The 55,268-nt window shown below is 63.3% G+C and carries 58 protein-coding genes and 1 pseudogene; 50 read left to right on the top strand and 9 right to left on the bottom strand.

Annotated elements, in window-relative coordinates:
- The first annotated feature begins 344 nt into the window (after window positions 1-344).
- From rplJ to IVA88_RS12345, 6 genes are all read left to right on the top strand, one after another.
- On the top strand, window positions 345-863 hold the full coding sequence (rplJ, locus tag IVA88_RS12370; RefSeq protein WP_247497537.1) for a 50S ribosomal protein L10: 519 nt from the start codon (window positions 345-347) through the stop codon (window positions 861-863).
- Between the two features lie 54 nt (window positions 864-917).
- Window positions 918-1,295 carry a 50S ribosomal protein L7/L12 gene (gene rplL / locus IVA88_RS12365; protein WP_007602994.1) on the top strand — a complete coding sequence of 126 codons (378 nt, stop codon included), beginning with the start codon at window positions 918-920 and terminating at the stop codon, window positions 1,293-1,295.
- Window positions 1,296-1,774: 479 nt separating this feature from the next.
- On the top strand, window positions 1,775-5,890 hold the full coding sequence (gene rpoB, locus IVA88_RS12360) for a DNA-directed RNA polymerase subunit beta (protein ID WP_247497536.1): 4,116 nt from the start codon (window positions 1,775-1,777) through the stop codon (window positions 5,888-5,890).
- Between the two features lie 128 nt (window positions 5,891-6,018).
- Window positions 6,019-10,215, top strand: a complete 4,197-nt coding sequence (gene rpoC / locus IVA88_RS12355; protein WP_247497535.1) for a DNA-directed RNA polymerase subunit beta' — start codon at window positions 6,019-6,021, stop codon at window positions 10,213-10,215.
- Between the two features lie 191 nt (window positions 10,216-10,406).
- Window positions 10,407-12,467: an FAD-dependent oxidoreductase gene (locus IVA88_RS12350; RefSeq protein ID WP_247497534.1), complete on the top strand. Its 2,061-nt coding sequence runs from the start codon at window positions 10,407-10,409 to the stop codon at window positions 12,465-12,467.
- Between the two features lie 132 nt (window positions 12,468-12,599).
- On the top strand, window positions 12,600-14,627 hold the full coding sequence (locus IVA88_RS12345) for an ABC transporter ATP-binding protein (RefSeq protein WP_247497533.1): 2,028 nt from the start codon (window positions 12,600-12,602) through the stop codon (window positions 14,625-14,627).
- On the opposite strand, the gene IVA88_RS12340 is transcribed toward IVA88_RS12345, so the two are convergent.
- The gene (locus IVA88_RS12340; protein ID WP_247497532.1) at window positions 14,546-15,793 is read right to left on the bottom strand and encodes an NAD(P)/FAD-dependent oxidoreductase; all 1,248 of its coding nucleotides are present in this window, start codon (window positions 15,791-15,793) and stop codon (window positions 14,546-14,548) included. The two genes, IVA88_RS12345 and IVA88_RS12340, sit on opposite strands and share 82 nt — an antisense overlap.
- A gap of 639 nt (window positions 15,794-16,432) precedes the next feature.
- Here IVA88_RS12340 and rpsL point away from each other — a divergent pair.
- The 33 genes from rpsL (at window position 16,433) to IVA88_RS12175 (ending at window position 37,010) form a co-directional block, all read left to right on the top strand.
- Complete coding sequence (gene rpsL / locus IVA88_RS12335; RefSeq protein WP_007603006.1) at window positions 16,433-16,804, top strand: 30S ribosomal protein S12; 372 nt, start codon at window positions 16,433-16,435, stop codon at window positions 16,802-16,804.
- A 15-nt stretch (window positions 16,805-16,819) separates the two neighbouring features.
- Complete coding sequence (gene rpsG, locus IVA88_RS12330; RefSeq protein WP_211399438.1) at window positions 16,820-17,290, top strand: 30S ribosomal protein S7; 471 nt, start codon at window positions 16,820-16,822, stop codon at window positions 17,288-17,290.
- Between the two features lie 30 nt (window positions 17,291-17,320).
- The gene (gene fusA, locus IVA88_RS12325) at window positions 17,321-19,393 is read left to right on the top strand and encodes an elongation factor G (protein WP_247497531.1); all 2,073 of its coding nucleotides are present in this window, start codon (window positions 17,321-17,323) and stop codon (window positions 19,391-19,393) included.
- Window positions 19,394-19,433: 40 nt separating this feature from the next.
- Entirely contained in the window at window positions 19,434-20,624 is a 1,191-nt protein-coding gene (tuf, locus tag IVA88_RS12320; protein WP_247497530.1) for an elongation factor Tu, read from the top strand.
- 82 nt (window positions 20,625-20,706) lie between these two features.
- Entirely contained in the window at window positions 20,707-21,015 is a 309-nt protein-coding gene (gene rpsJ / locus IVA88_RS12315; protein WP_002712302.1) for a 30S ribosomal protein S10, read from the top strand.
- Window positions 21,016-21,068: 53 nt separating this feature from the next.
- Window positions 21,069-21,782: a 50S ribosomal protein L3 gene (gene rplC, locus IVA88_RS12310; protein WP_007603016.1), complete on the top strand. Its 714-nt coding sequence runs from the start codon at window positions 21,069-21,071 to the stop codon at window positions 21,780-21,782.
- 1 nt (window position 21,783) lies between these two features.
- The gene (gene rplD, locus IVA88_RS12305) at window positions 21,784-22,404 is read left to right on the top strand and encodes a 50S ribosomal protein L4 (protein ID WP_211399436.1); all 621 of its coding nucleotides are present in this window, start codon (window positions 21,784-21,786) and stop codon (window positions 22,402-22,404) included.
- Window positions 22,401-22,703, top strand: a complete 303-nt coding sequence (locus IVA88_RS12300; protein WP_007603019.1) for a 50S ribosomal protein L23 — start codon at window positions 22,401-22,403, stop codon at window positions 22,701-22,703. The genes rplD and IVA88_RS12300 overlap by 4 nt, the downstream gene beginning before the upstream one ends.
- A 12-nt stretch (window positions 22,704-22,715) precedes the next feature.
- Window positions 22,716-23,549, top strand: a complete 834-nt coding sequence (rplB, locus tag IVA88_RS12295; RefSeq protein WP_247497529.1) for a 50S ribosomal protein L2 — start codon at window positions 22,716-22,718, stop codon at window positions 23,547-23,549.
- Window positions 23,550-23,561: 12 nt separating this feature from the next.
- Window positions 23,562-23,840: a 30S ribosomal protein S19 gene (gene rpsS / locus IVA88_RS12290; RefSeq protein ID WP_007603021.1), complete on the top strand. Its 279-nt coding sequence runs from the start codon at window positions 23,562-23,564 to the stop codon at window positions 23,838-23,840.
- A gap of 10 nt (window positions 23,841-23,850) precedes the next feature.
- Window positions 23,851-24,237, top strand: a complete 387-nt coding sequence (gene rplV, locus IVA88_RS12285; protein WP_008136353.1) for a 50S ribosomal protein L22 — start codon at window positions 23,851-23,853, stop codon at window positions 24,235-24,237.
- Between the two features lie 18 nt (window positions 24,238-24,255).
- Window positions 24,256-24,981: a 30S ribosomal protein S3 gene (gene rpsC / locus IVA88_RS12280; protein WP_247497528.1), complete on the top strand. Its 726-nt coding sequence runs from the start codon at window positions 24,256-24,258 to the stop codon at window positions 24,979-24,981.
- Window positions 24,982-25,013: 32 nt separating this feature from the next.
- Complete coding sequence (gene rplP / locus IVA88_RS12275) at window positions 25,014-25,427, top strand: 50S ribosomal protein L16 (RefSeq protein WP_007603024.1); 414 nt, start codon at window positions 25,014-25,016, stop codon at window positions 25,425-25,427.
- Between the two features lie 5 nt (window positions 25,428-25,432).
- Window positions 25,433-25,639: a 50S ribosomal protein L29 gene (gene rpmC / locus IVA88_RS12270; protein WP_011088144.1), complete on the top strand. Its 207-nt coding sequence runs from the start codon at window positions 25,433-25,435 to the stop codon at window positions 25,637-25,639.
- 13 nt (window positions 25,640-25,652) lie between these two features.
- Window positions 25,653-25,901: a 30S ribosomal protein S17 gene (gene rpsQ / locus IVA88_RS12265; RefSeq protein ID WP_007603028.1), complete on the top strand. Its 249-nt coding sequence runs from the start codon at window positions 25,653-25,655 to the stop codon at window positions 25,899-25,901.
- Between the two features lie 83 nt (window positions 25,902-25,984).
- Complete coding sequence (gene rplN, locus IVA88_RS12260) at window positions 25,985-26,353, top strand: 50S ribosomal protein L14 (RefSeq protein ID WP_007603030.1); 369 nt, start codon at window positions 25,985-25,987, stop codon at window positions 26,351-26,353.
- Entirely contained in the window at window positions 26,353-26,667 is a 315-nt protein-coding gene (gene rplX, locus IVA88_RS12255; protein WP_007603031.1) for a 50S ribosomal protein L24, read from the top strand. Before rplN ends, rplX begins: the two co-directional genes overlap by 1 nt.
- Entirely contained in the window at window positions 26,660-27,217 is a 558-nt protein-coding gene (gene rplE, locus IVA88_RS12250; protein ID WP_247497527.1) for a 50S ribosomal protein L5, read from the top strand. The genes rplX and rplE overlap by 8 nt, the downstream gene beginning before the upstream one ends.
- 46 nt (window positions 27,218-27,263) lie before the next feature.
- The gene (rpsN, locus tag IVA88_RS12245; protein WP_007611604.1) at window positions 27,264-27,569 is read left to right on the top strand and encodes a 30S ribosomal protein S14; all 306 of its coding nucleotides are present in this window, start codon (window positions 27,264-27,266) and stop codon (window positions 27,567-27,569) included.
- 14 nt (window positions 27,570-27,583) lie between these two features.
- Window positions 27,584-27,982, top strand: coding sequence for a 30S ribosomal protein S8 (rpsH, locus tag IVA88_RS12240; RefSeq protein WP_045008205.1), 399 nt, complete (start codon window positions 27,584-27,586; stop codon window positions 27,980-27,982).
- A gap of 16 nt (window positions 27,983-27,998) precedes the next feature.
- Window positions 27,999-28,532, top strand: coding sequence for a 50S ribosomal protein L6 (gene rplF, locus IVA88_RS12235; RefSeq protein WP_007603035.1), 534 nt, complete (start codon window positions 27,999-28,001; stop codon window positions 28,530-28,532).
- 11 nt (window positions 28,533-28,543) lie between these two features.
- Window positions 28,544-28,906, top strand: coding sequence for a 50S ribosomal protein L18 (gene rplR / locus IVA88_RS12230; protein ID WP_106952800.1), 363 nt, complete (start codon window positions 28,544-28,546; stop codon window positions 28,904-28,906).
- A gap of 47 nt (window positions 28,907-28,953) precedes the next feature.
- Complete coding sequence (gene rpsE / locus IVA88_RS12225) at window positions 28,954-29,541, top strand: 30S ribosomal protein S5 (protein WP_211399433.1); 588 nt, start codon at window positions 28,954-28,956, stop codon at window positions 29,539-29,541.
- Between the two features lie 25 nt (window positions 29,542-29,566).
- On the top strand, window positions 29,567-29,773 hold the full coding sequence (gene rpmD / locus IVA88_RS12220; RefSeq protein WP_211399432.1) for a 50S ribosomal protein L30: 207 nt from the start codon (window positions 29,567-29,569) through the stop codon (window positions 29,771-29,773).
- Window positions 29,774-29,848: 75 nt separating this feature from the next.
- On the top strand, window positions 29,849-30,334 hold the full coding sequence (gene rplO / locus IVA88_RS12215) for a 50S ribosomal protein L15 (protein WP_247497526.1): 486 nt from the start codon (window positions 29,849-29,851) through the stop codon (window positions 30,332-30,334).
- A gap of 152 nt (window positions 30,335-30,486) precedes the next feature.
- A complete protein-coding gene (secY, locus tag IVA88_RS12210; RefSeq protein WP_007611601.1) occupies window positions 30,487-31,818 on the top strand; it encodes a preprotein translocase subunit SecY in 1,332 nt (443 codons plus the stop codon).
- Between the two features lie 276 nt (window positions 31,819-32,094).
- Window positions 32,095-32,991 (top strand): adenylate kinase, encoded by an 897-nt coding sequence (locus IVA88_RS12205; protein WP_247497525.1) that lies wholly within the window; start codon window positions 32,095-32,097, stop codon window positions 32,989-32,991.
- Between the two features lie 187 nt (window positions 32,992-33,178).
- Complete coding sequence (rpsM, locus tag IVA88_RS12200; RefSeq protein ID WP_247497524.1) at window positions 33,179-33,547, top strand: 30S ribosomal protein S13; 369 nt, start codon at window positions 33,179-33,181, stop codon at window positions 33,545-33,547.
- A 122-nt stretch (window positions 33,548-33,669) separates the two neighbouring features.
- Entirely contained in the window at window positions 33,670-34,059 is a 390-nt protein-coding gene (gene rpsK, locus IVA88_RS12195; RefSeq protein WP_007603045.1) for a 30S ribosomal protein S11, read from the top strand.
- Window positions 34,060-34,171: 112 nt separating this feature from the next.
- Window positions 34,172-35,203 (top strand): DNA-directed RNA polymerase subunit alpha, encoded by a 1,032-nt coding sequence (locus IVA88_RS12190; protein WP_035961343.1) that lies wholly within the window; start codon window positions 34,172-34,174, stop codon window positions 35,201-35,203.
- Between the two features lie 130 nt (window positions 35,204-35,333).
- Window positions 35,334-35,750 (top strand): 50S ribosomal protein L17, encoded by a 417-nt coding sequence (rplQ, locus tag IVA88_RS12185; RefSeq protein ID WP_007603047.1) that lies wholly within the window; start codon window positions 35,334-35,336, stop codon window positions 35,748-35,750.
- Window positions 35,751-35,915: 165 nt separating this feature from the next.
- Entirely contained in the window at window positions 35,916-36,704 is a 789-nt protein-coding gene (locus IVA88_RS12180; protein WP_247497523.1) for an SDR family oxidoreductase, read from the top strand.
- Window positions 36,705-36,713: 9 nt separating this feature from the next.
- Window positions 36,714-37,010, top strand: coding sequence for a DUF1330 domain-containing protein (locus IVA88_RS12175; protein WP_247497522.1), 297 nt, complete (start codon window positions 36,714-36,716; stop codon window positions 37,008-37,010).
- A gap of 68 nt (window positions 37,011-37,078) precedes the next feature.
- Here the strand turns inward: IVA88_RS12175 and IVA88_RS12170 are convergent, their stop codons facing one another.
- Entirely contained in the window at window positions 37,079-38,053 is a 975-nt protein-coding gene (locus tag IVA88_RS12170; RefSeq protein WP_247497521.1) for a tripartite tricarboxylate transporter substrate binding protein, read from the bottom strand.
- 104 nt (window positions 38,054-38,157) lie between these two features.
- A complete protein-coding gene (locus IVA88_RS12165; protein ID WP_247497520.1) occupies window positions 38,158-39,171 on the bottom strand; it encodes a zinc-binding alcohol dehydrogenase family protein in 1,014 nt (337 codons plus the stop codon).
- A gap of 121 nt (window positions 39,172-39,292) precedes the next feature.
- Here IVA88_RS12165 and IVA88_RS12160 point away from each other — a divergent pair, with 121 nt between their 5' ends.
- Window positions 39,293-39,670 (top strand): helix-turn-helix domain-containing protein, encoded by a 378-nt coding sequence (locus IVA88_RS12160; RefSeq protein WP_247497519.1) that lies wholly within the window; start codon window positions 39,293-39,295, stop codon window positions 39,668-39,670.
- Window positions 39,671-39,711: 41 nt separating this feature from the next.
- Here the strand turns inward: IVA88_RS12160 and IVA88_RS12155 are convergent, their stop codons facing one another.
- Window positions 39,712-41,325 carry an OprO/OprP family phosphate-selective porin gene (locus IVA88_RS12155; protein WP_247497518.1) on the bottom strand — a complete coding sequence of 538 codons (1,614 nt, stop codon included), beginning with the start codon at window positions 41,323-41,325 and terminating at the stop codon, window positions 39,712-39,714.
- A 307-nt stretch (window positions 41,326-41,632) separates the two neighbouring features.
- Here IVA88_RS12155 and IVA88_RS12150 point away from each other — a divergent pair, with 307 nt between their 5' ends.
- The 8 genes from IVA88_RS12150 (at window position 41,633) to IVA88_RS12115 (ending at window position 50,366) form a co-directional block, all read left to right on the top strand.
- The gene (locus IVA88_RS12150) at window positions 41,633-43,039 is read left to right on the top strand and encodes a DegQ family serine endoprotease (RefSeq protein WP_247497517.1); all 1,407 of its coding nucleotides are present in this window, start codon (window positions 41,633-41,635) and stop codon (window positions 43,037-43,039) included.
- Window positions 43,036-44,367 carry a replication-associated recombination protein A gene (locus IVA88_RS12145; protein ID WP_247497516.1) on the top strand — a complete coding sequence of 444 codons (1,332 nt, stop codon included), beginning with the start codon at window positions 43,036-43,038 and terminating at the stop codon, window positions 44,365-44,367. Before IVA88_RS12150 ends, IVA88_RS12145 begins: the two co-directional genes overlap by 4 nt.
- A 56-nt stretch (window positions 44,368-44,423) precedes the next feature.
- Complete coding sequence (locus IVA88_RS12140) at window positions 44,424-45,653, top strand: RluA family pseudouridine synthase (RefSeq protein WP_247497515.1); 1,230 nt, start codon at window positions 44,424-44,426, stop codon at window positions 45,651-45,653.
- 309 nt (window positions 45,654-45,962) lie between these two features.
- Window positions 45,963-46,757, top strand: coding sequence for an ATP12 family protein (locus IVA88_RS12135; RefSeq protein WP_247497514.1), 795 nt, complete (start codon window positions 45,963-45,965; stop codon window positions 46,755-46,757).
- 57 nt (window positions 46,758-46,814) lie between these two features.
- Window positions 46,815-48,431, top strand: a complete 1,617-nt coding sequence (locus IVA88_RS12130) for a flagellar hook-length control protein FliK (protein ID WP_247497513.1) — start codon at window positions 46,815-46,817, stop codon at window positions 48,429-48,431.
- On the top strand, window positions 48,428-48,688 hold the full coding sequence (locus IVA88_RS12125) for an EscU/YscU/HrcU family type III secretion system export apparatus switch protein (RefSeq protein WP_085351295.1): 261 nt from the start codon (window positions 48,428-48,430) through the stop codon (window positions 48,686-48,688). Before IVA88_RS12130 ends, IVA88_RS12125 begins: the two co-directional genes overlap by 4 nt.
- Window positions 48,689-48,815: 127 nt before the next feature.
- A complete protein-coding gene (locus IVA88_RS12120) occupies window positions 48,816-49,634 on the top strand; it encodes a penicillin-binding transpeptidase domain-containing protein (RefSeq protein ID WP_247498005.1) in 819 nt (272 codons plus the stop codon).
- Window positions 49,635-49,709: 75 nt separating this feature from the next.
- Entirely contained in the window at window positions 49,710-50,366 is a 657-nt protein-coding gene (locus IVA88_RS12115) for a carboxymuconolactone decarboxylase family protein (protein WP_247497512.1), read from the top strand.
- 107 nt (window positions 50,367-50,473) lie between these two features.
- Here IVA88_RS12115 and IVA88_RS12110 read toward each other — a convergent pair.
- From IVA88_RS12110 to IVA88_RS12100, 3 genes and pseudogenes are all read right to left on the bottom strand, one after another.
- A pseudogene (locus tag IVA88_RS12110) lies at window positions 50,474-50,753 on the bottom strand (carboxymethylenebutenolidase); the annotation flags it as partial.
- 146 nt (window positions 50,754-50,899) lie between these two features.
- On the bottom strand, window positions 50,900-51,493 hold the full coding sequence (locus IVA88_RS12105) for a hypothetical protein (RefSeq protein ID WP_247497511.1): 594 nt from the start codon (window positions 51,491-51,493) through the stop codon (window positions 50,900-50,902).
- 152 nt (window positions 51,494-51,645) lie between these two features.
- Window positions 51,646-52,050, bottom strand: coding sequence for a DUF4260 domain-containing protein (locus IVA88_RS12100; protein WP_247497510.1), 405 nt, complete (start codon window positions 52,048-52,050; stop codon window positions 51,646-51,648).
- Window positions 52,051-52,189: 139 nt separating this feature from the next.
- Here IVA88_RS12100 and IVA88_RS12095 point away from each other — a divergent pair, with 139 nt between their 5' ends.
- Together IVA88_RS12095 and IVA88_RS12090 are read left to right on the top strand one after the other, a co-directional pair.
- Entirely contained in the window at window positions 52,190-53,722 is a 1,533-nt protein-coding gene (locus IVA88_RS12095) for an acyl-CoA carboxylase subunit beta (RefSeq protein ID WP_211399411.1), read from the top strand.
- Between the two features lie 108 nt (window positions 53,723-53,830).
- A complete protein-coding gene (locus IVA88_RS12090; protein ID WP_247497509.1) occupies window positions 53,831-54,178 on the top strand; it encodes a hypothetical protein in 348 nt (115 codons plus the stop codon).
- A 9-nt stretch (window positions 54,179-54,187) separates the two neighbouring features.
- Here IVA88_RS12090 and IVA88_RS12085 read toward each other — a convergent pair whose 3' ends face one another.
- Complete coding sequence (locus IVA88_RS12085) at window positions 54,188-54,340, bottom strand: hypothetical protein (RefSeq protein WP_247497508.1); 153 nt, start codon at window positions 54,338-54,340, stop codon at window positions 54,188-54,190.
- Between the two features lie 92 nt (window positions 54,341-54,432).
- Complete coding sequence (locus IVA88_RS12080) at window positions 54,433-55,086, bottom strand: glutathione S-transferase family protein (protein WP_247497507.1); 654 nt, start codon at window positions 55,084-55,086, stop codon at window positions 54,433-54,435.
- Window positions 55,087-55,268: the final 182 nt, after the last annotated feature.

The raw sequence follows: 55,268 nt of genomic DNA, 5'->3' as shown, positions 1-55,268 counted from the left end.
ATGCGGGCAGAGGTCGGACGGTTCGCCGGCTGACCTTGTCCTGTCCAAGACTGCAGGCGCCCGCGGGGAATTTCGATTTCTCAACGGCTTAATCGCATGGCCTGCATAGACGGGTGAAGGCCGGATTTCACTTCGTGCCCACCTTAGGGTCGGTCGCGGAATGGGTTTGGTTCGGACCTCGACACGCCGTGGGCTCTAGCGGGCTCCCGGAGGGCAGGCTTTGAATTGTCGTCTTGCCCGGCGTGTCCGATGGGTTTGGCCCTGAGGTTCAGGTTTGGGCGGGACGATGGGTGCAACCCGGCGGTCCCGCTTTCGCGATGACCGCCAACCGGAAAGAGCTTGCTGTGGAACGAGCGGCAAAAAAGGAAGCGGTCGAACAGCTCAATGGGGTCTTCAAGACCACGAGCGTCGCGGTCGTTGCCCAATATTCCGGCCTGACCGTTGCCCAGATGCAGAAGCTGCGCTCGCAGATGAAGCAGGCTGGCGCCTCGGTGAAGGTCTCGAAGAACCGTCTCGCCAAAATTGCTCTTGAAGGCACTGACGTCGTTGCCATCGGCCCCATGCTGAAGGGACCGACCGTGATCGCCACTTCTGACGATCCGGTAGCGGCGCCAAAGGTCGCCGTCGAATTCGCCAAGGCGAACGAAAAGTTCGTCATCGTTGGCGGCTCGATGGGAAAGACCGTCCTGAATGTCGACGGCGTGAAGGCACTTGCCTCGCTGCCGTCGCTTGACGAACTGCGCGCCAAGATCGTCGGCCTGCTTGTGGCCCCGGCGACCAAGATCGCTCAGCTCGCCAACGCGCCCGCGGGCAAGCTCGCGCGCGTCATCCAGGCTTATGCCTCAAAGGGCGAAGCGGCCTGACGCCCTTCGCAAAACTCAAACCCGAACCAGACTTACATTCAAGGAAACTGAACAATGGCTGACCTGCAGAAGATCGTTGACGACCTCTCGAGCCTCACCGTGCTCGAAGCTGCCGAACTCGCGAAGCTCCTCGAAGAGAAGTGGGGCGTTTCGGCTGCCGCGGCTGTCGCCGTGGCCGGCCCGGCTGGTGGTGGCGCTGCCGCCGCTCCGGCCGAAGAGAAGACCGAGTTCACGGTCGTTCTTGCCGCCGCCGGCGACAAGAAGATCGAGGTCATCAAGGAAGTCCGCGCCATCACCGGCCTGGGCCTGAAGGAAGCAAAGGACCTCGTCGAGGGCGCGCCGAAGCCTGTCAAGGAAGGCGTGAACAAGGACGAAGCCGAGAAGCTCAAGGCTCAGCTCGAGAAGGCTGGCGCGAAGGTCGAGCTCAAGTAAGCAACGCTTGCTGGCACGAGATCCCGGTGAGCATCAGCGCAACGGGATCTCGGTCCACTCCCCAGGAGTGGGCCAGATGCAAAAGGCGTGCGACGGAACCGCCCGTCGCAAGCCGAACACGAAAAAGTGTGTGGATTTGAGGGTTTACCCCTCGAATCTGCACTAATGTCGCCCCATATCGGGTCGACAGCACGAAAGCGCGGTGGGCAGGGATGCCGGATTCCCTGTAAGCCGTTGGGAGAGCAAGCTATTTCGGGCTTTTGCAGTCCGTGAAGAGGTTGGTTGTGACGGGCGGGCGCGCTCCTGCGCCCCGCGCGTCGTTTTGCGTTTTGAAGGTCTGAAGAACAGATTCAGGACATTCCTGCCTGAAACTGAGTCTCCGGCCCCCAAAGCGGGTTCGAAAAATTCAACCCGGGGAGCGGCGGTAGCCGCGTTCCGGAGGGCGCGCCCAAATCGGGCGACGAAAATGAGAGGCCACGATGGCGCAGCAGACATTCACCGGTCGCAAACGCGTTCGCAAGTTCTTTGGACACATCAAGGAAGTTGCCGAGATGCCGAACCTCATCGAGGTTCAGAAGGCATCCTATGACCAGTTCCTGATGGTCGACGAGCCCGAGGGCGGTCGGTCGGATGAGGGCTTGCAGGCGGTGTTCCGCTCGGTGTTCCCGATCTCCGACTTTTCGGGCACCTCGATGCTGGAATTCGTCCGCTACGAGTTCGAGCCGCCGAAATACGACGTCGACGAGTGCCGCCAGCGCGGCATGACCTTCGCGGCGCCGCTCAAGGTGACGCTGCGCCTCATCGTGTTCGATATCGACGAGGAAACCGGCGCGAAGTCGGTCAAGGACATCAAGGAGCAGGACGTCTACATGGGCGACATCCCGCTCATGACGATGAATGGCACCTTCATCGTCAACGGCACCGAGCGCGTCATCGTCTCGCAGATGCATCGTTCGCCGGGCGTGTTCTTCGACCACGACAAGGGCAAGACCCATTCGTCGGGCAAGCTGCTGTTCGCCGCCCGCGTGATCCCGTATCGCGGCTCCTGGCTCGACATCGAATTCGACGCCAAGGACATCGTCTATGCGCGTATCGACCGTCGCCGCAAGCTTCCGGTGACGTCGCTGATGTTCGCGCTCGGCCTCGACGGCGAGGCGATCCTCAGCACGTTCTACAAGAAAATCCAGTACAAGCGGATCAAGGAAGGCTGGCGTGTTCCGTTCGACGCCAATCGTTTCCGCGGCTACTCGACCATCAACGACCTGATCGACGCCGATACCGGCAAGGTCGTGCTCGAAGCCGGCAAGAAGCTCACCGTGCGCGGTGCGCGTCAGATGCAGGAGAAGGGGCTGAAAGCGCTGCGCCTGTCGGATGCGGAGCTCGTCGGCAACTACATCGCCGAAGACCTCGTCAACCCGAAGACCGGCGAGATCCACGCGGAAGCCGGTGAGGAGATCACCGACAAGTCGATCAAGGTTCTCAACGAGCACGGCTACAAGGAACTGCCGCTGCTCGAGATCGACCACGTCAATGTCGGCGCCTACATTCGCAACACGCTCGCGGCCGACAAGAACATGACGCGCGAGGATGCGCTATTCGACATCTACCGCGTGATGCGTCCCGGCGAGCCGCCGACGCTGGATTCGGCGCAGGCGATGTTCCAGTCGCTGTTCTTCGACGCCGAGCGCTACGACCTCTCGGCGGTCGGCCGCGTCAAGATGAACATGCGCCTCGACCTCGATGCGCCCGACACCCAGCGCACGCTGCGCAAGGAAGACATCCTCTCCGTCATCAAGACGCTGGTGGATCTGCGCGACGGCAAGGGCGAGATCGACGACATCGACCATCTCGGCAACCGCCGTGTGCGTTCGGTCGGCGAGCTCATGGAGAACCAGTACCGCATCGGCTTGCTCCGCATGGAGCGTGCGATCAAGGAGCGCATGTCTTCGGTCGACATCGACACGGTCATGCCGCAGGACCTGATCAACGCCAAGCCGGCGGCCGCCGCCGTGCGCGAGTTCTTCGGCTCGTCGCAGCTCTCGCAGTTCATGGACCAGACCAACCCGCTGTCGGAGATCACCCACAAGCGCCGCCTGTCGGCGCTCGGACCGGGCGGTCTGACCCGCGAGCGCGCCGGCTTCGAGGTGCGCGACGTGCATCCGACGCATTACGGCCGTATCTGCCCGATCGAGACGCCGGAAGGTCCGAACATCGGCCTGATCAACTCGCTCGCGACCTTCGCGCGCGTGAACAAGTACGGCTTCGTCGAGACGCCTTACCGCAAGGTCAAGGACGGCCGCGTCACCGACGAGGTCGTGTACCTCTCGGCGATGGAAGAGGGCCGCTACACGGTCGCGCAGGCCAACGTGCCGCTCGATCCGAAGGGCCGCTTCACCGAAGATCTCGTGGTCTGCCGTCACGCCGGCGAAGTCTTGCCGGTGACCCCGGACAAGGTCGACTACATGGACGTGTCGCCGAAGCAGCTCGTTTCGGTCGCAGCCGCGCTGATCCCGTTCCTCGAGAACGACGACGCCAACCGCGCGCTGATGGGCTCGAACATGCAGCGCCAGGCGGTGCCGCTGGTTCGCGCCGAAGCGCCGTTCGTCGGCACCGGCATGGAAGGCGTAGTTGCGCGTGACTCGGGTGCTGCGATCGCAGCGCGCCGTTCGGGCGTGATCGACCAGATCGACGCAACCCGCGTCGTCATCCGCGCCACGGAAGATCTCGATCCGACCAAGTCGGGCGTCGATATCTACCGGCTGATGAAGTACCAGCGCTCCAACCAGTCGACCTGCATCAACCAGCGTCCGCTGGTGAAGGTCGGTGACATCGTCAAGAAGGGCGACATCATCGCCGACGGTCCGTCGACCGATCTCGGCGAGCTCGCGCTCGGCCGGAACGTGCTGGTCGCGTTCATGCCGTGGAACGGCTACAACTTCGAAGACTCGATCCTGCTCTCCGAGCGGATCGTGAAGGAAGACGTATTTACCTCAATTCATATCGAAGAATTCGAGGTGATGGCCCGCGACACCAAGCTCGGACCCGAGGAAATCACCCGCGACATTCCGAACGTTTCGGAAGAAGCGCTGAAGAACCTCGACGAAGCCGGCATCGTGTACATCGGCGCGGAAGTGCGCGCCGGCGACATCCTGGTCGGCAAGATCACGCCGAAGGGCGAAAGCCCGATGACGCCGGAAGAAAAGCTCCTGCGCGCCATCTTCGGCGAAAAGGCTTCCGACGTCCGCGACACCTCGCTGCGCGTTCCTCCGGGCGTGCAGGGCACCATCGTCGAAGTGCGCGTGTTCAACCGTCATGGCGTCGACAAGGACGAGCGCGCGCTGGCGATCGAACGGGAAGAGATCGAGCGTCTGGCCAAGGACCGCGACGACGAGCAGGCGATCCTGGACCGCAACGTCTACAACCGTCTTGCCGAGCTGCTCGAGGGACGGCAGGGCATCGCCGGTCCGAAGGGCTTCAAGAAGGACACCAAGATCACCCGTGCGGTGCTCGAGGAGTACCCGAAGTCGCAGTGGTGGCTGTTCGCTTCGCCGAACGACAAGCTGATGGCCGAGATCGAGGCCATGCGGAAGCAGTACGACGAGTCGAAGAAGGGGCTGGAGCAGCGCTTCCTCGACAAGGTCGAAAAGCTTCAGCGCGGTGACGAATTGCCGCCCGGCGTGATGAAGATGGTCAAGGTCTTCGTTGCGGTGAAGCGCAAGATCCAGCCCGGCGACAAGATGGCCGGCCGCCACGGCAACAAGGGCGTGGTGTCGAAGATCGTGCCGATCGAGGACATGCCGTTCCTCGAAGACGGTACGCACGCCGACATCGTGCTCAATCCGCTCGGCGTGCCCTCGCGCATGAACGTCGGACAGATTCTCGAGACCCATCTCGGCTGGGCCTGCGCCGGCCTCGGCAAGCGTATCGGCCAGACGGTCGATGCCTACCTGTCGAAGCAGGACATCAGGCCGCTGAAGGAAACCTTGAAGAAGGTCTACGGCGAGGACGAGACGATCAAGTCGCTCAACGACAACGAGTTGATCGAACTCGGCCACAATCTGAGCCGCGGCGTTCCGATCGCGACGCCGGTGTTCGACGGCGCCAAGGAAGCCGACATCGAGGAAATGCTGAAGCTTGCCGGTCTCGACGCTTCGGGTCAGTCGACCGTCTATGACGGCCGCACCGGCGATGCCTTCGATCGCAAGGTGACGGTGGGCTACATCTACATGCTCAAGCTGCACCATCTCGTCGACGACAAGATCCACGCGCGTTCGATCGGTCCGTACTCGCTCGTCACCCAGCAACCGCTGGGCGGCAAGGCGCAGTTCGGCGGCCAGCGCTTCGGCGAAATGGAAGTGTGGGCGCTCGAGGCTTACGGCGCGGCGTACACGCTCCAGGAGATGCTGACCGTGAAGTCGGACGACGTCGCCGGCCGTACCAAGGTGTACGAGGCGATCGTGCGTGGCGACGACACCTTCGAGGCCGGTATTCCGGAATCGTTCAACGTGCTGGTCAAGGAAATGCGCTCGCTCGGCCTCAACGTCGACCTGCACAATTCCAAGGTCGGACCGGGAACGGCGGAAGCGGCCGAGTAATACGACCCTCATGCCCGGCCTGAACGGCCGGGCATCGGCGCCCAGTCCCCGAGCCGCGAGGGCAGGGCGCCCCGCATAGTGATTTTCGAATTTGCTGCCGGAGGCGACCGGCACGCGAGGAGAAGACGATGAACCAAGAAATTATGAATCTCTTTAATCCGACGACGCCGGCTCAGGTCTTCGACCAGATCCGGATCTCGATCGCGAGCCCCGAGAAGATTCTGTCCTGGTCGTACGGCGAGATCAAGAAGCCGGAAACCATCAACTACCGCACCTTCAAGCCCGAGCGCGACGGCCTGTTCTGCGCCCGCATCTTCGGGCCGATCAAGGACTACGAGTGCTTGTGCGGCAAGTACAAGCGCATGAAGTACAAGGGCATCATCTGCGAGAAGTGCTCGGTCGAGGTCACGCTGTCGCGCGTCCGGCGCGAGCGCATGGGCCATATCGAGCTCGCGGCCCCCGTCGCCCACATCTGGTTCCTGAAGTCGCTGCCCTCGCGCATCGGTCTTTTGCTCGACATGACGTTGAAGGATCTCGAGCGGATCCTCTACTTCGAATACTATGTCGTGCTCGAGCCGGGCCTGACCGCGCTGAAGGACCGTCAGCTGCTGTCGGAAGACGAGTATCTCAAGGCGCAGGACGAGTACGGCCAGGATTCCTTCACCGCCATGATCGGCGCGGAAGCGATCCGCGAGCTGCTCAAGGGCATGGACCTCGAGAAGCTCGAGCTGAGCTTGCGCGCGGAGATGCAGGAGACCGACTCCGACATCAAGCACAAGAAGCTCGCCAAGCGCCTGAAGATCGTGGAGGCGTTCCGCCACTCCGGCAACAAGCCGGAATGGATGATCATGACCGTGGTTCCGGTGATTCCGCCGGACCTGCGTCCGCTGGTGCCGCTGGACGGCGGCCGGTTCGCGACCTCGGACCTCAACGATCTCTACCGCCGCGTCATCAACCGCAACAACCGCTTGAAGCGGCTGATGGAGCTGCGCGCGCCTGATATCATCATCCGCAACGAGAAGCGCATGCTTCAGGAGGCCGTCGACGCACTGTTCGACAACGGCCGCCGCGGTCGCGTCATCACCGGTGCCAACAAGCGTCCGCTGAAGTCGCTCGCCGACATGCTCAAGGGCAAGCAGGGCCGCTTCCGTCAGAACCTGCTCGGCAAGCGCGTCGACTATTCGGGCCGTTCGGTGATCGTGGTCGGTCCCGAGTTGCGCCTGCATCAGTGCGGCCTGCCGAAGAAGATGGCGCTCGAGCTGTTCAAGCCGTTCATCTACTCGCGGCTTGACGCCAAGGGCCTGTCCACCACCGTCAAGCAGGCGAAGAAGCTGGTCGAGAAGGAGCGGCCCGAGGTCTGGGACATCCTGGACGAGGTCATCCGCGAGCATCCCGTGCTGCTCAACCGCGCACCGACGCTGCATCGCCTCGGCATCCAGGCGTTCGAGCCCGTGCTGATCGAGGGCAAGGCGATCCAGCTCCACCCGCTGGTCTGCGCCGCGTTCAACGCCGACTTCGACGGCGACCAGATGGCCGTGCACGTTCCGCTGTCGCTGGAAGCGCAGCTGGAAGCGCGCGTCCTGATGATGTCGACCAACAACATCCTGCATCCGGCGAACGGCCAGCCGATCATCGTGCCGTCGCAGGACATCGTGCTCGGTCTCTACTACGTCTCCATCATGCGCGAAGGCCTGCCCGGCGAGGGCAAGATCTTCGGCGAGATGGCGGAGCTCGAGCACGCGCTGCACGCAAAGGTCATCCACCTCCACACCAAGATCAAGTACCGGTGGGAAGGCATTGACGAGACCGGCAAGATCTCCAAGCGCTGGATCGAGACCACTGCTGGCCGCGTCATGCTGGGCAATTTGCTGCCGAAGAACCCGCGTGTTCCCTACGAGATCATCAACAAGCTGATGACCAAGCGCGAGATCTCCGGCGTCATCGACCAAGTCTACCGCCACTGCGGTCAGAAGGAGACGGTGATCTTCTGCGACCGCATCATGGCGCTCGGCTTCTACAACGCGTTCAAAGCCGGCATCTCGTTCGGCAAGGACGACATGGTCGTGCCGCACTCCAAGTGGAAGATTGTCGACGCCACCCGTACGCTGGCGAAGGATTTCGAGCAGCAGTACAACGACGGTCTGATCACCCATGGCGAGAAGTACAACAAGGTCGTCGACGCCTGGTCGAAGGCCACGGAAGAAATCGCCAAGGCGATGATGAAGGAGATCTCCTCGACCAAGAAGACGGCGAGCGGGGCGGATGCCGACATCAACTCGATCTACATGATGGCTCACTCCGGTGCCCGCGGTTCGCCGGCCCAGATGCGTCAGCTCGCCGGCATGCGCGGCCTGATGGCCAAGCCGTCGGGCGAGATCATCGAGACTCCGATCATCTCGAACTTCAAGGAAGGCCTCTCGGTGCTCGAGTACTTCAACTCGACCCACGGCGCCCGCAAGGGCCTCGCGGACACCGCGTTGAAGACCGCGAACTCCGGCTACCTGACCCGTCGTCTCGTCGACGTCGCGCAGGACTGCATCATCACGCAGGACGATTGCGGCACCAAGCTCGGCATCAAGATGCGCGCCATCGTCGATGCCGGCACCGTGGTCGCTTCGCTCGGCTCGCGCATCCTCGGACGCACGGCCTGCGAAGACGTGCGTGACAGCACGGGCAAGGTGATCTTCAAGCGCGGTACGCTGATGGAAGAGAGCCATCTGGATGCCATCCAGCAGGGTGGCGTCCAGGAGGTGAAGATCCGCTCGGCACTGACCTGCGAGCTCGTCAACGGCATCTGCGGCAAGTGCTACGGCCGCGATCTCGCGCGCGGCACGCCGGTCAACCACGGCGAAGCGGTCGGGGTCATCGCGGCACAGTCGATCGGCGAGCCGGGCACCCAGCTCACCATGCGCACCTTCCACATCGGCGGTGCGGCGCAGCTCAACGAGCAATCTTTCGTCGAATCCAACTTCGACGGCAAGATCGTGATCAGGAACAAGGCCATCGCCCGCAACAGCGAAGGCCACCTGGTCGCGATGGTGCGCAACATGGTGATCGCGATCGTCGATGCCGACGGCACCGAGCGTGCGACGCACCGCATCCAGTACGGCTCGCGCCTGCACGTCGACGAAGGCGATATGGTCAAGCGCGGCCAGCGCATCGTCGAGTGGGATCCCTACTCCCGTCCGCTTCTCACCGAGGTCGAAGGCACCATTGGCTTCGAGGATCTGGTCGAGGGGCAGTCGATCTCGGAAACGCTCGACGAGGCCACCGGCATCGCCAAGCGCGTGGTCATCGACTGGCGCTCGATGCGCGGCGGCGGGGACCTGCGTCCGGCCATCGTGATCAAGGGCAAGGACGGCAAGGTGCTCAAGCTCGCCCGCGGCGGCGAGGCCCGCTACATGCTGTCGGTCGACGCCATTCTGTCGGTCGATATCGGAGCCAAGGTCAGCACGGGAGACATCCTCGCCCGTGTCTCGACCGAAAGCGCCAAGACGCGTGACATCACCGGCGGTCTGCCGCGGGTGGCGGAACTGTTCGAGGCTCGGCGTCCGAAGGATGCGGCGATCATCGCCGAAATCGCGGGCACCATCCGGTTCGGGCGCGACTACAAGAACAAGCGTCGCATCGCGATCGAGCCGATGGACAAGACCGAAGAGGCACGCGAGTACCTGATCCCGAAGGGCAAGCACATCCACCTTCAGGACGGCGACGTGGTCGAAAAGGGCGACTTCATCGTGGAAGGCAACCCGGCGCCGCACGACATTCTGGCGGTCAAGGGCATCGAGGAACTCGCGGCCTATCTGGTCAACGAGATCCAGGAGGTCTACCGGCTCCAAGGCGTGCTCATCAACGACAAGCACATCGAGGTGATCGTCCGTCAGATGCTCCAGAAGGTGGAAGTCACCGACCAGGGCGACACGGACATGATCTCGGGCGAGCAGATCGACAAGATCGAGTTCGACCAGATCAATGCGAAGGCCAAGGAAGAGGGCAAGAAGATCGCCACGGGGACGCCGGTTCTGCTCGGCATCACCAAGGCGAGCCTTCAGACCCGCTCCTTCTTCTCGGCGGCCTCGTTCCAGGAGACCACCCGCGTCCTCACGGAAGCGGCGGTCAACGGCAAGGTCGATCCGCTCGAAGGCCTCAAGGAGAACGTCATCGTCGGCCGGCTGATTCCGGCAGGCACCGGCGCCTCCATGGCCAAGATCCGCGAAGTCGCCGTGAAGCGCGACAAGATGATCCTCGACGAGCGCGAGAAGCAGGCGGCCGTCGTGCCGCCGGCGCCGGAAGTGGAGCCGATGGCGCTGCCGCCAGCGGAATGATCGGTCATCCGTAGGAATACCGAGGACAATGAAAAGGCCGGCGAAAGCCGGCCTTTTTGCCGCTTTGTTTCCCTGTTGCGGTGCAGGATCAACCTTTGTTCATCTTTCCTTCAGGCGCAAAAGCGCTTCTGCTAGGAGAGCTTAGACCGGTGGTCCCGTGAAGGGGGCGGGCCGGAGACCACGGAATTCTGATGCTTGATCTCGCAATCGTAGGCGGCGGCCCCGGTGGGCTGATGAGCGCTTGGTATCTGAAGCGCAAGCTCGGCGACCTCTGCCGCGTCACCATCTACGAGGCATCCGACCGGCTCGGCGGCAAGATCGTCACGCGCAAATTCGATTCCGCGCCGGCGATGTACGAGGCCGGCGTTGCCGAGATCTACGACTACTCGATGACCGGACCGGATCCGTTGCGCGAGCTGATCCAGCATTTCGGCTTGCAGACCATTCCGATGGATGCCGAGCAGGTGCAGTTCGGCGGCGAACTCCTCAACGACGTCGCGGGCATGCGCCGCAAATACGGCGCCAAGACCGCGGCCGCGATCGAGGCGTTCCGCAAGCGCTGCGCCGAGGCGATGACGCCGATCGAGTATTACGAGGGCGTCGGCGCGCACGACAACGAGAATCCCTGGGCCTACAAGACCGCCGAGCAGGTGCTCGACGAGGAGGTCGAGGACGAAACTGCAAAACGATTCTTCAAGGTGATGGCGCGCTCGGACCTCGCAACCGAGAGCCACAACACCAACGGGCTCAACGCGCTCAAGAACTACCTGATGGATGTCGACGGCTATATCGGCCTCTATTCCATCCAGAACGGCAACGAGCAGCTCATCGAGTGTCTCCAGTCGGAGGTCAATGCCGACATCCAGCTCAATCATCGCATCCTTACCGTCGGCAAGGCGCCGACCGGCCGCTATCAGCTCAAGATGATGAACGGCAAGGGGCCGGAGACGCGCGACTTCGACCTCGTGCTGGTCTGCCTGCCGCATTCCTGGCTCGGCACCGTCGGCTGGGAGGGCGAACAGCTCCGCAAGTCGATGGTCAAGCACGTCGCGTACTTCGACCGTCCCGCGCACTATTTACGCGTCTCGATCCTGTTCGACACGCCGTTCTGGGGCGACAAGATCGCCGGCGCCTGGTTCATGTCGGAGGCCTTCGGCGGTTGCTGCGTCTACAACGAGGGCGCGCGCCATGATGTCGGCAAGCACGGCGTGCTGAACTGGCTGATTCCGGGTTCCGACGCGCTGGCCTTTGCGAATCTCTCCGACCAGGAACTGATCGACGCCGCGCTGAAATCGCTGCCGGCATCGCTCGGCGATGCGCGCGCCCATTTCATGGAAGGCAAGATCCATCGCTGGCTGTCGTCGGTGAACGCGATTCCGGGCGGCTTGCCCGTGCGCGACGTCATGACCAATCACCGGCCCGAACCGAAGGAGCACCCCGGAATCGTGGTGGTCGGTGACTATCTGTTCGACTCGACGCTGAACGGTCTGCTCGATTCCTCGGACGCGGCGACTGACATCATCTTGACCGAGATGATGCGCCTGCGCCGCGAGCGTTCGCAGGACGACAAGCCGCTCTCGGACAAGATCGATCGCGACTATTTTGACAATTATCGCGGGCAGGGTCCTTACAGCGAAGCGTGGCAACACTTCACGGATCCCGACTATCTCACAAAACTGATCGGGATCGTCTGGGGCAAGGCCAAAGGCACGAAGCTCTTGATTGCGGGCTCGGCCAGTGGCGAGCTTGTCGGCGCGCTGCGCGATCGCGGCATCGATGCCTGGGGCATCGAGAACAACCGCGCCATTCACGCCAGAACGCCGAAGGCGCTGAAGAACTACAACAAGCTCGGTTCGATCACTGACATGCCGTTCAAGGACAGAGCGTTTGACTTCGTGTTCGAGACCAGCCTCTGCCATATTTCCCCGAAGCAGGTGGTACGTGCGATCAAGGAGCTGAATCGTGTGGTCAAGACCGGCCTCGTGTTTGGCTCGATCACCTCGGACATGGCGCCGGCACTGATCGACCGCTACGACCTCCTGCGCGGGGTCAAGAAGCTCGGCACCTGGTGGGAATGGTCCGAACTGTTCTTCGGCAACGGCTTTGACTTGTCGATGCACCGCAAGGACTGCACCGACGCGCTCTGGGAGACGACGCTCGCCGCCAACAAGGGCCCGGGCCGGTGGTACGCCGACGCCGATTCCTTGCGCTATTCCTTTTTCGACAAGGTCGAGGACGAGGAAGACGACTAGCTGCTTGAAGCGGGCGCCTTCGCCAATTGTTTTGCCGAATTCATCGTGATCGCATAGAATCGGTACAATAGCGTTCGCCGCTATTTCCTGCTTTCTCTGCGGTCATGCCGGCCGTCAGCATCGGTTGGTTTCATGGCGTCCAAGCCCCTCCCGCCCGACAAACAGAAGCTCGCCGCTGAAGAGGCGGCCGAGCTCGAGGGCAAGCTCGTCCCTGCCGCCAAGCCGGACCTCGAAGACGAGGACGATGAAGACGATGGGGATGACGAGCTGGAGCTCGATGACGACGATGAGGACGAGGATCTCGTCGTCTTTACCGCGCGCGAGGCCGCCGGCGCGCTCGCGACTATCCTGGGTTTCGTCAAACCCTTCCTGGTCAACTACAAGCGGATGCTGTCTTTCGTGGCGTTCGGCGTCTTTGTCGAGACGCTGTTCAACGTCATCATGCCGCTCAGCCTGAAGTACCTGATCGACGACGCGCTCGGCGAGGAGGATTTCCAGGCGCTGTACAAGATCCTCGGCGTGCTCGCGGTCGCCGGCATCTTCACCTCGATCGTCGCGGTCTGGTACGAGCGCTGGGATGCGCGGCTCGCGGCCTGCATCATTTCCGACGTCCGCAAACGGCTGTTCGAGCACGTCCAGGACCTGCCGGCGGCCTATTTCGGCCGGACCAAGCGCGGCGAGATACTGTCGCGCTTTTCCGTCGACCTCGCCGCCTTCGAGGGCTCGGTCAAGACCTTTGCCAACAGCGCGGCACTGCCGTTCCTGGAGTTGATCGCGGGCATCATTCTGATGGTGTTCTTGAATTGGCAGCTCGCGGTGGTTGCGCTGCTGGTGTTTCCGATCACGCTGATCGGTCCGCGCATGCTCACGCCGAAGGCTGTTCAGGCGAATTACGAGCAGAAGCTCAATGAGTCCGCGCTGCTCGGCATGGTGCAGGAGAACGTGGCGGCGCAGGCCGTGATCAAGGCGTTCAGCCTGCAACGCAGGATGTTCGGCTTCTTCACCTTCCGCAATGACGAGACGCGACACAGGATGGCGTCGGCGGCGTTCCTGTCGACCATGGTGGAGCGGACGGTCACCATCTCGGTGCTGCTCTTGCATCTGGTCGTGCTCGCAATCGGCGCGTATCTGGCGACCAAGGGGCAGATCACCATCGGCACCTTCGTCACTTTCGAGAGCGCGTTCTGGGAGGTGTCCTACAACATCGCCCATGTGATGCATTTCATTCCCGTGTCGATCTCCGCGGCCGCCGCGATTCGTCACATGCAGGAGCTGCTCGACGAGCCCACGCGCAGCGCCGATCGTGCCGGCGCGCCCGATCTGCCCCGCATCACCAACGACATCACCTTCGACCACGTGACGTTCCAGTACGAAGGCAGCCAGACGCCGGTGCTGGACAATCTCAGCCTCAAGCTCAACGTCGGCAAGCGCATTGCCATCGTTGGCCCGTCGGGCTCCGGCAAGAGCACGCTGCTCAATTTGATCCTGCGGCTCTACGTGCCGGACGAAGGGCGCGTCACCATCGATGGCGTCGACGTCCGCAAGGTGACGCTGGATTCGCTGCGCCGGAGCATGGCGGTGGTGTTCCAGGAGAACATGCTGTTCAACATGTCGATCCGAGAGAACATCCGGCTCGGCAAGGAGGGCGCGACCGACGAGGAGGTGGAGGAGGCGGCCAAGAAGGCCGAGATCCACCGCTACATCATGAGCCTGCCGCAGCGATACGACACGCCGGTGGGCGAGCGCGGCGATACCTTGTCGGGCGGCCAGCGCCAGCGCATCGCGATCGCGCGCGCGGTCATCCGCAATCCCTCCGTGCTGCTGCTGGACGAAGCCACTTCGGCGCTCGACCAGACCACGGAAGCCGCGATCAACCGCACGCTGCTTAAGGTGGCCAAGGGCCGCACCATGATCTGGTCGACCCACCGGCTGACCTCGGTTGTCGAGATGGACGAGATCATCGTGATTTCGGGGGGCAGGGCGATCGAGCGCGGCTCGCATGCCGAGCTGCTCGCCAAGAACGGCACCTATCGCAAGCTGTGGAACGACCAGATCCACCAGCCGCATGGCGCGGCGGCTCACGTCGACGAGGACAGCGACGATGACGACGAGGATGAAGACGACCTCGACGAGGATGATAAGGACGACGAGGAGGAGTGACCGAGGAAGTTCGGCTCCAGATCGAAGGCTCCTCCAAGCGGCCGCAATAGCCCCTGAATCGACCAAGCGATGAAGCGTGCCCAGCGCTGCGCCGTCCAATAGGGGCTCGTCGCAATCGAGACTGAGCGGAAGTCGAACGCCTTCGCCGCCGACCATTCATCGCACTCCCGCTTGACCGGATCTGCGTAGAAGGCGGCGATCTTGCTTGTATCCATCCCATCGGAGGCCAGCCACCGCGGGATGTAGACGTTGCAGAGCCGCTCGACGTCGGTGAAGACCTTGTCGCAGCCGGTGCCGGCAGCGGGGCAGGACGTCGAGAAGGCATCGCCCACCAGCACGAGGCCGGGTTGGCCGCTGGCATCGTTCACATAGAGATCGACCGGGCGGATTTTCAGCTCTCCGGGAATGTCGAACGGGCCGGTGATGCGCTTGAGCCGTGGCAGCGCGGCGTTCAGCGTCTCGGCGGGCGCGCGGCGCAGCTCACTCAGCCAGGAATCGTCGAAGCTGCGATAGACGAACAGATTGGCGCGCATCCGCGTGCCGATCGGAAACAGCGTGAGGTAGGGAATGCGGTCGCTCGGCCGTTCCGAGAAATAGGTCAGCGCCGGGAAGTCGAACGAGTCCCGTCCCGCGGGCACCACGTCGAACCCGATCGAAATCGAATGGCAGGCACTGATGACTTTTCGCGCGATTCCCAGCTGATGGCGCAGGCCGACGTTGAGGCCGTTGGCGAGCACGACCAGCCGGGCGGAGATCATCTCGTCGTCGGAGAGAGTGACCTTCTGCCGCTCCGCACTCGTCTCGACCAGGATGGCCTTGGCGCAGATGCGCTCGACGCCGGCAGGAATTTCGTCGCGGACAGCGTTGACGAGGGAATCGTAGAGGATGTTGAACTGCCGGCTTGGCGCCTTGTCGAGGAGACGGCCGAAACGCGCGATCCAGTTCTCGCCCACAAAGGTCGCGCGGCGCAGCACCGATTCGGCGATTCCCGTCTGCAGGAATCGGCCGACCTGCACGTGACCACTGAGTTTTTCGACTCGAAAGTCCGCCGAATAGCTCTCATGCGGATCGATCAAGATAGTCGAAATGCCGGTACGGCCGAGCATCGCGGCGGCCGTCGAGCCGGACAATCCGCCGCCGATAATGGCAATGTCGGTGTACCGCATGGCGCTAATCTCTGCCGGAGGCGGCACATTGATGCCCCAACAGGAAAAAAAGCCTTAGCGAAGGTTATAAAAGTATATTTAACCCGGATATAAATAGGCTCGGGATAGCGGAACGTGCTCTTCGCACCCATATCGAAAAGACGCAGCGAGCGGCCCCGGACGCGATTTCGATAGGTGCGGGAAGCGCTTCTGACTGACGTTTCGCCTTGACTCGACTGAGTCCCACTTATAGAACCCCCTCACTTAACGACAGGCGGTGAGCATCGCCAACGTCGGAACGGGCCACCCGTTTGATCCCTCTGGGGTCGCCAAGACGGGCACCAACCTCGACGAATGCCGCTCAAACGCTGTCGATCATAGCTAGGCAATGCCAGTGCGATTTTAGTTCTCTTGAGCATGGTCTCTCGAGATCGAATTCGGATGCATGACCTCGGTGTGCGGGCCGCAGCTTCAAGCTGACCGGTTCAAAGACTGCGGTCCTCTGTGGCGTCGAAGCGCTTTCCGCTCGTTGATGAGTGGTTGGCGCGATTTCGCTTTGTGCGGATTGTTCCGCGGAAGGCGGCCTCGTCGGGCGGGTAGCTCGAAAGAATTTGCGGACCCGGTGACGGGCCGCGGCAGAACACAAAGGGTAATGCCAGGATGCCGACGATCAACCAGCTGATCGCTCAACCGCGGGAAGTGCAGAAGTCGCGCAAGAAGGTGCCGGCGCTGCAGCAGTCGCCGCAGAAGCGCGGTGTTTGCACGCGCGTTTACACCACGACCCCGAAGAAGCCGAACTCGGCGCTTCGTAAGGTTGCCAAGGTGCGCCTGACCAACGGCTTCGAGGTGATCGGCTACATCCCCGGTGAGGGCCATAACCTCCAGGAGCACTCGGTGGTCATGATCCGCGGCGGTCGCGTCAAGGACTTGCCCGGCGTGCGCTACCACATCCTCCGCGGCGTTCTGGATACCCAGGGCGTCAAGAACCGTAAGCAGCGCCGTTCGAAGTACGGCGCCAAGCGTCCGAAGTAAGCGGGAACCAGGTCCATGTCTCGTCGCCATTCTGCCGAAAAGCGCGAAGTCCTTCCCGATCCGAAGTTCGGGAACATCATCGTCACGAAGTTCATGAACTCGGTGATGTACGCCGGCAAGAAGTCGGTCGCTGAAGGCATCGTTTACGGTGCGTTCGGCCTCATCGAAACCAAGACCAAGCAGAACCCGCTCGGCGTGTTCGAGCAGGCACTCGAGAACGTCATGCCGACGATCGAAGTGCGCTCCCGCCGCGTCGGTGGCGCGACCTACCAGGTTCCGGTCGAGGTTCGCTCGGTGCGCCGACAGGCGCTGGGCATTCGCTGGCTGATCTCGGCTGCGCGCGATCGCAACGAGAAGACGATGACCGAGCGGCTCTCTGCGGAGCTCCTGGACGCGTCGAACAACCGGGGTAACGCCGTCAAGAAGCGCGAAGACGTGCACCGGATGGCGGAAGCCAACCGCGCCTTCTCGCACTATCGCTGGTAACGGCGACACACGGAATCTAAGGAACACTCCATGCCCCGCGTTCATGCCATAGAGAATTACCGCAACTTCGGTATCATGGCGCATATCGATGCCGGCAAGACCACGACCACCGAGCGCATCCTCTATTACACTGGCAAGAGCCACAAAATCGGCGAAGTGCACGAAGGTGCCGCGACGATGGACTGGATGGAGCAGGAGCAGGAGCGCGGCATCACGATTACGTCGGCTGCGACCACCGCGTTCTGGGAAGGCAAGCGTCTCAACATCATCGACACGCCCGGCCACGTCGACTTCACCATCGAAGTCGAGCGCAGCTTGCGCGTGCTTGACGGCGCCGTGTGCGTGCTCGACTCGAACCAGGGCGTCGAGCCCCAGACCGAGACGGTCTGGCGCCAGGGCGACAAGTACAAGGTTCCGCGCATCGTCTTCGCCAACAAGATGGATAAGATCGGCGCCGACTTCTACAAGTGCATGCAGGATATCATCGATCGCCTCGGCGCAAAGCCGATCGCGATTCAGCTTCCGATCGGCTCCGAGAACAACTTCAAGGGTCTGGTCGATCTCGTCCGGATGAAGGGCGTGGTCTGGGAAGAAGAGAAGCTCGACGCCAAGTTCGTGGACATCGATATTCCCGAGGACATGGTCGAGAAGGCCAAGGAGTATCGCGAGAAGCTGTTGGAAGCCGCCGTTGAACTCGACGATGACGTTCTCGCCGCTTACCTCGATGGCAAGGAGCCCGATGAGGCGACGTTGAAGCGCTTGATCCGCAAGGCCGTGCTGACTGGCGCGTTCTTCCCGGTATTGTGCGGCTCGGCGTTCAAGAACAAGGGCGTGCAGCCTTTGCTCGACGCGGTCGTGGATTATCTGCCCTCGCCGGTAGACGTGCCCGCCATCAAGGGCGTCGATGAAGACGGCAACGAGGTCGTTCGTCTGCCGGACGACAAGGAGCCGCTGGCTCTGTTGGCGTTCAAGATCATGGACGACCCGTTCGTCGGCACCATCACCTTCTGCCGCATCTATTCCGGCACGCTGCTGTCGGGTACCGGCGTCATCAATTCGACGCGCGACCGCAAGGAGCGCATTGGCCGCATGTTGCTGATGCATGCGAACAACCGCGAAGACATCAAGGAAGCCTATGCCGGTGACATCGTCGCGCTGGCTGGCCTGAAGGAAGCGCGCACCGGTGACACGCTGTGCGATCCCGACAAGGCGGTGATCCTCGAGAAGATGGAATTCCCCGAGCCGGTCATCGAGATCGCGATCGAGCCGAAGTCGAAGGCCGACCAGGAAAAGCTTGGCGTGGCGCTGGCGAAGCTCGCCGCGGAGGATCCGTCCTTCCGCGTGTCGACCGACCAGGAGTCCGGCCAGACCATCCTCAAGGGCATGGGCGAACTCCATCTCGACATCAAGGTCGACATCCTCCGCCGCACCTACAAGGTCGATGCCAACATCGGCGCGCCGCAGGTGGCGTTCCGTGAGCGCGTCACCAAGAGGGCCGAGGTCAAGTACACCCACAAGAAGCAGACCGGCGGTACCGGTCAGTTCGCGGAAGTGTCGATCATCGTGGAGCCGAACGAGCCCGGCAAGGGTTACGAGTTCGAGTCCAAGGTCGTCGGCGGCGCGGTGCCGAAGGAATACATCCCCGGTGTCGAAAAGGGCATCAACAGCGTGCTGAGTTCGGGCGTGGTCGCGGGCTTCCCCGTGGTCGACGTCAAGGTTCAGCTCGTCGACGGTAAGTATCACGACGTCGACTCGTCGGCGCTCGCCTTCGAAATCGCATCGCGTGCTGCATTCCGCGAAGCCTTGCAGAAGGGCAAGTCCGTCCTGCTCGAGCCGATCATGAAGGTCGAAGTGGTGACCCCGGAAGACTACACCGGCTCGGTCATCGGCGACCTGAATTCCCGGCGCGGTCAGATCCAGGGTCAGGACATGCGCGGCAACGCCAACGTCATCAACGCGATGGTGCCGCTCATGAACATGTTCGGTTACGTGAATAACCTGCGCTCGATGAGCCAGGGTCGCGCGACCTTCACCATGCAGTTCGACCACTACGCAGAAGCGCCGGCCAACGTGTCGGCAGAAGTCCAGAAGAAGTTTGCCTGATTGTCGTCGGTCTCGAACTGACGATTGAACGGAGAGTCAAATGGCCAAAGCAAAGTTTGAACGTAACAAGCCGCACTGCAACATCGGCACCATCGGTCACGTCGACCATGGCAAGACGTCGCTGACCGCGGCGATCACCAAGGTCCTCGCCGAAGCCGGCGGCGCGACGTTCACGGCGTACGACCAGATCGACAAGGCGCCGGAAGAGAAGGCGCGCGGTATCACGATCTCGACGGCGCACGTCGAGTACGAGACCAAGAACCGCCACTACGCGCACGTCGACTGCCCCGGCCACGCCGACTACGTGAAGAACATGATCACCGGCGCCGCCCAGATGGACGGTGCGATCCTGGTCGTGTCGGCCGCTGACGGTCCGATGCCGCAGACCCGCGAGCACATCCTGCTCGCCCGCCAGGTCGGCGTTCCCGCACTCGTCGTGTTCCTCAACAAGTGCGACATGGTCGACGATCCGGAACTGCTCGAGCTCGTCGAGCTCGAAGTCCGCGAGCTGCTCTCCAAGTACGACTTCCCGGGCGACAAGATCCCGATCATCAAGGGCTCGGCGCTCGCCGCTCTCGAAGACTCCGACAAGAAGCTCGGCCACGAGGCCATCCTCGAGCTGATGAAGAGCGTCGACGAGTACATTCCGCAGCCGGAGCGTCCGGTCGACCTGCCGTTCCTGATGCCGGTTGAAGACGTGTTCTCGATCTCGGGTCGCGGCACCGTCGTGACCGGCCGTGTCGAGCGCGGCATCGTCAAGGTCGGCGAGGAAATCGAGATCGTCGGTCTGCGCGCCACGCAGAAGACCACGGTCACCGGCGTCGAAATGTTCCGCAAGCTGCTCGATCAGGGCCAGGCCGGCGACAACATCGGTGCGCTGCTTCGCGGTACCAAGCGCGAGGACGTCGAGCGCGGTCAGGTGCTGTGCAAGCCGGGTTCGGTCAAGCCGCACACCAAGTTCAAGGCTGAGGCCTACATCCTCACCAAGGAAGAGGGCGGTCGCCACACTCCGTTCTTCACCAACTACCGTCCGCAGTTCTACTTCCGCACCACCGACGTGACCGGTGTCGTGCATCTGCCGGAAGGTACCGAAATGGTGATGCCGGGCGACAACATCGCGATGGAAGTGCACCTGATCGTGCCGATCGCGATGGAAGAGAAGCTCCGCTTCGCGATCCGCGAAGGTGGCCGCACCGTCGGCGCCGGCGTCGTCGCCTCGATCATCGAGTAATTACGAGAACAGGGATCGGCGAATAGCGAATGTGACATTCGCTATTCGCTATTCGCCACCCCACTGAAGAGAGATCACGGCAATGAACGGCCAAAACATTCGTATCCGTCTCAAGGCGTTCGACCATCGTATCCTCGATACGTCGACCCGCGAGATCGTGAACACGGCGAAGCGCACCGGCGCGCAGGTCCGCGGACCCATTCCGCTGCCCACGCGCATCGAGAAGTTCACCGTCAACCGTTCGCCGCACGTCGACAAGAAGAGCCGCGAGCAGTTCGAGATGCGCACTCACAAGCGCCTGCTCGACATCGTCGATCCGACCCCGCAGACCGTCGATGCTTTGATGAAGCTCGATCTGGCCGCCGGTGTCGACGTCGAGATCAAGCTCTAAGATTTTTGGATCACGTTCGCGACTAGCGGACAGAAAGAACAGGAAGCACGCCGATGCGCTCCGGAGTGATCGCACAAAAGGTCGGGATGACGCGGGTCTTTACAGAGGCCGGCGAACATATCCCCGTGACCGTGCTGAAGCTCGGCAATTGCCAGGTCGTAGGCCACCGCACCGAAGAGAAGAACGGTTATGTCGCGCTCCAGCTTGGTTCTGGCAGCCGCAAGACCGTCTACATGCCCAAGGCGGAGCGCGGCCAGTTCGCGGTCGCCAAGGTCGAGCCGAAGCGGCAGGTCGAGGAATTCCGCGTCTCCGCGGATCAGATGATCCCCGTCGGTGCCGAGATACTGGCCGACCACTTTGTCGTCGGCCAGTTCGTCGACGTCACCGGTACTTCGGTCGGTAAGGGGTTTGCCGGCGGTATGAAGCGCTGGAACTTCGGCGGTCTGCGCGCCACCCACGGCGTGTCGGTCTCGCACCGTTCGATCGGTTCGACCGGTGGCCGTCAGGACCCCGGCAAGACCTGGAAGAACAAGAAGATGCCCGGCCACATGGGTGTCGACCGCATCACCACGCTCAATCTTCGGGTCGTCCAGCTCGATGTCGAGCGCGGTCTGATCCTCGTCGAAGGCGCCGTTCCTGGCTCCAAGGGCGGCTGGATTCGCGTGCGCGACGCCGTCAAGAAGCCGCTGCCGAAGGAAGCTCCGAAGCCCGGCAAATTCAAGGTTGCTGGCGAAGCGGACGCTGCTCCGGCTGCGCAGGAGGCGTGAGATGGAATTGAAGGTCACGACCCTCGAAGGTAAGGAAGCCGGCTCGGTCCAGCTTTCCGACACCATTTTCGGCCTCGAGCCGCGCCAGGACATCATTGCACGTTGCGTGCAGTGGCAGCTCAACAAGCGCCAGGCCGGTACGCACAAGGCCAAGGGCCGCGCCGAGATCTGGCGCACCGGCAAGAAGATGTACAAGCAGAAGGGCACCGGCGGTGCTCGTCACGGCTCGGCCCGCGTGCCGCAGTTCCGCGGCGGTGGCCGTGCCTTCGGTCCGGTGGTGCGCTCGCACGCCACCGACCTGCCGAAGAAGGTTCGCGCGCTCGCCCTCAAGCATGCGCTCTCGGCCAAGGCCAAGGACGGCGATCTCGTCGTGATCGACAAGGCCGCGCTGGAAGCTGCCAAGACCAAGGCGCTGCTCGGCCACTTCTCGGGCCTCGGCTTGACCAACGCGCTGATCATCGACGGCGCCGAGCTCAACAACGGCTTCGCCGCTGCGGCCCGCAATATCCCGAACATGGACGTGCTGCCGATTCAGGGCATCAACGTCTATGACATCCTGCGCCGTCGGAAGCTTGTTCTGACCAAGGCCGCCATCGATGCGCTGGAGGCGCGCTTCAAATGACGAAGAACATCGAGCCTCGCCACTACGACGTGATCCTGTCGCCGGTCGTGACCGAAAAGGCCACGATCGCCTCGGAGCACAACAAGGTGCTGTTCAAGGTGGCCGCGAAGGCGACCAAGCCGCAGATCAAGGAAGCGATCGAGAAGCTGTTCGACGTCAAGGTCAAGAGCGTCAACACGCTGGTCCGCAAGGGCAAGACCAAGATCTTCCGCGGCAATCTCGGCTCGCAGTCGAACTCCAAGCGCGCGATCGTGACTCTCGAAGAGGGTCACCGGATCGACGTGACCACCGGTCTGTAAGGTCGTACGACGATGGCACTGAAGACATTCAATCCCACGACGCCGGGCCAGCGCCAGCTGGTCATGGTCGATCGTTCGGCGCTCTACAAGGGCAAGCCGGTCAAGGCGCTCACCGAAGGCAAGCACTCCTCTGGCGGCCGCAACAACACCGGTCGCATCACGGTGCGCTTCCGCGGCGGCGGTCATAAGCGGACGCTGCGTACCGTCGATTTCAAGCGCGACAAGGTTGATGCGCCCGCGACGGTCGAGCGGCTGGAGTATGATCCGAACCGCACCGCGTTCATCGCGCTGGTCAAGTACGAAGACGGCACCCAGGCCTATATCCTGGCGCCGCAGCGCCTGGCCGTCGGCGATTCCGTCGTTGCCGGCAACTATGTCGACGTGAAGCCCGGCAATGTCATGCCGCTCGGCAACATGCCGGTCGGCACGATCATCCACAACATCGAGGTCAAGATCGGGAAGGGCGGCCAGCTCGCCCGTTCCGCGGGCACCTACGCCCAGCTCGTCGGTCGCGACCAGGACTACGTGATCGTCCGCCTGAATTCGGGCGAGCAGCGCCTCGTGCACGGCCGTTGTCGCGGCACGATCGGCGCGGTGTCGAACCCGGATCATATGAACACCTCGATCGGCAAGGCCGGCCGCAACCGTTGGCTGGGCCGCAAGCCGCACAACCGCGGCGTTTCGATGAACCCGATCGACCATCCGCACGGCGGTGGTGAAGGTCGTACCTCGGGCGGTCGCCACCCGGTCACTCCGTGGGGCAAGCCGACCAAGGGCAAGAAGACCCGATCCAACAAGTCGACCAACAAATTCATTCTCCTAAGCCGCCACAAGCGGAAGAAGTAAGGAACGCCGGACATGGTTCGTTCAGTCTGGAAAGGCCCGTTCGTCGAGGGTTCTCTGCTCAAGAAGGCAGACGCCGCGCGCTCGTCCGGCCGTCACGACGTCATCAAGATCTGGAGCCGTCGCTCGACGATCCTGCCGCAATTCGTCGGCCTGACCTTCGGTGTCTACAACGGTCAGAAGCACGTCCCGGTGGCCGTCAACGAGGAAATGGTCGGTCACAAGTTCGGCGAGTTCTCGCCGACCCGGACCTTCCATGGCCACTCCGGGGACAAGAAAGCCAAGAAGGCTTGAGGATTAAACGATGAGCAAACCTAAGCGCGAACGGAGCCTCGCCGAGAACGAGGCCAAGGCGGTCGCCCGGATGCTGCGGGTGAGCCCGCAGAAGCTCAACCTGGTCGCCCAGCTCATTCGCGGCCGGAAGGCCGCTGCTGCGCTCGCCGACCTGCAGTTTTCGCGCAAGCGGATCGCGGTTGACGTGAAGAAGTGCCTGGAATCGGCTATTGCCAACGCCGAGAACAACCACGACCTCGACGTCGACGATCTCGTCGTGGCGCAGGCCTTCGTCGGCAACGGCCTCGTGATGAAGCGCTTTGCGGCCCGCGGCCGTGGCCGTTCGGGTCGTGTCTACAAACCATTTTCACAGCTGACGATCATCGTTCGTCAGGTCGAAGCCGAAGCAGCGGCTTAAGGGACGCAGGAGAACACGATGGGTCAAAAGATCAATCCGATCGGTCTGCGTCTCGGCATCAACCGTACGTGGGATTCCCGCTGGTTCGCCGGCAAGCAGGAATACGGCAAGCTGCTGCACGAGGACGTCAAGATCCGTGAGATCCTGCACAAGGAGCTCAAGCAGGCCGCCGTTGCCCGCATCGTGATCGAGCGTCCGCACAAGAAGTGCCGCGTCACCATCCACTCGGCTCGCCCGGGCGTGGTGATCGGCAAGAAGGGCGCCGACATCGACAAGCTGCGCAAGAAGGTGGCGGACATTACCTCGTCCGACGTCGTCATCAACATCGTCGAGATCCGCAAGCCGGAGCTCGATGCGACGCTGGTGGCCGAGTCGATCGCGCAGCAGCTGGAGCGCCGCGTGGCGTTCCGCCGCGCCATGAAGCGCGCCGTGCAGTCGGCGATGCGTCTCGGCGCGGAAGGCATCCGCATCAACTGCTCGGGTCGTCTGGGCGGTGCGGAAATCGCGCGCATGGAATGGTATCGCGAAGGTCGCGTGCCGCTGCACACGCTGCGCGCAGACATCGACTACGGCGTTGCGACCGCGTTCACGACCTTTGGCACCTGCGGTGTCAAGGTCTGGATCTTCAAGGGCGAGATCCTCGAGCACGATCCGATGGCCCAAGACAAGAGAATGGCCGAAGGTGAGACTGGTGGCGGCGGCGATCGCGGCGGCCGGCAGCGCCGTGACAACGCTGCAGCCTGACGCCAGCACAGAGAATTTGAGGGCTTGAAGCCATGATGCAACCTAAGAAAACGAAGTTCCGGAAGGCGCATAAGGGCCGTATCCACGGCGTTGCGTCTTCGGGCGCGACGTTGGCGTTCGGCCAGTTCGGCCTGAAGGCGACCGAGCCTGAGCGCGTCACCGCGCGCCAGATCGAAGCCGCTCGCCGCGCGCTCACCCGCCACATGAAGCGCGCCGGCCGCGTCTGGATCCGCATATTCCCCGACGTTCCCGTGTCGAAGAAACCTGCTGAAGTCCGCATGGGCTCCGGCAAGGGCGCGCCGGAACTGTGGGTCGCGCGCGTCAAGCCGGGCCGGGTGCTGTTCGAGATCGACGGCGTCAACACCCAGACGGCGCGTGAAGCGCTGACCCTGGCGGCAGCCAAGCTGCCGATCAAGACGCGCTTCGTCGAGCGCATTGCGGAGTAATGGCCATGGCCCAGATGAAAATCGAAGACATCCGCGCGATGAGCCCCGATCAGCAGGATGACGCCATCCTGAACCTGAAGAAGGAGCGCTTCAACCTGCGCTTCCAGCGCGCCACCGGGCAGCTCGAGAACACCTCGCGCCTGCGCGAGGCCCGCCGTGACATCGCCCGGATCAAGACCGTCGCCGCGCAGACGCGCGCGAAGAAGAAGTAAGAGGCTTACGAAGATGCCGAAACGTACTTTGCAGGGCGTGGTCGTCAGCGACAAGCAAGCCAAGACCATCGTGGTGCGCGTCGATCGCCGCTTCACGCACCCGATCTACAAGAAGACGATCCGCCGTTCGAAGAACTACCACGCGCACGACGAGAGCAACGAGTTCAAGCCGGGCGATATGGTGTGGATCGAGGAATCGAAGCCGATTTCGAAGTTGAAGCGCTGGGTCGTGATCCGGGGCGAACACAAGAAAAGCGCCTGATCTGTTGGCTTTAGCCGACTGACTTCAGGGAAATGTTGAGCGCCGGCTGGGCTGGCGCAAAGAGAAGAGGACGAGGTGCATCAATGATTCAGATGCAGACCAACCTCGACGTGGCCGATAATTCTGGCGCACGCCGTGTCATGTGTATCAAGGTGCTCGGAGGCTCCAAGCGCCGCTACGCCACGATCGGCGACATCATCGTCGTTTCGATCAAGGAAGCGATTCCGCGTGGCAAGGTGAAGAAGGGCGACGTGATGAAGGCCGTCGTGGTGCGCGTCCGCAAGGACATCCGCCGCGCCGACGGTTCGGTCATCCGCTTCGACCGCAACGCCGCCGTTCTGATCAACAACCAGTCCGAGCCGGTCGGCACCCGTATCTTCGGGCCCGTGCCGCGCGAGCTGCGCGCGAAGAACCACATGAAGATCATCTCGCTCGCGCCGGAGGTGCTGTGATGGCTGCGAAGATCCGCAAGGGCGACAAGGTCGTCGTGCTGACCGGCCGCGACAAGGGCCGCACCGGCGAGGTGTTCGAAGTGCGTCCCGATGCCGGCACGGCGCTCGTGCGCGGCATCAACATGGTCAAGCGTCACCAGAAGCAGACGCAGGCCCAGGAGGGCGGCATCATCTCGAAGGAGTCGCCGATCCAACTGTCCAACATCGCGTATGTCGGGAAGGACGGAAAGCCGACCCGCGTCGGATTCAAGATTCTGGCGGACGGCAAGAAGGTCCGCATCGCCAAGAGCTCGGGAGCTGAGATCGATGGCTGAGGCCGCTTACACGCCGCGCCTGCGCGCGGAATACGATGCGAAGATCCGGACGGAAATGACCGAGAAGTTCGGTTATGAGAACGTCATGCAGGTTCCGCGCCTGGACAAGATCGTGCTGAACATGGGCGTTGGCGATTCCGTCAACGACCGCAAGAAGGCCGAGACCGCCGCCGCCGAGTTGACCCTGATCTCGGGCCAGAAGGCGATCGTGACCTATTCGCGTGTTGCGATCGCGACCTTCAAGCTGCGTGAGAACCAGCCGATCGGCTGCAAGGTCACGCTGCGCAAGGCCCGCATGTACGAGTTCATCGATCGGCTTGTGACGGTCGCGCTGCCGCGCGTCCGCGACTTCCGCGGCCTGAACCCGAAGAGCTTCGACGGCCGCGGCAACTACTCGCTCGGCATCAAGGAGCACATCATTTTCCCCGAGATCGACTTCGACAAGGTCTCGGAAGCCCGCGGCATGGACATCACCGTCTGCACCACGGCCAAGACCGACGACGAGGCGAGGGCCTTGTTGACCGCTTTCAATTTCCCGTTCCGGCAGTGAGACGCTGACCTAAAGCCTCTCAAACGCGGATACCCAGGAGCCAAGCATGGCAAAGAAGAGTTCAATCGAGAAGAACAACCGGCGCAAGCGGATGACGAAGAACGCCGCCCCGAAGCGCGAGCGGTTGAAGGCGATCATCGCCGACAAGACGCTGCCGATGGAGGAGCGGTTCGCCGCGACCCTGAAGCTGGCTGAAATGCCGCGCAATTCATCGGCGACCCGCATCCGTCTGCGTTGCGAGCTGTCGGGCCGTTCGCGCTCGAACTATCGCTTGACCAAACTGTCCCGCATCGCAATGCGGGACCTTGGCTCCAAGGGCATGGTCCCGGGCCTCGTGAAGTCCAGCTGGTAAGGAGGGTCGTTTAAATGTCTACGCACGATCCAATCAGCGATCTGATCACCCGCATCCGCAACGCGCAGATGCGTGCCAAGAACAAGGTCTCCACGCCTGGCTCGAAGATGCGCGAGAACGTCCTCGAGGTGCTGAAGAGCGAGGGCTACATCCGCGGTTACGCCACGCTTGAGCACTCCTCGGGCCGCAGCGAGATCGAGATCGAACTGAAGTATTTCGACGGCGAGCCCGTTATCCGCGAGATCGAGCGTGTCTCCAAGCCCGGGCGTCGCGTTTACGCCTCGGTGAAGAACCTGCCGCGGGTCAATAACGGACTCGGCATTTCGGTATTGTCGACGCCGAAGGGAATCATGGCCGACCACAGTGCGCGTGAAGCGAATGTGGGCGGTGAAGTTCTCTTCACGGTGTTCTGAGAAGGATTTTTGATCCATGTCACGTGTTGGCAAAAGGCCGGTTGCGGTGCCGTCGGGTGTAACCGCGACCGTCGACGGGCAGACCGTCAAGATGAAGGGGCCGAAGGGTCAACTTCAGTTCGTCGTCCATAACGACGTCGAGGTGAAGCTCGACAACGGCCAGGTCAAGGTGAACCCGCGGGTCGAGACCAACCGCGCGCGGGCCTTGTACGGAACCGCTCGCGCTCAGGTCGCGAATCTGGTCGAAGGCGTCACCAAGGGCTTCGAGAAGAAGCTCGAAATCACCGGCGTCGGTTACCGCGCCGCGCTGCAGGGCAAGAACCTGCAGCTCGCGCTCGGCTACAGCCACGACGTGGTCTACGCGATCCCGGAAGGGATCACGATCACCGTGCCGAAGCCGACCGAGATCACGGTGACCGGTAGCGACATCCAGCGCGTCGGCCAGGTCGCCGCCGAAATTCGCTCCTATCGTCCGCCGGAGCCCTACAAGGGCAAGGGCGTGAAGTATGTTGGCGAATTCATCTTCCGCAAGGAAGGCAAGAAGAAGTAACGGAGCCGGTCATGTCGAAAGCCAAGATTACGAATGCCCGGCGCAAGCGCAGTGTACGGTTGAAGCTGCGCCGCTCGGGTGGCGGCCGTCCGCGCCTGTCGGTGTTCCGCTCGTCCAAGCACATCTACGCCCAGGTCATCGACGACCTGAAGGGCGAGACGCTGGCCTCTGCCTCGTCGCTCGAGAAGTCGATGCGCGATGGCGGCAAGACCGGCGCCGACATCGATGCGGCAAAGGCGGTCGGCAAGCTGCTGGCCGAGCGCGCCGCCGAGAAGGGTGTCAAGGAAGTCGTGTTCGATCGCGGCAGCTATCTCTATCACGGGCGCGTCAAGGCTCTTGCCGACGCGGCGCGTGAGAGCGGGCTGAGCTTCTAACAGAATTTGAGGATTGAGGCGTAAGCCTCTGAAGGACTGGAAAAACCATGGCAGAACGCGAACAACGTGGTGGACGCGATCAACGCGGCGGCGGACGTGAACGCAGGGAAGAGCGCGACAGCGAGTTCGTCGACAAGCTCGTCCACATCAATCGCGTCGCCAAGGTCGTCAAGGGCGGCAAGCGCTTCGGTTTCGCGGCGCTGGTCGTGATCGGCGATCAGAAGGGCCGCGCCGGCTTCGGTCACGGTAAGGCGCGCGAAGTGCCTGAGGCGATCCGCAAGGCAACCGAATCCGCCAAGCGAAACCTGACCCGCGTCTCGTTGCGCGAGGGCCGCACGCTGCATCACGACATCGCTGGCCGTCATGGCGCGGGCCGTGTTTATCTGCGCGCGGCTCCGGCCGGTACCGGCATCATCGCCGGCGGTCCGATGCGCGCGGTGTTCGAGACGCTCGGCGTTCAGGACGTGGTCGCGAAGTCGATCGGCTCGTCGAACCCGTACAACATGGTTCGCGCGACCTTCGACGCGCTGAAGCATCAGGATTCGCCGCGCTCGGTCGCTGCCCGCCGCAACATCAAGGTGTCCACCCTCCAGTCCCGCCGTATCGGTGGCGACGCCGAGGCGGCTGCCGAATAACGGAAGCTTTTCGGAGTAGACTTTCATGGCCAAGAGTGCCGTTACGACCGCAAAGACGATCAAGCTCGAGCAGACCGGCAGCGCGATCCGCCGCCATCACTCGCAGCGTTCGACGCTGATCGGGCTCAAGCTCAACAAGATCGGCCGCACCAGCGAACTGCCGGACACTCCGGCGGTCCGTGGCATGATCTTGAAAGTTCACCATCTCGTTCGCATCGTCGACGAGAAGTAAGCAAAGGCGCACGATCCCGAAAAGCGGGGACCCGTTTTCGGTGAAGGTCATGCGCAAGAAACAAGGAGCAGGGCGATGAAGCTCAGCGATATCGCCGACAATGCCGGCTCGCGCAAGAAGCGTATGCGCGTCGGCCGCGGCATTGGTTCGGGCAAGGGCAAGCAGGCCGGCCGCGGTGGCAAGGGCCAGACCGCGCGTTCCGGCGTGCGCATCAAGGGTTTCGAAGGCGGCCAGATGCCATTGCATCGCCGTCTGCCCAAGCGCGGCTTCAACAACATCTTCCGCATCGAGTTCGCCGAGATCAATCTCGACCGGCTCCAGGACGCGGTCGATGCCAAGAAGATCGACACTGGCAGCGTCGTGAACGTCGAATCCCTGGTCAAGGCTGGCGTGCTGCGCCGCGCCAAGGGTGGCCTGCGGCTGCTCGGCCGCGGTGAGTTCAAGGCCAAGCTCAACATCGAAGTGCACGGCGCCTCAAAGACGGCGATCGCGGCGGTCGAGAAGGCCGGCGGCTCGGTGAAGATCCTCGCGCCTGCCAAGGAAGAAGGCGAGGCGGCGTAACAACTGCGTCATTGGCCCGCGGCTCGCGGGCCTTTACGCATGCGGGACGATGGACTTATCGAAGCCGTAGCCCCAGATAATGTCCGGTGTCCGGTATAATGTAGCCCGGCCGCGGGCATAACGGCGCATAAAGCGGCGGGAGAAAGTCCAAGATGGCCTCTGCAGCGGAACAACTGGCAGCCAATCTCAATTTCGGCGCGTTTGCCAAGGCCGACGAACTGAAGAAGCGCATCTGGTTCACCCTGGGTGCGCTGCTCGTTTATCGGCTCGGAACCTACATCCCGCTGCCCGGCATCGATCCCAACATCTGGGAACAGGTGTTCCGCTCCCAGGCGGGCGGCATCCTCGGCATGTTCAACATGTTCGCCGGCGGCGGCATCCACCGCATGGCGATCTTTGCGCTGAACATCATGCCGTACATCTCGGCGTCGATCATCATCCAGCTCCTGACCACCGTCTCGCCCCAGCTCGAGGCGCTGAAGAAGGAAGGCGAGTCCGGCCGCAAGCTGCTGAACCAGTACACCCGCTATCTCACGGTGATTCTGGCCGCGTTCCAGTCCTACGGCATCGCAGTGGGTCTCGAAGGCGCCGGCAACGTCGTCAGCGACCCCGGCATGTTCTTCCGCCTGTCCACGGCGATCACGCTGACCGGCGGCACTATGTTCCTGATGTGGCTGGGCGAGCAGATCACCTCGCGGGGCATCGGCAACGGCATTTCCCTGATCATTCTCTCCGGCATCGTCGCCGAGCTGCCCGCAGCGCTCGCCAACATGCTCGAACTCGGTCGTCAGGGTGCCATGTCGACCGGTCTGATCCTGGTCGTCATCATCATGGCGGTGGCCGTGATCGCATTCATCGTGTTTGTGGAACGCGCCCAGCGCCGGCTCTTGATCCAGTATCCGAAGCGCCAGGTCGGCAACAAGATGTTCGAAGGCCAGTCCTCGCATCTGCCGCTCAAGCTCAACACCTCGGGCGTGATCCCGCCGATCTTCGCGTCCTCGCTGCTGCTGCTGCCGACTACGGTTGCGAACTTCAACGCGGGCAGCGGGCCAGAATGGTTCCAGTGGATCAACACCCAGCTCGGCCACGGCCGTCCGCTGTTCCTGATCATGTATCTGGCGCTGATCGTGTTCTTCGCGTTCTTCTACACCGCGATCGTGTTCAATCCGACCGAGACCGCGGACAATCTGAAGAAGCACGGCGGCTTCATTCCGGGCATCCGTCCAGGCGAGCGCACCGCAGAATATATCGACTACGTGCTGTCGCGCATCACCGTGCTCGGCGCGGTCTATCTGGCGATCGTCTGCTTGATCCCGGAAATCCTGATCTCCTACGCGTCGGTGCCGTTCTACTTTGGCGGCACGTCGCTGCTGATCGTCGTCAGCGTCACCATGGACACCGTGGCGCAGGTGCAGGGCTATCTGCTTGCGCATCAGTACGAAGGCCTGATCCGGAAGTCGAAGCTGCGCGGCCGCCGCCGTTAAGCGCGGCGTTCTCTCGGGCGGCGCGACTGCGCCGCCGATTCGCCGCGCGGACAACGCGCGGTGCCCGCAGGAACGGCCAACCGGCCATTCGGTCGCATCGGCAGAGCCGCTCTCACACAAGCGCAATCACTGATCTCAAAGGCCTCCTTGGCGTCCGGCCATTTGCTCCCCTATGATATGGGTAGCGGTGCAGCGCCGATTATGATTTGCACTGTAATTGGACTTCAGAACACAGGTGCGCGACCTATCGCTCACCAATCCGGGGGGCGTACGCCGATGAGAATTATACTTCTGGGACCGCCGGGATCGGGCAAGGGGACCCAGGCGCAGCTGCTGGTGCAGCGCTATGGTATCGTCCAGCTCTCGACCGGCGAGATGTTGCGCGCCGCCGTGGCGGCAGGAACGCCGGTCGGACTCAAGGCCAAGGAGATCATGGCCAGCGGCGGTCTCGTGCCCGACGATGTCGTGGTCGGAATCATCTCCGACCGGATCGATCAGCCGGACGCCAGAAACGGTTTCATCCTCGACGGTTTTCCGCGCACGGTGCCGCAGGCCGAGGCGCTGGATGAACTGCTCAAGCACAAGCACCTCAAGCTGGATGCCGTGATCGAGCTCCGCGTCAACGAGAGCGCCCTCCTGAGCCGCGTCGAAACTCGCGTCGCCCAGATGCGGGAGCGCGGGGAGGAGGTCCGACTCGATGACACTCCGGAGGTCCTGACCAAGCGACTCGCCAGCTACCGCAGCCAGACGGAACCGCTGATTCACTATTATTCCGAGCGGCGGAAGCTCTCGACCATCGACGGCATGATGGCCATCGACGAGGTCACCCGCGCCATCCACCGCCAGCTCCTGGCGCTCGGGGCGGTCGAGCCCAAGACTCATGGCAAGACTCATGGCAAGACCCGCGCCCGGAGCGCGGTCAAGGCGGCCCCGGCCAAGACGGCCAAAAAATCGGCTAAAAAGCCGGCGAAGACGGCCGAAAAGGCAGCCAAATCCAGGAAGGCGGCCAAGAAGGCCGTGACGGGTGCCAAGAAGGCGGCCAAGAAAACCATCAAGAAAACCGTCAAAAAAGCGGGGAAGAAGAAGGCAGCCAAAAAGACCGCCAAGAAGGCTGTCAAAAAGGGTGCCAAAAAGGCCGCAAAAAAGGTCACGAAAAGGCGAGCTAAGCGCTAGCAGCGGTTGACGAAAGCCCCCTGAATCCCCTAATAAGCCCAGCATCCAAGTCGGATAGTTTCAAACGATGCCGGGCCCCAGGAAGACCAGGGGTGGGCGTCGTGTTCGCGTTTGTGAACACCTGCCCGAGAAACCAAGCACTTAAAGCCTGATTCCTGACGAGGGATCGGCGACAGGAGAGAAGGCCGTGGCCCGTATTGCCGGCGTGAACATTCCCACCAACAAGCGCGTGCTGATCGCGCTCCAGTACATCCATGGCATCGGTCAGAAGATCGCCGGTGAGATCCTGGAGAAGGTCAAGATCCCGATGGATCGTCGCGTCAATCAGCTCAGCGACGCCGAAGTGCTCCAGATCCGCGAAGTGATCGACCGCGACTATCTCGTCGAGGGCGACCTGCGTCGTGAGGTCGGCATCAACATCAAGCGTCTGATGGATCTCGGCTGCTATCGCGGCCTGCGCCATCGTCGCGGCCTGCCGGTGCGCGGCCAGCGGACCCACACCAATGCGCGCACGCGCAAGGGCCCGGCCAAGGCCATCGCCGGCAAGAAGAAGTAAGTTTCGAATCCAAATCGCGGCGTGTGGCGAAGGGGGATGACCCGTTCGCCACACGCCTTCCGTTCTACAGGTGTAGCCGCTGGCATTACGGCGGCGTTTGAGATCTTCAGGAAAGGTAGTCTATGGGCAAGGAAGCCACCCGCGTTCGTCGTCGTGAGCGCAAGAACATCGCCTCCGGCGTCGCGCACGTGAACTCGTCGTTCAACAACACGACCATCACCATCACCGACGCGCAGGGCAACACGATTGCCTGGTCCTCCGCCGGCACGATGGGCTTCAAGGGCTCGCGCAAGTCGACCCCGTATGCCGCACAGGTTGCCGCCGAGGACGTGTCCAAGAAGGCGCAGGAACACGGCATGCGCACGCTGGAAGTCGAAGTCGCCGGTCCCGGTTCGGGCCGCGAATCGGCGCTCCGCGCGCTCCAGGCCGCAGGCTTCACCGTCACCTCGATCCGCGACGTGACCACGATCCCGCACAACGGTTGCCGTCCCCGCAAGCGTCGGCGCGTTTGATACGAAGTTGCGGGCGCATCGTCGCCCGCGATGACTTTTTTAAGAAGCCGCAGGTGCGACCTGCGGCCTTTCTCCAACGCCAGTATCTGCAACGGCAGTTTGACTGGCCTGTATGGGTGAAACAGTGACGATCCAGAAAAATTGGCAAGAACTGATTCGACCGAACAAGCTCCAGGTGCAGCCCGGCAGCGATTCGAACCGTTTCGCGACCATCGTCGCCGAGCCGCTCGAGCGCGGCTTCGGCCAGACGCTCGGCAACGCGCTGCGCCGCATCCTGCTGTCCTCGCTCCAGGGCGCGGCTGTGCAGTCGGTGCACATCGACGGCGTGCTGCACGAGTTCTCCTCGATCGCGGGCGTCCGTGAGGACGTCACCGACATCGTGCTCAACATCAAGGACATCTCGATCAAGATGCAGGGCGAAGGCCCCAAGCGCATGGTCGTGAAGAAGTCCGGCCCGGGCGTCGTCACCGCTGGCGACATCCAGACCGTCGGCGACGTCGTCGTGCTCAACCCGGACCTGCAGATCTGCACGCTCGACGAAGGCGCGGAGATCCGCATGGAGTTCACGGTCGCAACCGGCAAGGGCTACGTGCCCGCCGAGCGCAATCGTCCCGAGGATGCGCCGATCGGCCTGATCCCCGTCGACAGCCTGTACTCGCCGGTCCGCAAGGTCTCCTACAAGGTCGAGAACACCCGCGAGGGCCAGATCCTCGACTACGACAAGCTGACCATGACGATCGAGACCAACGGTGCGCTGACGCCGGATGATTCCGTGGCCTACGCTGCGCGCATCCTGCAGGATCAGCTCAACGTGTTCGTCAATTTCGAAGAGCCGCGCAAGGAAGTCGCCCAGGAGATCATCCCGGACCTCGCCTTCAATCCGGCCTTCCTCAAGAAGGTGGACGAGCTCGAGCTGTCGGTGCGTTCGGCCAACTGCTTGAAGAATGACAATATCGTCTACATCGGCGACCTCGTGCAGAAGTCGGAAGCCGAAATGCTCCGCACTCCGAACTTCGGCCGCAAGTCGTTGAACGAGATCAAGGAAGTGCTGGCCCAGATGGGTCTGCATCTCGGCATGGAAGTGCCGGGCTGGCCGCCGGAGAACATCGACGAGCTCGCCAAGCGCTTCGAGGATCACTACTGATCCGAACTACAACAGGCCAAGAACAGGCAAAGGCGCGACTCATCGCGCCTTTGCGGGCGAACGCAGGCCGCCCACCTGAGCAACAAGTCCGACGAACCGTCGCGACGAATGAAATTCAAGGAATAGAAAAATGCGTCACGGCAAGGTTCATCGGAAGCTCAACCGCACGGCCGAGCATCGCCGCGCGATGTTCGCCAACATGTGCGCCGCGCTGATCAAGCACGAGCAGATCGTCACCACGCTGCCGAAGGCGAAGGAATTGCGCCCGATCGTCGAGAAGCTTATCACCCTCGGCAAGAAGGGCGGGCTGGCCATGCGCCGCCAGGCCATCTCCGAGATGCGCGACAAGGATCAGGTCAGGAAGCTGTTCGACACGCTCGCGCCCCGCTACAAGGATCGCCAGGGTGGCTACACCCGCATCATCAAGGCCGGCTTCCGCTACGGCGACAACGCCCCGATGGCCGTGATCGAGTTCGTCGACCGCGACGTCGATGCCAAGGGCCAGGACTCCGGTCCGGTGCAGGAAAAGGAAGCCGAGGCGGCGTAAGCCGACCGGTAGAGAGTTTTCAGAAAGCGGCGCCTTCTTCGGGCGCCGCTTTTTTTTGTTAGCCGCCCTCGTTGGTTACGTCCCGCTGCTCACGCGTCAGTGAGTGCCGATTGTTATCGTGCCGGTAGCGCCCAATATCTCCGCCAGCATCAACGGAGATCACGCATGAAGATCGACCTTTCCGGAAAGACCGCCCTCGTGACCGGCTCGACCGCCGGCATCGGCCACGCCATCGCCAGGGGCCTTGCCGCCTCGGGTGCGAGTGTCGTGATCAACGGACGCGGCCAGGACAAGGTCGATGCGGCGGTGCGCAAGCTGGAAGCCATGGGCGGGAAGGTCCGCGGCATCGCGGCCGATGTCTCGACCGCTGCGGGCTGCAAGGCGCTGGCCGCGGCGCTGCCCGATGTCGACATCCTCATCAACAATGCCGGCATCTTCGAGCCGAAGGACTTTTTCGACATTCCAGACGAGGACTGGAGCCGCTTCTTCGAGGTCAACGTGATGAGCGGCGTGCGTCTCTCGCGCGCCTATATGAAGGGCATGCTCAAGCGCAACTGGGGCCGCGTCGTCTTCATCTCATCGGAGTCCGGGCTCAACATTCCCGTCGAGATGATCCACTACGGCATGAGCAAGACGGCCCAGCTCTCGGTCGCGCGCGGCCTGGCGCAGCTCACACGCGGCACCGGCGTCACCGTCAATTCCGTGCTGCCGGGCCCCACAATGTCGGAGGGCGTCGAGACCTTCGTGAAGGATCTTGCCAAACAGAACGGCCAGTCAGTCGATGAGGCCGCGGCCAATTTCGTCAAGCAGCATCGCCCAAGCTCGCTGCTCCAGCGCTTCGCCAGCGTCGACGAGATCGCCAACATGGTGGTCTATGTCGCATCCAAAGAAGCATCCGCGACCAACGGCGCGGCGTTGCGTGTCGAGGGCGGTATCGTCAACACCATCGCCTGAGGCCTGCGCATGCCGGCCTATGTGATTTCCGAGGTCGAGATGCGCGACACAGCCGCCATGGAGGCCTATCGCACGCTGGCCGCAGCAACCATCGCGCAATATGGCGGCCGCTATCTCGTGCGCGGCGGCACCGCCGAAGTGGTGGAGGGCGGCCCGCCGTCCAAGACCATCATCATCGTCGAATTTCCTTCGATGGCGCGGCTCAAGGAATGGTATGCCTCGGCCGATTACGCTGAAGCGTTGAAACTGCGGCAGACGGCACTGGAGCGCCGGCTGCTGTTTGTCGAGGGCGTCTTGCCGTCGTAGGCTGGCGCGCGAGCAGGGCTGACGCGTTTTCTTCACGCGAAGCGGTATCCACTTCGCTCAAAAATGCTCTAATCCTCCTTGATCCCGGCCGTCTGCGCGATCTGCTTCATCTCCGCGGTCTCCTTATTGACGGCAGAGGCCCAGTCACTGTAGCGCGCGAACCCCGGCTCAAAGCCGACCTTGATGAAGCGCTCGACCACGGACGGGTTGTTGATGGTGGCTTCTAACGTGGACGTCAGCTTGTCCCGTATGGCCGGCGGAAGTCCTTTCGGCGTAACGACAGCTCCCCAGGACGAGAAATCGATGCCGGGATATCCGAGCTCCGCGAGGGTCGGCACATCCGGCAGGTAGGGCGTCCGCTTGGCCGAGAACACCGCGAGCACACGTACGGTGCCGGCGTCGAGCTGCGGCTTGACTGCAATCACGGTGTCGACGTGATACTGGATGTGCTTGCCGATCAGATCGTTCATCGCAGGCGCGCTGCCCTTGTACGGCAGGTGCACCATCTTAATGCCTGCACTCGACTTGAACAGCTCGCCTGCGAAGTGCGATACCGTCGCGGCGCCGAAGGACGCGAGCGACAGCTTGTCCGGATTGGCTTTGGCTTCCGCGACAAGCGCGGCCAGATCCTTGATCGGATTGTCCTTGTAGGTGACCAGCACCAGAGTGATCTTGCCGACTTGCCCGAGCGGCTCGAAATCCTTGGCCGCATCGTAAGGCACGGTTTCCTTGACGGCCGCTGGCAGCGTGAAGGTCGAGTTGGAGCTGAAGAACAGGGTGTAGCCGTCGGGCGCGGCGCGCGCGACCTCCTTGCCCGCGATCGTGGTGCCGCCGCCCGGACGGTTCATGACGATGACGGGCTTGCCAAGCCGGGCCTCGAGCTCGCCGCCGATGATGCGCGCGACGACGTCGGAGGCACCTCCAGGAGAAAACGGCACGACCAATTGCAGCGGTCTCTCGGGATAGTCGTCGGCAAGAGCCAGGTTTGCTCCGCCGAACATCGCGGCAGCAGCGGATACAGCCGCAACGATCGTTGTTTTCATCCAGAAGCTCATTCAGCTCATCCCTGATAATCGTCGCCCGGCGCAGCGGGCGGCGGATCGTAACAGAGAGGGCCGGCCGCTTGGAAGCGGCCGGATGTTGAAAACTACCACTCCTCCAGCACGATCTTCCCGCGCGACTTGCCGCTCTCAAGTAGCGCATGCGCGCGCTTGAGGTTGGCCGCGTTGATCGTGCCAAAGGTCTGGTCGAGCGTGGTGCGCAGCACGCCCTTGTCGATGAGGTCGGCGACGTCGTCCAGCAGATGATGCTGCGCGATCATGTCGGCCGTCTGGAACGAGGAGCGCGTGAACATCGATTCCCAGTGCACCGAGATCGCCTTGCCCTTGAACGCGCTCACGGTGAATTCCGCGGGATCGTCGATCAGGCCGAATTTGCCCTGTGGTGCCATCACCTCCGCGATCGCCTTGTAGTGCTGGTCGGTGAAGGTGAGGCTCGCGACCAGCGCGACCGGCGGCAGCTTCAGCTTCTCGATCTGCTCCTTCATCGGCGCGCCGTGGTCGACCACCGCATGCGCGCCGAGATCGAGGCACCATTTTTGCGATTCCAGCCGCGTCGCGGTCGCGACCACCGTCAGCCCGGTGAGGCGACGGGCGAGCTGGATCAGGATCGATCCGACGCCGCCGGCGCCGCCCGTGATCAGCAGCGTGCGCGGATCGACGCTCTTGTCGGGCACCGCACCGAGCCGATCGAACAACAGCTCCCAGGCGGTGATGGAGGTGAGGGGAAGGGCCGCAGCTTGCGCGAACGACAGGCTCTTCGGCTTGTTGCCGACGATACGCTCGTCGACCAGATGGAATTCGGAATTGGTACCTTGGCGCAGGATCGAGCCGGCGTAAAATACCTCGTCGCCCGGCTCGAACAGCGTGACGTCGGGACCGACGGCGTCGACCAATCCGGCCGCGTCATAGCCCAGAATTTTGGTTTCCCCCTCAGGCGGGGCGGCGCGCTTACGCACCTTGTAATCGACCGGATTGGCCGAGACCGCCTTCACGGCGACGCGAATGTCGCGTCCCTTGGGCTCGGGCTTTGCGGTCTCGAAATCAATCAGCGCGTCCTGATCCTCGATCGGAAGCGACTTCTTGTAGCCGACGGCCTTCATGGCTTGTCTCCATCAGATGGCGTGGTCGCCTGCCGCCCTAACTGTCGCTCTAGCTCCAATTTGGCAAGTACTGTAAATTCGGGGATATAGTCCCTGTTTGGATACTGTTGGGAAAATACGCATGAAACGGCGCAATTTTGCCCGTCGCCCAGGCTGCTCGGTCGAGGCGACGCTGGATCTCATCGACGGCAAGTGGAAGGGCGTGATCCTCTACCACCTCCAGGGCGGCACCCACCGTTTCGGCGAACTACGCCGCCGGGTGCCCGGCATCACCCAGCGCATGCTGACCAAACAGCTTCGCGCGCTGGAGGAGGACAAGCTGGTCATCCGCAAGGTCTATGCCGAGGTGCCGCCACGCGTGGAATATTCTCTCTCCGAGCTCGGCGAGAGCCTCAAGCCCGTGATCGACATCTTGAAGGCTTGGGGCGAGAGCCATCAGCAGCGGCTCTCCTGCGCGCCGGCGCCGGTGATCGTGAAGAAACCGAAGCGCGCCGCCTAGATATCCGGGAGCGGACCGTACCGCTCCCGGACGTGATCACCTCAGAACGCGAACTGCGTGCGCATGGCAACCGCGTCGTACTTCGAACCGACATCGGCGGTCGAGACGGGCGAGGCTTGCTTCGACACGTTGCCATGCAGATAATCGAGCATGAAGCGGACGTTGCCGTTGACATACCAGTTGAGCGCAAGCGTGTAGACGGTCTGCCTTCCGCCGGCGATGCCATTGGCGCTCGCGAGCTGGTCGTTGAGGTCGATCGTCGAGAAGCGTCCCGCGATCTCCCACGCGCCCCAGCCGCCGCCATCGAGCGAGAACGGATGCGCGGGCTTGACGCCGTTGTAGGCCGCGTTCGCTGCGTTGTAGGTTCGGCCTTCACCCGTCAGCACGTAGCCGGCCTGCGCATAGCCGCCCTGGAATTTCAGGCTCGGTGCGCCGACCAGCGGCACGCCGGTGTTGGCGGTGCGGTCGATGTTGTACCAAAAGTATTCCCCCTGAACGATGAACGGGCCATAGGTCGCCGCCGCTTCGACGCTGTAGACCTGCGCGCCCGAGACGTTGGGGATTGCGCCGGTCGAGATCAGTGCCGTCGGGTCGAGGCGCAATTCTGGACGGTCGCTGAGCGTGACCGTCTGCGTGTTGGCGATCAGATTGCGCGGCGGCTGGATCAGCCATTCCGCGTCGGCGCCGATATGCACCGAGTAATCCTTGCCGCTGATCGGGTTGCCGGCAATACGCGCCACGGCGCCATATTGTTCGCTCGTCCCGGCTGGTGCCGCGCTGGAGGCGGAGTGGATCGCGCCGGTCGACGGTCCTGTGACATAGCCGCCGATCCAGAGCTGGTCGTTGAACCAGCGTGTGCCGACGGCGGAGCGGAAGTCGCCGGCGGCGATGTTGGTGGCGACGATGCCGGCCGAGGCACGCTCCATAAACATGGTGTCGTTGGAGCTCGTGGCCTCATCCAGGGTGTAGGGCAGGTCCATGATGCCGGCCTCGATCGCCATTCGGCCGCCGAACGGCTTCAGGCCGGTGTAGCTGAGATAGGCGTTCTCGACGCCGGAGACGGCGCCGCCGGGCAGCGAGCCCGGAGCCGCGCCGCCAAATCCGTCGGAGGAGCCGCCGAAGTCGTAGACCAGCGCGAAATTCCAGTCGTTGAAGAACTTGCCGGCGACGCCGATCCGCGCGCGGCGGACGTTCTCGCCGCTGTCGAGCTTTTGCGGCACGGTTGCCGCCGTGTTGGGCCGATAGTCGTAGCCGCCGACATCCCAATGCACGCGGCTGGTGATGCCGACGCAGTTAGCCCCATCGGCAGTGCAGATGGTCGGCCGATTGTTCGGCATCGTCACGACGACACCGGACGCGGGCGCCGGCCCCTTGAGCGGGATCGCCGCGTTGGCGTTGGCGACGACGGCCTTCGCTTCGGAACGCGCTTCGGCTTTCGCCTCCGCCTTCGCCTCGGTCCTGGCCCTTGCCGTAGCCGCGGTGTTCGCGGCGGTCTGACTCTGGAGCTTGTCGAGCTTCTGCTCCAGCATCTTCAACTGCTGCTTCAGGAGCGCGATCTCCTGATCGCTGCTGCTTGCCGATTGGGCCTGGGCCTGCGAAGCCGCCAGCGCGCCGGCGAGACCAATCGCCGTGGCTGCAATTCTTGTCCTGCTCACGTCATCACTCCATCGTTTGACGAACTTCCCCAAGTCGCTGGCGGAGAGCCTAGACATGATCGATGACTGCCCGCGGTTGCGTCCGGTTGCGCGGTTCCCGCTGATGCAAGTTCGCCGCGACCGAATCCGCCTTACGACACCATGCAAGACGACGCGCGTCATGCCAATCCGCAGCCCCGGCCAATTGCTATTTCGCACGCCGAGCTTGCAGGCCGGACACACCAAAGGGGGCTGAATATGCTGCCGGGCGCCCTTCTATTGGCGGGCGAACGCGCCTATATTCCGGCGTCTTTTCCGAGAGGTAGGAATGTTTCGATCGACCTGGACCGCCGTCGTCACGGCACTGTGCATAGCCTTTTCGGCCAACTTCGATCCGGCCGCCGCGCAGGATCGCCGTGTCCCGTCCTCGCCCGCCGAACTGCGGCTGTCCTATGCGCCGATCGTGCAGCGGGTGCAGCCGGCGGTCGTCAATGTCTATGCCGCCAAGGTGGTGCAGAATCGCAATCCGCTGCTCGACGACCCGATCTTCCGTCGCTTCTTCGGCGTGCCCGGCCAGCAGCAGGAGCAGGTGCAGCGCTCGCTTGGTTCGGGCGTGATCGTCGATGCGTCCGGGCTCGTCGTCACCAACGTCCATGTCATCGAAGGCGCCGACCAGGTCAAGGTGTCGCTGTCGGACAAGCGTGAGTTCGAGGCCGAGATCGTGCTGAAGGACTCTCGCAGCGATCTCGCGGTGCTGCGTCTGAAGGACACCAAAGAGAAGTTTCCGGCTCTCGAATTCACCAATTCTGACGAGCTGATGGTGGGCGACGTCGTGTTGGCGATCGGCAATCCCTTCGGCGTCGGCCAGACCGTGACCCACGGCATCATCTCGGCGCTGGCGCGCACGCAGGTCGGTATCACCGACTACCAGTTCTTCATCCAGACCGATGCGGCGATCAATCCTGGTAATTCCGGCGGCGCGTTGGTCGATATGAACGGCAGGCTCGCGGGCATCAACACCGCGATCTATTCGCGCTCCGGCGGTTCGCAGGGCATCGGCTTCGCGATCCCCGCCAACATGGTGCGCGTCGTCGTCGCCTCCGCCAAGGGCGGCGGCAAAGCGGTGAAGCGGCCCTGGCTAGGCGCGAAGTTGCAGGCGGTGACGCCCGAGATCGCCGAAAGCCTTGGCCTGCGTTCGCCGACCGGCGCGCTGGTCGCAAGCGTCGTTCCGAACGGACCGGCGGCCAAGGCCGGGCTGAAATCCTCCGACCTGATCGTCGCCATCGACGGCCAGACCGTGGATGATCCCAACGCCTTCGACTATCGCTTCGCCACACGGCCGCTCGGCGGCACCGCGCAGATCGACGTGCAGCGCGGCGGCAAGCCCATCAAGCTGATGGTGGCGCTGGACGCTGCGCCCGATACCGGCCGCAACGAGCTTGTCATCACCGCGCGCTCGCCTCTCCAAGGCGCGAAGGTCTCGACCATCACCCCGGCGCTCGCCGACGAACTGCATCTGGACGCCGACACCGAGGGCGTCGTGGTCACCGATCTCGGCGGCGACAGCGCGGCCGCGAATGTCGGGTTCCAGAAGGGCGACGTCATCCTGGCGGTCAACAACCAAAAGATCAGCAAGACCAGCGACCTCGAAAAGGCGGCCGCCGAGCGCCAGCGCATCTGGCGCATCACGCTGGTGCGTGGCGGCCAGCAAATCAACGTCACGCTGGGCGGATGAGTCCGAAGCGACCACAGGAGACGCCAACGCTGTTTGCCGCGGCGGGGCTCGATCACGAGGCTCCGCATCCGCTGCCGGATCGGCTACGGCCGCGCGCGCTCTCGGAGGTCGTCGGCCAGGATCACATCCTGGGTCCCGACGGCGCGCTGACGCGCATGCTGGAGACGCGCACGCTGGGCTCGCTGGTGTTCTGGGGCCCGCCCGGCACGGGCAAGACCACGGTCGCGCGGTTGCTCGCGGACGCCACCGATTTGCATTTCGAGCAGATCTCCGCGGTGTTCTCCGGCGTCGCTGATTTGAAGAAGGCCTTTGAGGCCGCGCGTGCACGCCGCGAGATGGGCAAGGGCACGCTGCTGTTCGTCGACGAGGTGCATCGCTTCAACCGCGCCCAGCAGGATTCATTTCTGCCCGTTATGGAAGACGGCACAGTGGTGATGGTCGGCGCCACCACCGAAAACCCGTCCTTCGAGCTCAACGCGGCGCTTCTGTCCCGTGCGCGCGTGCTGGTGTTCCGCTCGCTTGACGCTGCCGCAATCGAAAAGCTGTTCGTGCATGCCGAGGAGGTCGAGGGCCGCAAGCTGCCGCTCGACGAGGAAGCGCGCGCCGTGCTGGTGCGCATGGCCGATGGCGACGGCCGCGCGGCGCTGACGCTCGTCGAAGAAGTCTGGCGCGCCGCGCGCAAGGACGAGATGTTCAACGCCGCGCAGCTGCAGGAGATTTTGCAGCGTCGCGCGCCCATCTACGACAAGTCGGCGGACGGCCATTACAATTTGATCTCGGCGCTGCATAAGTCGGTGCGGGGCTCCGATCCCGATGCCGCGCTGTATTATCTCGCGCGCATGCTGGATGCTGGCGAGGACCCGCTGTTCCTGGCCCGCCGCGTCGTGCGGATGGCGGTGGAGGACATCGGCCTTGCCGATCCGCAGGCCCTGGTCATCGCCAACGCGGCCAAGGACGCCTTCGATTTCCTCGGCCATCCCGAAGGCGAGCTCGCGATCGCACAGGCCGTGGTCTATCTCGCCACCGCGCCGAAATCGAACGCCGTCTACACCGCCTTCGGCACGGCGATGCAGGTCGCAAAGCAGGCTGGCTCGCTGCTGCCGCCGAAACACATCCTGAACTCGCCGACCAAGCTGATGAAGTCGGAAGGCTACGGCGCCGCCTACGAATACGACCACGACGCCCCCGAGGCCTTCTCCGGCCAGGACTACTTTCCGGAAGCCCTGGGCCGCCAGACCTTCTACGACCCGCCCGACCGCGGTTTCGAGCGCGAGATCCGCAAGCGGCTGGATTATTGGGCCAAGTTGCGGAAGGAGCGGGGTGGCTGAAGCCAAATCGCCATTTCGCCGTGACGTGAGGCCGGTTTTGAGCTAGGCAGGCAGCCATGAGCCGCCGCATCAAGAGAATGAACCCAAAGCCCCGTTCGCGTGACGAGCGCGACGATTCGCGTCCGTTGAAGGCGCGCAGCGCGAAGAAGGCAGGGCCGCGGCTGGGCGGGAAGCCGGGTGCTAAGTCGCCGCGGTTTGCCTCTGAACGCACCGAGCGGCGCACGCCCAAATCTGCAATGGAAAAGCTTGCGCAGGAAAAGCCCGAGCCGGTCAAGCCCGTCGAGGTCCTGCTGCCGACCAAGGTGGAGACCGTCAAGGTGACGGCCGACGAGAACAACATGCGCGTCGATCGCTTCCTCGAAGCGCGCTTTCCCGGCCTGTCGTTCTCCCACATCCAGCGTGTCGTGCGCAAAGGCGAGCTGCGCGTCGACGGCAAGCGCGTCGACAGCAAGGACCGCCTGGAGGAGGGCCAGAGCGTCCGCATTCCGCCGCTGAAGCTCGACACGCCGAAGGCGCCCAATCCGCAGTCGGAGGCTGCGCAAAAGACGCTTGCCGCGCTGAAGGAAATGACGATCTACGAGGACGACGACGTTCTCGTCCTCAACAAGCCGGCCGGCCTCGCCGTGCAGGGCGGCTCAGGCATGACGCGGCACATCGACCAGATGCTCGAGGTGATGCGCGATTCCAAGGGGCAGAAGCCGCGCCTCGTGCACCGCATCGACAGGGAGACGTCGGGCTGTCTCCTGGTCGCCAAGACCCGCTTTGCCGCCTCGCATCTGACCGGTGCGTTCCGTTCGCGGTCGGCGCGAAAAACCTATTGGGCGCTGGTGCCTGGCCTGCCGAAGCCGAAGCAGGGCCGCATCTCGACCTTCCTTGCGAAAGAGGAGAGCGAAGACGACACCATCATGCGCATCGCCCAGCATGGCGACGAAGGCGCAAGCCACGCGGTAACGTATTATGCGGTGGTCGAGACCGCCGGCAACAAGCTCACCTGGGTGTCGCTGAAGCCGGTGACGGGGCGCACCCACCAGCTGCGCGCCCACATGGAACATATCGGGCATCCCATCGTCGGGGATCCCAAATATTTCAACATCGAGAATTGGCAATTGCCGGGTGGCCTGCAAAACCGGCTGCATCTGCTGGCGCGCCGCATCGTCATCCCGCATCCGCGCGGCGGGGTGATCGATGCCACCGCGCCTCTGCCGCAGCACATGCAGCAGTCGTGGAACCTGCTCGGGCTCGATGCAAGCAGATTTGATCCGATCGAGAACGCGCCAGAAGAGTAGTTGAGTCCCTCAATTCCGGAACTGCTCCAGGAACGTCCGCAAGCGGTCGTGCGGAGCTCTCGACATCTGTGATCAGCCAACCCGCCGGCCCGTTCACCCGGATGAAGTTCAGCGTACCGGCCGGCCACGGTTTTCGATTTGCCGTGACATAAGTCTTGTCGTGTGGCCTGAAAATGACCGCGATCGCGACGGGCTGAGCTTTCCCGCTCGGGCACGATGACCGCATATTCCTCATGCCTGCCGCTCGCTTTATCGGCCGCCGGTCTTACCTTACAAGCCTAGTATTGAGTGATCAGGGCCGAAAACCAGATGCGCGAATTGTTCGATGAGATGGCGGGGAAGTCCCCGCTCGATCCGCAGGAGGCGGTCCGCCAGGCCACGCGCACGCCGCGGCGCAAGCGCTTCTACAAGGAGGCTGGCGTCGCTGAGGCCGAGGGCGGCTTTGCCGTCACGCTCGACGGCAAGCCGATCCGCACGCCCTCCAAGCGCCAGGTGATCGTCCCTTCGCGTGCGCTCGCCGAAGCAGTAGCCGCGGAATGGGCGGCCCAAGGCGAGACGATCAATCCCATGACCATGCCGCTGACGCGGATAGCCAACAGCGTGATCGAGGGCGTCGTCGACCGCGTCGATCTCGTCACGGACGACCTTGCAAAATACCTCCAGTCCGATCTGCTGTTCTATCGCGCCGGCCATCCCGAGGGGCTTGTCGCCTCCGAGGCCGCGCATTGGGATCCCGTGCTGTTCTGGGCCGCGGAGACGCTAGGGGCGCACTTTATCTTGTCTGAAGGCGTCATGCATGTGACGCAGCCGGATGAGGCTGTCCGGGCCGCGCGTGCGGCACTGCCGGGGGATGCCTGGTCGGTCGCCGCCCTCCATGTGATCACCACCCTGACCGGCTCGGCGCTGCTGGCGCTGGCACTTGCCCATGGGGTGCGCGACGCCGATCAGGTCTGGGCGGCGGCCTATGTCGATGAGGACTGGAATGCCGGCAAATGGGGCGTGGACGAGGAAGCCGCTGCCCGCCGTGCTGCCCGGCTGAAGGATTTTCAGGCCGCCGTGGCGGTTTTGGACGCCGTGAGGCCGCCCGTCGCCAAAGGTCCTTAACGAGAGGTTTACGACGGCGGCCTTAGGGTGGTCCCAGCGTTCCCTGGGCCCCTCGCGATGCCGACGCCGATAAGCTCGATCCTTCCCGTCAGTGCTGCCAGCCCTGTTGCTGATGCGGCGACACCCGATCTTGTGCTGCAGGCCGGCAGCGTGGTCGACGCAAAAGTCGTCAGCGTGCTCGCCGACAATCTCGTGCGGATCGCGATCGCCAATCTCTCGATGGATGTGATGTCTGAGGTGTCGCTGACACCAGGACAAAACCTCCAGCTCGCGGTGTCGCAGAGCGACGGCACCATCCGGCTCGCCATTATTATGGGCGGGGCAGGCGATGCGGCCGCCGATCAGGTCACGCTGACGCCGGCTGCGGCCTCGCTGGTGGACAGCCCGCCGCTTGGACCGTCCGCTGCCACGGCACGCAATACCCTCACCCCGTCCGAACAGGCTGCTGTCACAACGGTCTCGGCCGAGGCCGTGACCAAACAGGGCAGCCAAGCGCCGCTGTTCGCCAATCTGGCTGCGGTCGTCACTGGCAGCGATCTGCCGGCGGGGCTGAAGCAGGCGGTGATTGGCGTGCTGGCGCAGCAGGTGCCGCTCAACGCCGGGCTCGATGGCGGCGACATTGAAGCCGCCTTCCAGAAGTCCGGGCTGTTCCTCGAGGCCTCGCTCGCCGCAGGTGCGACGCCGTCCTCCGGCACGATGCCGGACCTGAAGGCGGCATTGCTGGTCCTGCGTCAGACGCTGACGACTCTCGAGACGACCGTGCCACAGGGGGCTGCGATTCCTGCTGCTACTCCGGGGACACCGCAGGTTGCCGCCGCGCCGGCTTCGGCAGCAGGAGAGGCCGCGCCGGCCGCATTGCCGTCAGCCGATGCCGGGATCGCCCAACCGCCGCAAATGCCGCGCAGTACTAATCTCGCTGCGGCCGTACTGGCCGACATTGCTTGCGGTGCCCCGCAGGCCGCGATGCCGCGAACCATATCCGCCGGCCTTGCCGCGAGCCTGCTGCAAGAGATCACGCAAAACCTGCCGCGCATGACCGGCAACGTGCCGGGCTCGAACAAGGCCGTGCCTGACGGACATTTCTTCGAAGCCGCTGCACGCACGACGCCACCGCCGGTTCGCGGCGCGTTGCCGTCGGCGCAATCCATTGCCTCGCCGTCACTCGCACCGGATACGCCGCTCGCTGCGACCGTGCATCGCCTGCTCGACGACACCGATGCCGCGATCGCGCGCCAGACCTTGCTCCAGGTTGCTTCGCTCCCCGATCGCACCGACGCCAGCGGTCACAGGATCGATCCGACCGTGCCGCAGTGGAATTTCGAGATTCCCTTCGCAACGCCGCAGGGCACCGCAATGGCGCAGTTCGAGATCTCGCGCGATGGCGGCAATGAATCCGCCGATCCCGCGAAACGCGCCTGGCGCGCGCGGTTCACGCTCAACGTCGAGCCGGCCGGACCCGTGCACGCTTTGATTACTCTGAACGGTGACAAGACCTTCGTGCGGATGTGGGCGGAGCGGCCGGCGACCGCACAACAGCTCCGCGCCGGAATCGGTGAGCTCAACCAGGCCCTGACCAGGGCCGAGCTCAAGCCCGGCGACATCCTGGTCCGCGTGGGCACCCCGCCACAGCCCGCACCGGCTCGTGCCGGCCACTTCCTGGATCGCGCCACATGAGCGACCCGTCGAAGCTTGCGATTGCGCTACATTACGAGAGGGGCAGCAACGCGCCTGTCGTCGTCGCCAAGGGCAAGGGCACGATCGGCGAAAAAATTGTCGAGATCGCCAAGGCCAACGACATCCCGATCGAGGAGAACGAGATCTTGGCCGGCGCGCTGTCCAAGGTCGAGCTCGGCGAGGAGATCCCGCCCGACCTCTACAAGGCCGTCGCCGAAGTGCTGGTGTTCGTGCTGCGGCTGTCGGGCAGGCGGTAGAGCATGATCCGGAAAAGTGTGCAGCGGTTTTCCGAAGAGATCATGCTCAAGAAATAACCCGTCATCGTTTCACCACGATAACGGCTGCATGGTCGCGGCCACTTTCATCGTTCAATGGACATCGCTCTTGATCAGCCGCCGTTCCACCCTCGGCCTTCTCGCCGCAACTGCTATCCTGCCACAGCGCTCGTTCGCCCACGTCGCCCCGCCCCGCAACGAAATACGCGACGGCCTGGCAAAGCGCTTCACCGACCTCGGCACATCAGGCACCTTCGTCGGCTACAAGGTCGAGGATTATCTGATCGTCGCCAGCGACAAGGAACGTTCGGGCGAAGCCAAGCTGCCAGCCTCGACCTTCAAGATTCCGAACTCGCTGATCGCGCTGGAGACCGGCGTGGTGGCTGATCCCGACAAGGACATATTTCCCTGGGACGGCGTGAAGCGACCGATCGAAGCCTGGAACAAGGACCATACGCTGCGTAGCGCGATCGCGGTGAGCGCCGTTCCGGTCTATCAGGAGATCGCGCGCCGGATCGGGCAAGAGCGCATGCAAAAACACGTCGATCTGTTCGACTACGGCAATCGCGACATCGGTGGCGGTATCGACCATTTCTGGCTCACCGGCGCCTTGCGCACCGATCCGGTCGAGCAGGTCGATTTCGTCGACAGGCTGCGCCGCCGGGCGCTGCCGATCTCCAAGCGCAGCCAGGATCTCGTCGCTGACATCCTGCCTGTGACCAAGGTCGGCGACAGCGTCATTCGCGCCAAGTCCGGGCTGCTTGGCGCCGAGCGCGGCGAGCCGTCGCTTGGCTGGATGGTAGGCTGGGCCGAGAAGGGCGAAGCGCACACCGTGTTCGCGCTCAATATGGACTGCAAGGAGCCGCGTCTGGTCGGCGAGCGCATGCCGCTGACGCAAGCCTGCCTTGCCGAGATCGGCGCCATCTAGCGCTACCGCGCTGGCGCCGCTCGACTAGCATCTCCCGGCCGAGAAAACTGAGCGAATAAAAACCGGGAGGACAAAATGAACTCAACGCCGCTATGGCTGTCGTCGCTCACGCTTGCCGCCGCAGGCGGCTGGCTTGCCGCCACGATGTTTGCAGCGCCCGCCACCAGCAAGGAGCCGCGCTTTCCGCAGCTCACGATGGACCAGCTCGACGCCAAGCAGAAGCCGCTCGGCGAGCAGATCATGAAGGTGTCGAGCGTCGGCATCGGCGGGCCCTACAATCCGATGATCCGCAGCCCGGTGCTCGGCCAGCGCCTGTTCGACCTGTTCCACTATCTGCGCTGGGAAACCTCGGTCCCGACAAAACTCAACGAGTTTGCGATTTTGATCATCGGGCGGCAGTGGCGCTCGCAGGTCGAGTGGTACGCCCATGCGCCGCTCGCGGCCAAGGCTGGCCTGTCGGCCGACACCATCGCGGACCTGAAGGCCAACAAGCGGCCATCGAACATGGCCGAGGACGAGGCCGTCGTCTACGACTTCGTCACCGAGCTCACCACGACGAAGAAGATCGGCGACGGAACTTATGCGCGCGCGAAGAAGACTTTCAATGACCAGCAGATCGTCGACCTCACCGCGCTCGCCGGCAATTATGTGATGGTCGCCATGCTGCTCGCAATGGCGGAGGAGACCGTGCCGCCGGACAAGCACGAGCCGTTCAAGCCGGGTGAACCGTAGCCTCCGCCATTGCGAGGAGCGAAGCCACGAAGCAATCCAGAACGCGTCCGTGGAACGACTCTGGATTGCTTCGCTGCACTCGCAACGACGGAGTATGTCGCGCCGGCCTAACCCAGTTTGAACAGCGCCTGCAAAAGCTCCTCCACGGCCTTGCGCGATTCCGCAGCAGTCGTTGAATTGCCGCCGACATGCGGATTGAGCTCGACGCAGGAATCCTTGTAGGTGAACGGCGCTTTCGTATCGTTCGTTGATCAGGACGCCGCCATCGCCTTCGCGAATCCGGCAGTTGCGCACGCTCTGCGCGCCCGTGGACACGGCGACCGTATTGACGCCGAGCAGCCCGCTGTCAAAGCCGTGCGCACCGTCCGGGTATTCGGCCAGCACCACATGCGCTCGCAAGAGTGGGAGCTTGGGACGTGGACGCTTCCACGGCGTCATGGCCGGGCACGACCTTCCTTATCGGCTTCAAAGAACGTGGATGGCCGGGACAAGCCCGGGCATGACGACCAATTGTGAATGTGATTGCGTGGGCCTCAGGCGGGATCGGCCTTCTTGACCGTCAGCGCCTGGTCGATCGCAAAACCGCCGATCTCGCTCATCGCCTGCGAGATCACGTCCCCCTTGCGGGCAAAGCCGGCGGAGAGAAAGTCGAACTGGGTGCGCGCCAGCCGCAGCACCTCGATCGGCACGGAGATGGCGGTCTCGTTGAAACTGTCGACCGAGGCGTGCAGCGTCTCCAGCTCGCTTGTAAGCTTGCCGATATGGCTCTCCGCTTGCTGCATCAGGCCGAGCAGGCTGCCGCGCTCGGCATCAAATGCCGCGCGCTCGGCGGCCGCGGCCGCGGTGACCTCGGCGAGCTGGCTGCGCAGCCCGTCAATTTGCTTGACCATGGCGTCGGACGCCATCTCACCGGCCTCGCGCAGCTCGGTGTTGCGCGTGTTCTCTTCGTGCTCCCGGTGATAGAGGCGTTCCGCCGACATCGCCCGTTGCGCCAGCGACTCGATCAGCGCGGCCGCGCGCAGCAGCATCTCGCCGTTCCGCCCCGACACCATGCTGGCCATGCGTCGCAGGAAGTCGGTGGTTTCGGACGAAGGGTTCGGCGGCAGTGGGACGACCGTCGCGGACATGAGGTGATGCTTGCAGCCGGAAATGATGACCGCCGCCGTACCGACTGGGCTCACGCAACATTCGGCGCCTGATCGTAACTCTGGAGCAAGCCTGAATCGGCAGTTCCGGTCAACCGGGCCGGGCCACCAAATTTGCGCGCGGTGGCGGGGGGTCAGGTGTCCGTCTGCCGGCCGATCCGGCCGAGATGGGTGAAGCCGAAGCCGGCCGAGTATTTCAGGCCATAACCCAGAGCCCGGTCGATGCCGATATGGGCGAGCCAGATCAAGGCGATGGACAGGGTGAGCGGCGAGGCGAGGCCGAAGCCGAGCGTCATCAGCGTCACCGGCGCCATGTAGCTGTGGGCGGCGTTGTAGACCAGCGCCCCGAATTTGGCGTCGGCCAGATAGGCGAGGAAGCTCAGATCGGGCACGAGGAAGAGCAGGGCAAAGACCAACCAGGAGCCGTCCCAGGTCCAGTACAGCATCACCATCCCCACAAACAGGGTCAGGCCCTCCAGCCGCAGCAGGATGTTGACGCCGCCCGTCACCGAACCGGTCTCGGCCGTTCCTTCGCTCATGCTCGTCTCCCAGGCAAAACGTTGTAATCCCTCACGGTTTCAGCGCCAACAGGGCAGCCCTGCGAGGCCGAAAGGGCGCTTTCCGGCCCGCAAAATGCCGTGTTAGAACCCCGCATCACTTAAGAACTGGCGGGAGCAAATGAAACACATCCTGGACGCCCTTGAAGACCGTCGCGCCGGCGCAAAGCTCGGCGGCGGGGAGAAGCGCATCGAGGCGCAGCACGCCCGCGGCAAGCTGACCGCCCGCGAGCGCATCGAGCTCTTGCTCGACAAGGGATCGTTCGAGGAATTCGACATGTTCGTCGAGCACCGCTCCACCGAGTTCGGCATGGAGAAGAACAAGGTGCCCGGCGACGGCGTCGTCACCGGCTGGGGCACCGTCAACGGCCGCAAGACCTTTGTGTTCGCCAAGGATTTCACCGTGTTCGGCGGCTCGCTGTCCGAGACCCACGCGCTGAAGATCACAAAGCTCCAGGACATGGCGATGAAGGCGCGGGCGCCCATCATCGGCCTCTATGACGCGGGCGGCGCCCGCATCCAGGAGGGCGTCGCCGCGCTCGCCGGCTATTCCTACGTGTTCCGCCGCAACGTGCTCGCCTCGGGCGTGATCCCGCAGATCTCGGTGATCATGGGCCCCTGCGCCGGCGGCGACGTCTATTCGCCGGCCATGACCGACTTCATCTTCATGGTGAAGAACACCAGCTACATGTTCGTCACCGGCCCCGACGTCGTGAAGACCGTCACGAACGAGGTCGTCACGGCGGAAGAGCTCGGCGGCGCCTCGGTGCACGCGACGCGCTCCTCGATCGCGGACGGTGCCTTCGAAAACGACGTCGAGACGCTGCTGCAGATGCGGCGCCTGATCGACTTCCTGCCGTCCAACAACACCGACGGCGTACCGGAATGGCCGAGTTTTGACGACATCGGCCGGGTCGACATGTCGCTGGACACGCTGATCCCGGACAATCCGAACAAGCCCTACGATATGAAGGAGCTGATCCTCAAGGTCGTGGACGAGGGCGACTTCTTCGAGATCGCGGACGCCTTTGCCAAGAACATCGTCACCGGCTTCGGCCGCATCGCCGGCCGCACGGTGGGCTTCGTCGCGAACCAGCCGATGGTGCTCGCCGGCGTGCTCGACAGCGATGCCTCACGGAAAGCCGCGCGCTTCGTTCGTTTCTGCGATGCCTTCAACATCCCGATCGTCACCTTCGTCGATGTGCCGGGCTTTTTGCCGGGCACCGCGCAGGAATATGGCGGCCTGATCAAGCACGGCGCAAAACTGCTGTTTGCGTACTCGCAGTGCACCGTGCCGCTGGTCACCATCATCACCCGCAAGGCCTATGGCGGCGCCTTCGACGTCATGGCCTCCAAGGAGATCGGTGCCGACATGAACTACGCCTGGCCGACCGCCCAGATCGCCGTGATGGGCGCCAAGGGCGCCGTCGAGATCATCTTCCGCGCCGATATCGGCGACCCCGACAAGATCGCCGCGCGCACCAAGGAGTACGAAGATCGATTCCTGTCCCCCTTCATCGCCGCCGAGCGCGGCTACATCGACGACGTCATCATGCCGCACTCGACCCGCAAGCGCATCGCGCGGGCGTTGTCGATGCTGAAGGACAAGAAGGTGGAAACGCCGGCGAAGAAGCACGACAATTTGCCGTTGTGAGGGCGTAGCCCGGATGAGCGTAGCGACATCCGGGTTTTCTTCCAAGTCCCGCATGTCGTTCTTCTCATGCGGGCTACTGGTTTCTTCTGACTTGGTACTCGCGATCCAATGACCGAAGACGATCCGACCGACGAAATCTCCGACATTGAAGCTCGGATCGAGCGGCTAGCCGAGATTGCCGAGCGGTGCCGGAAGTACATCCTGGCATCCAAGATCGCCATCGGTGGCGGAGGCACGTTGCTGTTGACTACGATCCTCGGCTTGTTGGGATCAGGTCAGACTACCGCGCTCGGATCGATCGCTCTGGTGCTGGGCGGGATCGTCTCGCTTGGCTCGAACGTCAGCACGTTGCGGCAGACGAGTGAGGCCATCAGTGCGGCGGAGGCGCGCCGTTCGGCGTTGATCGGGAGCATCGACTTGCGCGTGGTCGCGGATGCGCCGATGAAGCTCGTGTAACGAACTGCCTTACGCCGCAACCCTGCGCGTCAGCACCTGCAACTCCGTGCGGCACTCGGCTGCGAACGCCTGAAGGCGCTCCGCGGCGTGCTGGTCGAGGATCGCTTTTGCCAGCCGCTCGGCGCGGGCGAGCTGGTCTTTGAGATATTCGATGCGGGCCATGTGTCACCTTTTGCCCTGATGAATTGAAGCCAATTGCTTCGTTGCGATGGCTGGAGCGTATGGCAGACGCCAGGCTAGTTATGTGCGGCACGTCACGCAGATCGTGCCGTGTCCGCGGCGGCGAAATGCGCCATCTGGTCGGCGCGGGCCTTGACGAAAGCCGGGCGGCTCGTGGCGCGCGCGACATAGGCGCGGCAGGCCGGTTGCTCCGTCAGTCCATCGAAATGATCGACGAGGCGCAGCACGTCCGCCATCAGGACGTCGGCGACGGAGAAGGGTCCCGCGAGCCATTCGCGCGCCCCCAGCACCGGCTCCATGTGCTTGAGGCGGAGCTTGAGGAAGTCGTCGAAGAACTTCACGGCCGGTGAGCCGTCGTCATTGCCGGTAAATCTGAAGAGCGCCCAAGGCAGGCTCGCCATCTCCACCGAATTGAGCGCCGCAAACACCCACTTGATCGCCTCGCTGCGACCGCGCGGGTCGGCGGGCATCAGCTTTGCGCTGCGCTCACCCAGATGAAGCAGGATCGCGCCGCTCTCGAAGATCGAGGTGTCTCCATCGATGAGCCACGGCACCTGGCCGAACGGCTGGTGCGCGAAATGCGCGGCACCGCGATCATCGAACGGCACGCTGGCGACGCGATAGGGCAAGGCGGCCTCCTCGAGCGCCCAGCGCACGCGGAGGTCGCGCACGAAGCCGCGCGGGAGTTCGGGAACCCAATTGAAGGTGGTGAGAGTGAGGTCGGGCATGCGGCGTCTCCGTGCTGTCTGGGCATAGGACGGATGGGGGGACCGCATTCCGACAGCGATGGGGCATTTTTTCACACCGTCATGGCCGGGCTTGTCCCGGCCATCCACGTCTATTCCTGCCTATGGCCAAGAACGTGGATGCCCGGGACAAGCCCGGGCAAGACGAGTTTGTGGAAAGGGCG

Source organism: Bradyrhizobium sp. 149, assembly GCF_023073915.1.
In the GTDB taxonomy this organism is placed as follows: Bacteria; Pseudomonadota; Alphaproteobacteria; order Rhizobiales; family Xanthobacteraceae; genus Bradyrhizobium.
Note: the sequence above shows the minus strand (reverse complement) of the source record. Positions and strands in the feature narration are given on the sequence as shown.

Excerpts from the sequence above, each read along its gene's own strand:
- rplL (WP_007602994.1), top strand. The coding sequence starts at position 918 with ATGGCTGACCTGCAGAAGATCGTTGACGACCTCTCGAGCCTCACCGTG.
- rpoB (WP_247497536.1), top strand. The coding sequence starts at position 1,775 with ATGGCGCAGCAGACATTCACCGGTCGCAAACGCGTTCGCAAGTTCTTT.
- rpoC (WP_247497535.1), top strand. The coding sequence starts at position 6,019 with ATGAACCAAGAAATTATGAATCTCTTTAATCCGACGACGCCGGCTCAG.
- IVA88_RS12350 (WP_247497534.1), top strand. The coding sequence starts at position 10,407 with ATGCTTGATCTCGCAATCGTAGGCGGCGGCCCCGGTGGGCTGATGAGC.
- IVA88_RS12345 (WP_247497533.1), top strand. The coding sequence starts at position 12,600 with ATGGCGTCCAAGCCCCTCCCGCCCGACAAACAGAAGCTCGCCGCTGAA.
- IVA88_RS12340 (WP_247497532.1), bottom strand. The coding sequence starts at position 15,793 with ATGCGGTACACCGACATTGCCATTATCGGCGGCGGATTGTCCGGCTCG.
- rpsL (WP_007603006.1), top strand. The coding sequence starts at position 16,433 with ATGCCGACGATCAACCAGCTGATCGCTCAACCGCGGGAAGTGCAGAAG.
- rpsG (WP_211399438.1), top strand. The coding sequence starts at position 16,820 with ATGTCTCGTCGCCATTCTGCCGAAAAGCGCGAAGTCCTTCCCGATCCG.
- fusA (WP_247497531.1), top strand. The coding sequence starts at position 17,321 with ATGCCCCGCGTTCATGCCATAGAGAATTACCGCAACTTCGGTATCATG.
- tuf (WP_247497530.1), top strand. The coding sequence starts at position 19,434 with ATGGCCAAAGCAAAGTTTGAACGTAACAAGCCGCACTGCAACATCGGC.
- rpsJ (WP_002712302.1), top strand. The coding sequence starts at position 20,707 with ATGAACGGCCAAAACATTCGTATCCGTCTCAAGGCGTTCGACCATCGT.
- rplC (WP_007603016.1), top strand. The coding sequence starts at position 21,069 with ATGCGCTCCGGAGTGATCGCACAAAAGGTCGGGATGACGCGGGTCTTT.
- rplD (WP_211399436.1), top strand. The coding sequence starts at position 21,784 with ATGGAATTGAAGGTCACGACCCTCGAAGGTAAGGAAGCCGGCTCGGTC.
- IVA88_RS12300 (WP_007603019.1), top strand. The coding sequence starts at position 22,401 with ATGACGAAGAACATCGAGCCTCGCCACTACGACGTGATCCTGTCGCCG.
- rplB (WP_247497529.1), top strand. The coding sequence starts at position 22,716 with ATGGCACTGAAGACATTCAATCCCACGACGCCGGGCCAGCGCCAGCTG.
- rpsS (WP_007603021.1), top strand. The coding sequence starts at position 23,562 with ATGGTTCGTTCAGTCTGGAAAGGCCCGTTCGTCGAGGGTTCTCTGCTC.
- rplV (WP_008136353.1), top strand. The coding sequence starts at position 23,851 with ATGAGCAAACCTAAGCGCGAACGGAGCCTCGCCGAGAACGAGGCCAAG.
- rpsC (WP_247497528.1), top strand. The coding sequence starts at position 24,256 with ATGGGTCAAAAGATCAATCCGATCGGTCTGCGTCTCGGCATCAACCGT.
- rplP (WP_007603024.1), top strand. The coding sequence starts at position 25,014 with ATGATGCAACCTAAGAAAACGAAGTTCCGGAAGGCGCATAAGGGCCGT.
- rpmC (WP_011088144.1), top strand. The coding sequence starts at position 25,433 with ATGGCCCAGATGAAAATCGAAGACATCCGCGCGATGAGCCCCGATCAG.
- rpsQ (WP_007603028.1), top strand. The coding sequence starts at position 25,653 with ATGCCGAAACGTACTTTGCAGGGCGTGGTCGTCAGCGACAAGCAAGCC.
- rplN (WP_007603030.1), top strand. The coding sequence starts at position 25,985 with ATGATTCAGATGCAGACCAACCTCGACGTGGCCGATAATTCTGGCGCA.
- rplX (WP_007603031.1), top strand. The coding sequence starts at position 26,353 with ATGGCTGCGAAGATCCGCAAGGGCGACAAGGTCGTCGTGCTGACCGGC.
- rplE (WP_247497527.1), top strand. The coding sequence starts at position 26,660 with ATGGCTGAGGCCGCTTACACGCCGCGCCTGCGCGCGGAATACGATGCG.
- rpsN (WP_007611604.1), top strand. The coding sequence starts at position 27,264 with ATGGCAAAGAAGAGTTCAATCGAGAAGAACAACCGGCGCAAGCGGATG.
- rpsH (WP_045008205.1), top strand. The coding sequence starts at position 27,584 with ATGTCTACGCACGATCCAATCAGCGATCTGATCACCCGCATCCGCAAC.
- rplF (WP_007603035.1), top strand. The coding sequence starts at position 27,999 with ATGTCACGTGTTGGCAAAAGGCCGGTTGCGGTGCCGTCGGGTGTAACC.
- rplR (WP_106952800.1), top strand. The coding sequence starts at position 28,544 with ATGTCGAAAGCCAAGATTACGAATGCCCGGCGCAAGCGCAGTGTACGG.
- rpsE (WP_211399433.1), top strand. The coding sequence starts at position 28,954 with ATGGCAGAACGCGAACAACGTGGTGGACGCGATCAACGCGGCGGCGGA.
- rpmD (WP_211399432.1), top strand. The coding sequence starts at position 29,567 with ATGGCCAAGAGTGCCGTTACGACCGCAAAGACGATCAAGCTCGAGCAG.
- rplO (WP_247497526.1), top strand. The coding sequence starts at position 29,849 with ATGAAGCTCAGCGATATCGCCGACAATGCCGGCTCGCGCAAGAAGCGT.
- secY (WP_007611601.1), top strand. The coding sequence starts at position 30,487 with ATGGCCTCTGCAGCGGAACAACTGGCAGCCAATCTCAATTTCGGCGCG.
- IVA88_RS12205 (WP_247497525.1), top strand. The coding sequence starts at position 32,095 with ATGAGAATTATACTTCTGGGACCGCCGGGATCGGGCAAGGGGACCCAG.
- rpsK (WP_007603045.1), top strand. The coding sequence starts at position 33,670 with ATGGGCAAGGAAGCCACCCGCGTTCGTCGTCGTGAGCGCAAGAACATC.
- IVA88_RS12190 (WP_035961343.1), top strand. The coding sequence starts at position 34,172 with ATGGGTGAAACAGTGACGATCCAGAAAAATTGGCAAGAACTGATTCGA.
- rplQ (WP_007603047.1), top strand. The coding sequence starts at position 35,334 with ATGCGTCACGGCAAGGTTCATCGGAAGCTCAACCGCACGGCCGAGCAT.
- IVA88_RS12180 (WP_247497523.1), top strand. The coding sequence starts at position 35,916 with ATGAAGATCGACCTTTCCGGAAAGACCGCCCTCGTGACCGGCTCGACC.
- IVA88_RS12175 (WP_247497522.1), top strand. The coding sequence starts at position 36,714 with ATGCCGGCCTATGTGATTTCCGAGGTCGAGATGCGCGACACAGCCGCC.
- IVA88_RS12170 (WP_247497521.1), bottom strand. The coding sequence starts at position 38,053 with ATGAAAACAACGATCGTTGCGGCTGTATCCGCTGCTGCCGCGATGTTC.
- IVA88_RS12165 (WP_247497520.1), bottom strand. The coding sequence starts at position 39,171 with ATGAAGGCCGTCGGCTACAAGAAGTCGCTTCCGATCGAGGATCAGGAC.
- IVA88_RS12160 (WP_247497519.1), top strand. The coding sequence starts at position 39,293 with ATGAAACGGCGCAATTTTGCCCGTCGCCCAGGCTGCTCGGTCGAGGCG.
- IVA88_RS12150 (WP_247497517.1), top strand. The coding sequence starts at position 41,633 with ATGTTTCGATCGACCTGGACCGCCGTCGTCACGGCACTGTGCATAGCC.
- IVA88_RS12145 (WP_247497516.1), top strand. The coding sequence starts at position 43,036 with ATGAGTCCGAAGCGACCACAGGAGACGCCAACGCTGTTTGCCGCGGCG.
- IVA88_RS12140 (WP_247497515.1), top strand. The coding sequence starts at position 44,424 with ATGAGCCGCCGCATCAAGAGAATGAACCCAAAGCCCCGTTCGCGTGAC.
- IVA88_RS12135 (WP_247497514.1), top strand. The coding sequence starts at position 45,963 with ATGCGCGAATTGTTCGATGAGATGGCGGGGAAGTCCCCGCTCGATCCG.
- IVA88_RS12130 (WP_247497513.1), top strand. The coding sequence starts at position 46,815 with ATGCCGACGCCGATAAGCTCGATCCTTCCCGTCAGTGCTGCCAGCCCT.
- IVA88_RS12125 (WP_085351295.1), top strand. The coding sequence starts at position 48,428 with ATGAGCGACCCGTCGAAGCTTGCGATTGCGCTACATTACGAGAGGGGC.
- IVA88_RS12115 (WP_247497512.1), top strand. The coding sequence starts at position 49,710 with ATGAACTCAACGCCGCTATGGCTGTCGTCGCTCACGCTTGCCGCCGCA.
- IVA88_RS12105 (WP_247497511.1), bottom strand. The coding sequence starts at position 51,493 with ATGTCCGCGACGGTCGTCCCACTGCCGCCGAACCCTTCGTCCGAAACC.
- IVA88_RS12100 (WP_247497510.1), bottom strand. The coding sequence starts at position 52,050 with ATGAGCGAAGGAACGGCCGAGACCGGTTCGGTGACGGGCGGCGTCAAC.
- IVA88_RS12095 (WP_211399411.1), top strand. The coding sequence starts at position 52,190 with ATGAAACACATCCTGGACGCCCTTGAAGACCGTCGCGCCGGCGCAAAG.
- IVA88_RS12090 (WP_247497509.1), top strand. The coding sequence starts at position 53,831 with ATGACCGAAGACGATCCGACCGACGAAATCTCCGACATTGAAGCTCGG.
- IVA88_RS12085 (WP_247497508.1), bottom strand. The coding sequence starts at position 54,340 with ATGGCCCGCATCGAATATCTCAAAGACCAGCTCGCCCGCGCCGAGCGG.
- IVA88_RS12080 (WP_247497507.1), bottom strand. The coding sequence starts at position 55,086 with ATGCCCGACCTCACTCTCACCACCTTCAATTGGGTTCCCGAACTCCCG.